The 57045-nt window shown below is 70.1% G+C and carries 53 protein-coding genes and 1 pseudogene (2 of these 54 only partly in view); 39 read left to right on the top strand and 15 right to left on the bottom strand.

The annotated features are described in order from the left end of the window. The 11 genes from carA to ACFOW8_RS18495 form a co-directional block, all read left to right on the top strand. A protein-coding gene (gene carA, locus ACFOW8_RS18445; RefSeq protein WP_378551901.1) for a glutamine-hydrolyzing carbamoyl-phosphate synthase small subunit crosses the window boundary here: on the top strand, positions 1 to 496 show its 3' portion. The gene continues 620 nt to the left of window position 1, outside the view; 496 of the gene's 1116 nt are visible here — the last part of the coding sequence; its start codon lies off the left edge, out of view; it ends in the stop codon at positions 494 to 496. Then, on the top strand, positions 496 to 3858 hold the full coding sequence (gene carB / locus ACFOW8_RS18450; RefSeq protein WP_378551902.1) for a carbamoyl-phosphate synthase large subunit: 3363 nt from the start codon (positions 496 to 498) through the stop codon (positions 3856 to 3858). The genes carA and carB overlap by 1 nt, the downstream gene beginning before the upstream one ends. A gap of 1 nt (position 3859) precedes the next feature. Further along, positions 3860 to 4684: an orotidine-5'-phosphate decarboxylase gene (pyrF, locus tag ACFOW8_RS18455; protein ID WP_378551903.1), complete on the top strand. Its 825-nt coding sequence runs from the start codon at positions 3860 to 3862 to the stop codon at positions 4682 to 4684. Between the two features lie 473 nt (positions 4685 to 5157). Next, complete coding sequence (gene mihF, locus ACFOW8_RS18460; RefSeq protein ID WP_043653536.1) at positions 5158 to 5478, top strand: integration host factor, actinobacterial type; 321 nt, start codon at positions 5158 to 5160, stop codon at positions 5476 to 5478. 5 nt (positions 5479 to 5483) lie between these two features. Then, complete coding sequence (gene gmk, locus ACFOW8_RS18465; RefSeq protein ID WP_378551905.1) at positions 5484 to 6068, top strand: guanylate kinase; 585 nt, start codon at positions 5484 to 5486, stop codon at positions 6066 to 6068. A 28-nt stretch (positions 6069 to 6096) separates the two neighbouring features. Next, positions 6097 to 6375: a DNA-directed RNA polymerase subunit omega gene (rpoZ, locus tag ACFOW8_RS18470; protein WP_378551906.1), complete on the top strand. Its 279-nt coding sequence runs from the start codon at positions 6097 to 6099 to the stop codon at positions 6373 to 6375. A 28-nt stretch (positions 6376 to 6403) separates the two neighbouring features. Further along, positions 6404 to 7621, top strand: coding sequence for a bifunctional phosphopantothenoylcysteine decarboxylase/phosphopantothenate--cysteine ligase CoaBC (gene coaBC, locus ACFOW8_RS18475; protein WP_378551908.1), 1218 nt, complete (start codon positions 6404 to 6406; stop codon positions 7619 to 7621). 247 nt (positions 7622 to 7868) lie between these two features. Continuing rightward, entirely contained in the window at positions 7869 to 9080 is a 1212-nt protein-coding gene (gene metK / locus ACFOW8_RS18480; protein WP_378551909.1) for a methionine adenosyltransferase, read from the top strand. A 14-nt stretch (positions 9081 to 9094) separates the two neighbouring features. Continuing rightward, positions 9095 to 11284, top strand: a complete 2190-nt coding sequence (locus tag ACFOW8_RS18485; protein ID WP_378551912.1) for a primosomal protein N' — start codon at positions 9095 to 9097, stop codon at positions 11282 to 11284. 54 nt (positions 11285 to 11338) lie between these two features. Further along, entirely contained in the window at positions 11339 to 12148 is an 810-nt protein-coding gene (locus ACFOW8_RS18490) for an acyl-CoA thioesterase domain-containing protein (RefSeq protein WP_378551913.1), read from the top strand. 122 nt (positions 12149 to 12270) lie between these two features. Next, positions 12271 to 12936 (top strand): maleylpyruvate isomerase family mycothiol-dependent enzyme, encoded by a 666-nt coding sequence (locus ACFOW8_RS18495; RefSeq protein WP_378551914.1) that lies wholly within the window; start codon positions 12271 to 12273, stop codon positions 12934 to 12936. A 159-nt stretch (positions 12937 to 13095) separates the two neighbouring features. On the opposite strand, the gene ACFOW8_RS18500 is transcribed toward ACFOW8_RS18495, so the two are convergent. Further along, positions 13096 to 13941, bottom strand: a complete 846-nt coding sequence (locus tag ACFOW8_RS18500) for an SDR family oxidoreductase (RefSeq protein WP_378551916.1) — start codon at positions 13939 to 13941, stop codon at positions 13096 to 13098. Positions 13942 to 14015: 74 nt separating this feature from the next. Here ACFOW8_RS18500 and ACFOW8_RS18505 point away from each other — a divergent pair, with 74 nt between their 5' ends. The 8 genes and pseudogenes from ACFOW8_RS18505 to ACFOW8_RS18540 all read left to right on the top strand — a co-directional run bounded on the left by ACFOW8_RS18505 (position 14016) and on the right by ACFOW8_RS18540 (position 20820). Beyond that, positions 14016 to 14603, top strand: a complete 588-nt coding sequence (locus tag ACFOW8_RS18505; protein WP_378551917.1) for a TetR/AcrR family transcriptional regulator — start codon at positions 14016 to 14018, stop codon at positions 14601 to 14603. A 95-nt stretch (positions 14604 to 14698) separates the two neighbouring features. Further along, the gene (locus tag ACFOW8_RS18510) at positions 14699 to 15376 is read left to right on the top strand and encodes a PadR family transcriptional regulator (RefSeq protein WP_378551919.1); all 678 of its coding nucleotides are present in this window, start codon (positions 14699 to 14701) and stop codon (positions 15374 to 15376) included. 178 nt (positions 15377 to 15554) lie between these two features. Next, complete coding sequence (locus ACFOW8_RS18515; RefSeq protein ID WP_378551920.1) at positions 15555 to 16571, top strand: esterase/lipase family protein; 1017 nt, start codon at positions 15555 to 15557, stop codon at positions 16569 to 16571. 2 nt (positions 16572 to 16573) lie between these two features. Beyond that, a pseudogene (locus ACFOW8_RS18520) lies at positions 16574 to 16787 on the top strand (hypothetical protein); the annotation flags it as partial. Continuing rightward, complete coding sequence (def, locus tag ACFOW8_RS18525) at positions 16784 to 17323, top strand: peptide deformylase (RefSeq protein WP_378551921.1); 540 nt, start codon at positions 16784 to 16786, stop codon at positions 17321 to 17323. The pseudogene ACFOW8_RS18520 and the gene def, both read left to right, overlap by 4 nt. Then, entirely contained in the window at positions 17323 to 18246 is a 924-nt protein-coding gene (fmt, locus tag ACFOW8_RS18530; RefSeq protein WP_378551922.1) for a methionyl-tRNA formyltransferase, read from the top strand. The genes def and fmt overlap by 1 nt, the downstream gene beginning before the upstream one ends. 800 nt (positions 18247 to 19046) lie before the next feature. After that, positions 19047 to 20378 (top strand): RsmB/NOP family class I SAM-dependent RNA methyltransferase, encoded by a 1332-nt coding sequence (locus ACFOW8_RS18535; protein WP_378551923.1) that lies wholly within the window; start codon positions 19047 to 19049, stop codon positions 20376 to 20378. 103 nt (positions 20379 to 20481) lie between these two features. Continuing rightward, positions 20482 to 20820 carry an MmcQ/YjbR family DNA-binding protein gene (locus ACFOW8_RS18540; protein ID WP_378551924.1) on the top strand — a complete coding sequence of 113 codons (339 nt, stop codon included), beginning with the start codon at positions 20482 to 20484 and terminating at the stop codon, positions 20818 to 20820. Positions 20821 to 20845: 25 nt separating this feature from the next. Here the strand turns inward: ACFOW8_RS18540 and ACFOW8_RS18545 are convergent, their stop codons facing one another. Beyond that, positions 20846 to 21709, bottom strand: a complete 864-nt coding sequence (locus tag ACFOW8_RS18545; RefSeq protein ID WP_378551925.1) for an RNA polymerase sigma factor SigF — start codon at positions 21707 to 21709, stop codon at positions 20846 to 20848. Beyond that, positions 21709 to 22131 (bottom strand): anti-sigma factor, encoded by a 423-nt coding sequence (locus ACFOW8_RS18550; protein WP_378551926.1) that lies wholly within the window; start codon positions 22129 to 22131, stop codon positions 21709 to 21711. The genes ACFOW8_RS18545 and ACFOW8_RS18550 overlap by 1 nt, the downstream gene beginning before the upstream one ends. A 98-nt stretch (positions 22132 to 22229) precedes the next feature. Here ACFOW8_RS18550 and rpe point away from each other — a divergent pair, with 98 nt between their 5' ends. Then, positions 22230 to 22886 carry a ribulose-phosphate 3-epimerase gene (gene rpe, locus ACFOW8_RS18555; RefSeq protein ID WP_378552103.1) on the top strand — a complete coding sequence of 219 codons (657 nt, stop codon included), beginning with the start codon at positions 22230 to 22232 and terminating at the stop codon, positions 22884 to 22886. 11 nt (positions 22887 to 22897) lie between these two features. Here the strand turns inward: rpe and ACFOW8_RS18560 are convergent, their stop codons facing one another. Beyond that, positions 22898 to 23362, bottom strand: a complete 465-nt coding sequence (locus tag ACFOW8_RS18560) for a hypothetical protein (RefSeq protein WP_378552106.1) — start codon at positions 23360 to 23362, stop codon at positions 22898 to 22900. Between the two features lie 547 nt (positions 23363 to 23909). Here ACFOW8_RS18560 and ACFOW8_RS18565 point away from each other — a divergent pair. From ACFOW8_RS18565 to ACFOW8_RS18580, 4 genes are all read left to right on the top strand, one after another. Next, positions 23910 to 24533: a riboflavin synthase gene (locus ACFOW8_RS18565; RefSeq protein WP_378551927.1), complete on the top strand. Its 624-nt coding sequence runs from the start codon at positions 23910 to 23912 to the stop codon at positions 24531 to 24533. 202 nt (positions 24534 to 24735) lie between these two features. Next, complete coding sequence (locus ACFOW8_RS18570) at positions 24736 to 25986, top strand: bifunctional 3,4-dihydroxy-2-butanone-4-phosphate synthase/GTP cyclohydrolase II (protein ID WP_378551928.1); 1251 nt, start codon at positions 24736 to 24738, stop codon at positions 25984 to 25986. Between the two features lie 25 nt (positions 25987 to 26011). Beyond that, positions 26012 to 26488, top strand: a complete 477-nt coding sequence (gene ribH, locus ACFOW8_RS18575; RefSeq protein ID WP_378551929.1) for a 6,7-dimethyl-8-ribityllumazine synthase — start codon at positions 26012 to 26014, stop codon at positions 26486 to 26488. A gap of 11 nt (positions 26489 to 26499) precedes the next feature. Next, on the top strand, positions 26500 to 26982 hold the full coding sequence (locus ACFOW8_RS18580; RefSeq protein WP_449289775.1) for a PH domain-containing protein: 483 nt from the start codon (positions 26500 to 26502) through the stop codon (positions 26980 to 26982). Positions 26983 to 27051: 69 nt separating this feature from the next. Here the strand turns inward: ACFOW8_RS18580 and ggt are convergent, their stop codons facing one another. Beyond that, the gene (gene ggt, locus ACFOW8_RS18585; RefSeq protein ID WP_378551930.1) at positions 27052 to 28998 is read right to left on the bottom strand and encodes a gamma-glutamyltransferase; all 1947 of its coding nucleotides are present in this window, start codon (positions 28996 to 28998) and stop codon (positions 27052 to 27054) included. Between the two features lie 102 nt (positions 28999 to 29100). Between ggt and ACFOW8_RS18590 the strand changes: the two genes are divergently transcribed. Next, a complete protein-coding gene (locus ACFOW8_RS18590; RefSeq protein ID WP_378551932.1) occupies positions 29101 to 29793 on the top strand; it encodes an HAD family hydrolase in 693 nt (230 codons plus the stop codon). Between the two features lie 101 nt (positions 29794 to 29894). On the opposite strand, the gene ACFOW8_RS18595 is transcribed toward ACFOW8_RS18590, so the two are convergent. Then, the gene (locus ACFOW8_RS18595; RefSeq protein ID WP_378551933.1) at positions 29895 to 30311 is read right to left on the bottom strand and encodes a hypothetical protein; all 417 of its coding nucleotides are present in this window, start codon (positions 30309 to 30311) and stop codon (positions 29895 to 29897) included. 104 nt (positions 30312 to 30415) lie between these two features. Between ACFOW8_RS18595 and uvrC the strand changes: the two genes are divergently transcribed. From uvrC to tpiA, 7 genes are all read left to right on the top strand, one after another. After that, complete coding sequence (uvrC, locus tag ACFOW8_RS18600; protein ID WP_378551935.1) at positions 30416 to 32404, top strand: excinuclease ABC subunit UvrC; 1989 nt, start codon at positions 30416 to 30418, stop codon at positions 32402 to 32404. A gap of 117 nt (positions 32405 to 32521) precedes the next feature. Beyond that, positions 32522 to 33478, top strand: a complete 957-nt coding sequence (rapZ, locus tag ACFOW8_RS18605) for an RNase adapter RapZ (protein ID WP_378551937.1) — start codon at positions 32522 to 32524, stop codon at positions 33476 to 33478. Beyond that, complete coding sequence (locus tag ACFOW8_RS18610; RefSeq protein ID WP_378551940.1) at positions 33475 to 34521, top strand: gluconeogenesis factor YvcK family protein; 1047 nt, start codon at positions 33475 to 33477, stop codon at positions 34519 to 34521. Before rapZ ends, ACFOW8_RS18610 begins: the two co-directional genes overlap by 4 nt. Then, positions 34512 to 35495, top strand: a complete 984-nt coding sequence (gene whiA / locus ACFOW8_RS18615; RefSeq protein ID WP_378551941.1) for a DNA-binding protein WhiA — start codon at positions 34512 to 34514, stop codon at positions 35493 to 35495. The genes ACFOW8_RS18610 and whiA overlap by 10 nt, the downstream gene beginning before the upstream one ends. Before the next feature lie 203 nt (positions 35496 to 35698). Next, positions 35699 to 36715 carry a type I glyceraldehyde-3-phosphate dehydrogenase gene (gene gap, locus ACFOW8_RS18620; protein ID WP_378551943.1) on the top strand — a complete coding sequence of 339 codons (1017 nt, stop codon included), beginning with the start codon at positions 35699 to 35701 and terminating at the stop codon, positions 36713 to 36715. Between the two features lie 5 nt (positions 36716 to 36720). Further along, a complete protein-coding gene (locus ACFOW8_RS18625) occupies positions 36721 to 37935 on the top strand; it encodes a phosphoglycerate kinase (protein WP_378551945.1) in 1215 nt (404 codons plus the stop codon). 3 nt (positions 37936 to 37938) lie between these two features. Continuing rightward, positions 37939 to 38724 (top strand): triose-phosphate isomerase, encoded by a 786-nt coding sequence (gene tpiA, locus ACFOW8_RS18630; protein WP_378551946.1) that lies wholly within the window; start codon positions 37939 to 37941, stop codon positions 38722 to 38724. Between the two features lie 63 nt (positions 38725 to 38787). Here the strand turns inward: tpiA and ACFOW8_RS18635 are convergent, their stop codons facing one another. Further along, a complete protein-coding gene (locus tag ACFOW8_RS18635; protein ID WP_378551948.1) occupies positions 38788 to 39579 on the bottom strand; it encodes an META domain-containing protein in 792 nt (263 codons plus the stop codon). A 475-nt stretch (positions 39580 to 40054) separates the two neighbouring features. Here ACFOW8_RS18635 and ACFOW8_RS18640 point away from each other — a divergent pair, with 475 nt between their 5' ends. Next, on the top strand, positions 40055 to 41665 hold the full coding sequence (locus tag ACFOW8_RS18640; protein WP_378552109.1) for an MFS transporter: 1611 nt from the start codon (positions 40055 to 40057) through the stop codon (positions 41663 to 41665). A 10-nt stretch (positions 41666 to 41675) separates the two neighbouring features. After that, entirely contained in the window at positions 41676 to 41909 is a 234-nt protein-coding gene (secG, locus tag ACFOW8_RS18645) for a preprotein translocase subunit SecG (protein ID WP_378551950.1), read from the top strand. An 87-nt stretch (positions 41910 to 41996) separates the two neighbouring features. Here the strand turns inward: secG and ACFOW8_RS18650 are convergent, their stop codons facing one another. Beyond that, positions 41997 to 44414: a thiamine pyrophosphate-dependent enzyme gene (locus ACFOW8_RS18650; RefSeq protein ID WP_378551953.1), complete on the bottom strand. Its 2418-nt coding sequence runs from the start codon at positions 44412 to 44414 to the stop codon at positions 41997 to 41999. Between the two features lie 125 nt (positions 44415 to 44539). Next, positions 44540 to 45145, bottom strand: coding sequence for a TetR/AcrR family transcriptional regulator (locus ACFOW8_RS18655; protein ID WP_378551955.1), 606 nt, complete (start codon positions 45143 to 45145; stop codon positions 44540 to 44542). A gap of 122 nt (positions 45146 to 45267) precedes the next feature. Here ACFOW8_RS18655 and ACFOW8_RS18660 point away from each other — a divergent pair, with 122 nt between their 5' ends. From ACFOW8_RS18660 to ACFOW8_RS18680, 5 genes are all read left to right on the top strand, one after another. Further along, a complete protein-coding gene (locus tag ACFOW8_RS18660) occupies positions 45268 to 47040 on the top strand; it encodes an ABC transporter ATP-binding protein (RefSeq protein WP_378551957.1) in 1773 nt (590 codons plus the stop codon). After that, positions 47037 to 48752: an ABC transporter ATP-binding protein gene (locus tag ACFOW8_RS18665; RefSeq protein ID WP_378551959.1), complete on the top strand. Its 1716-nt coding sequence runs from the start codon at positions 47037 to 47039 to the stop codon at positions 48750 to 48752. The genes ACFOW8_RS18660 and ACFOW8_RS18665 overlap by 4 nt, the downstream gene beginning before the upstream one ends. Positions 48753 to 48840: 88 nt before the next feature. Next, positions 48841 to 49935, top strand: a complete 1095-nt coding sequence (locus tag ACFOW8_RS18670; RefSeq protein WP_378551962.1) for an NAD(P)/FAD-dependent oxidoreductase — start codon at positions 48841 to 48843, stop codon at positions 49933 to 49935. Beyond that, positions 49932 to 50816, top strand: a complete 885-nt coding sequence (gene sigJ, locus ACFOW8_RS18675) for an RNA polymerase sigma factor SigJ (protein WP_378551964.1) — start codon at positions 49932 to 49934, stop codon at positions 50814 to 50816. Before ACFOW8_RS18670 ends, sigJ begins: the two co-directional genes overlap by 4 nt. 56 nt (positions 50817 to 50872) lie before the next feature. Then, positions 50873 to 51304, top strand: coding sequence for a hypothetical protein (locus ACFOW8_RS18680; RefSeq protein ID WP_378551966.1), 432 nt, complete (start codon positions 50873 to 50875; stop codon positions 51302 to 51304). Positions 51305 to 51322: 18 nt separating this feature from the next. Here the strand turns inward: ACFOW8_RS18680 and ACFOW8_RS18685 are convergent, their stop codons facing one another. From ACFOW8_RS18685 to tkt, 6 genes are all read right to left on the bottom strand, one after another. Next, positions 51323 to 52117, bottom strand: a complete 795-nt coding sequence (locus tag ACFOW8_RS18685; protein WP_378551967.1) for a PaaI family thioesterase — start codon at positions 52115 to 52117, stop codon at positions 51323 to 51325. 186 nt (positions 52118 to 52303) lie between these two features. Next, positions 52304 to 53089 (bottom strand): 6-phosphogluconolactonase, encoded by a 786-nt coding sequence (pgl, locus tag ACFOW8_RS18690; protein WP_378551968.1) that lies wholly within the window; start codon positions 53087 to 53089, stop codon positions 52304 to 52306. Further along, complete coding sequence (gene opcA / locus ACFOW8_RS18695; protein ID WP_378551970.1) at positions 53082 to 53990, bottom strand: glucose-6-phosphate dehydrogenase assembly protein OpcA; 909 nt, start codon at positions 53988 to 53990, stop codon at positions 53082 to 53084. Before opcA ends, pgl begins: the two co-directional genes overlap by 8 nt. Then, positions 53987 to 55561, bottom strand: a complete 1575-nt coding sequence (gene zwf / locus ACFOW8_RS18700; RefSeq protein ID WP_378551972.1) for a glucose-6-phosphate dehydrogenase — start codon at positions 55559 to 55561, stop codon at positions 53987 to 53989. Before zwf ends, opcA begins: the two co-directional genes overlap by 4 nt. Positions 55562 to 55565: 4 nt before the next feature. Next, positions 55566 to 56702 carry a transaldolase gene (gene tal / locus ACFOW8_RS18705; RefSeq protein WP_378551974.1) on the bottom strand — a complete coding sequence of 379 codons (1137 nt, stop codon included), beginning with the start codon at positions 56700 to 56702 and terminating at the stop codon, positions 55566 to 55568. Between the two features lie 5 nt (positions 56703 to 56707). Further along, positions 56708 to 57045 carry the 3' portion of a transketolase gene (tkt, locus tag ACFOW8_RS18710; RefSeq protein ID WP_378551976.1) on the bottom strand. 1804 nt of this gene lie beyond the right edge of the window, so 338 of the gene's 2142 nt are visible here — the last part of the coding sequence; its start codon lies beyond the right edge, outside the window — the gene reads right to left on this strand; its stop codon occupies positions 56708 to 56710.

Below are 57045 nucleotides of genomic sequence, written 5' to 3' on the forward strand. Positions count from 1 at the left end.
TCCGTCGAACACCTCGCTCGACGACATCCTCGCCCTGAACCCGAACGGGGTGTTCCTGTCCAACGGCCCCGGCGACCCGGCCACCCAGACCGGCGCGATCGCGCTCACCCAGGGCGTGCTCGAACGCGGGATCCCGCTGTTCGGCATCTGCTTCGGCAACCAGATCCTCGGCCGCGCGCTCGGCCGCAACACCTACAAGATGAAGTTCGGTCACCGTGGCATCAACATCCCGGTCGTCGAAGCAGGCACCGGGCGCATCTCCATCACCGCGCAGAACCACGGGTTCGCCCTCGAAGGCGAGAAGGGCGAGGTGTTCGACACCCCCTTCGGCAAAGCCGAGGTCTCCCACATCTGCGCCAACGACGGCACCGTCGAGGGCGTGCGACTGATCGACGGTCGCGCCTTCTCGGTGCAGTACCACCCCGAGGCCGCCGCAGGCCCGCACGACGCCGCATACCTGTTCGACCGTTTCGCCGGTCTCATGGAAGGAGCCTGATGCCTCGCCGCGAGGATCTGAAGCACATCCTGGTGATCGGTTCAGGACCGATCGTCATCGGCCAGGCGTGCGAATTCGACTACTCCGGCACCCAGGCGTGCCGGGTGCTGCGGTCCGAGGGACTGCGGGTGTCGCTGGTGAACTCCAACCCGGCGACCATCATGACCGACCCCGAGTTCGCCGACTCCACCTACGTGGAGCCGATCACCCCCGAATTCGTCGAGAAGGTCATCGAGAAGGAGCGTCCCGACGCCATCCTGGCCACCCTCGGCGGCCAGACCGCGCTCAACACCGCGGTCGCGCTGCACGAGCGCGGGGTGCTGGAGAAGTACAAGGTCGAGCTGATCGGCGCCGACTTCGACGCCATCCAGCGCGGTGAGGACCGGCAGAAGTTCAAGGACATCGTCGCCAAGGTCGGCGGCGAATCCGCCCGGTCCAAGGTCTGCTACACGATGGACGAGGTTCGCGAGACCGTCGCCGAACTCGGCTTCCCGGTCGTCGTGCGGCCGTCGTTCACCATGGGTGGGCTCGGTTCCGGCATGGCCTACGACGACGACGACCTCGACCGCATCGCCGGCGGCGGCCTGGCCGCCTCGCCCACCGCGAACGTCCTGATCGAGGAGTCCATCCTCGGCTGGAAGGAATACGAGCTCGAGCTCATGCGCGACGGCCGCGACAACGTGGTCATCGTCTGCTCCATCGAGAACGTCGATCCGATGGGCGTGCACACCGGCGACTCGATGACCGTGGCGCCGGCCATGACCCTCACCGACCGCGAATACCAGAAGATGCGCGACCTCGGTATCGCGATCCTGCGTGAGGTCGGCGTCGATACCGGTGGCTGCAACATCCAGTTCGCGGTCGATCCGCGCGACGGCCGCCTGATCGTCATCGAGATGAACCCGCGCGTCTCGCGCTCCTCGGCGCTGGCGTCCAAGGCCACCGGCTTCCCGATCGCCAAGATCGCGGCCAAGCTGGCCATCGGCTACACGCTCGACGAGATCGTCAACGACATCACCTCCGAGACCCCGGCCTGTTTCGAGCCGACGCTCGACTACGTCGTGGTCAAGGCGCCGCGGTTCGCCTTCGAGAAGTTCCCCGGTGCCGACGGCACGCTCACCACCACCATGAAGTCCGTCGGTGAGGCCATGTCGCTCGGCCGCAACTTCACCGAGGCCCTCGGCAAGGTGCTGCGCTCGCTCGAGACCAAGGCCGCCAGCTTCTGGACCGCCGAGGACGGGGCGTGGGCCCCGGCCGACGCGAACGACCCGGCGTCGGTGCGCGCGGCCGTCGAGGCCATCCTCGCCGACCTGCGTGTGCCCACCGAAGGCCGCATCTACCAGGTCGAGCGGGCGCTGCGCTACGGCGCGAGCATCGACGAGACCGCCGCCGCCTCCGGCGTCGACCCGTGGTTCGTCGCCGAGATCGCCGGGCTGGTCGCGCTGCGCCAGGAGATCCTGGACGCGCCGGTGCTCGACGAGGACCTGCTGCGCCACGCCAAGCACTACGGCCTGTCCGACCGCCAGCTCGCGGCCCTTCGCCCCGAACTCGCCGGCGAAGCGGGTGTCCGCTCGCTGCGGCATCGGCTCGGGGTGCGGCCGGTCTACAAGACCGTCGACACCTGCGCCGCCGAATTCGAGGCCAAGACCCCGTATCACTACAGCGCCTACGAGCTGGATCCCGGTGCGGAGTCCGAAGTCGCCCCGCAGCACGAGCGCGACAAGGTCATCATCCTCGGCTCCGGCCCGAACCGGATCGGCCAGGGTATCGAGTTCGACTACTCGTGTGTGCACGCGGCGCAGACGCTGTCGGCCGCGGGCTACGAGACCGTCATGGTCAACTGCAACCCCGAGACCGTGTCCACCGACTACGACACCGCCGACCGCCTCTACTTCGAGCCGCTGACCTTCGAGGACGTGCTCGAGGTGTACCACGCGGAATCGGAGTCGGGCACCGTCGCCGGTGTCATCGTGCAGCTCGGCGGCCAGACCCCGCTGAGCCTGGCCCAGCGGCTCACCGACGCGGGCGTGCCGGTGGTCGGTACCTCGGCGGCCGCCATCGACCTGGCCGAGGACCGCGGCGAATTCGGTGAGGTGCTCGTCGCCGCCGGCCTGCCCGCGCCCAAGTACGGCACCGCCACCACGGTGGAGCAGGCCAAGAAGATCGCCGCGAGCATCGGCTACCCGGTGCTGGTCCGCCCGTCCTACGTGCTCGGCGGGCGCGGCATGGAGATCGTCTACGACGAGCAGTCGCTGGAGGGCTACATCTCCCGCGCCACCGAACTCAACCCCGAGCACCCGGTGCTGGTGGACCGGTTCCTCGAAGACGCCATCGAGATCGACGTCGACGCCCTGTGTGACGGCGAGGAGGTCTTCCTCGGCGGCGTCATGGAACACATCGAGGAAGCCGGTATCCACTCTGGCGACTCCGCCTGCGCGCTGCCCCCGATCACCTTGGGCCGCAGCGATATCGAGGCGGTGCGCCGCTCCACCATCGCCCTCGCCAAGGGCATCGGGGTCAAGGGCCTGCTCAATGTGCAGTACGCCCTCAAGGACGACGTGCTCTACGTGCTGGAGGCCAACCCACGCGCCAGCCGGACGGTGCCGTTCGTTTCCAAGGCGACCGCGGTGCCGCTGGCCAAGGCGTGTGCGCGGGTGATGCTCGGCGCGACCATCGCCGACCTGCGCAAGGAAGGCATGCTGCCGCCCGAGGGCGACGGCGGCCACGTCCCGCTCGACGCGCCGGTCGCGGTGAAGGAAGCCGTGCTGCCCTTCCACCGGTTCCGCCGCGCCGACGGCTCCGGCATCGACTCGCTGCTCTCGCCGGAGATGAAGTCCACCGGTGAGGTCATGGGCATCGACGCCGACTTCGGCACCGCCTTCGCCAAGAGCCAGGCTGCCGCCTACGGCTCGCTGCCCACCGAGGGCACGGTGTTCGTCTCGGTCGCCAACCGTGACAAGCGCGCCATGGTGTTCCCGATCAAGCGCCTGCACGACCTGGGCTTCCGCATCCTCGCCACGGCGGGCACCGCGGAGACCTTGCGCCGCAACGGCATTCCGTGCGAACAGGTGCGCAAGCACTCCGACCCGGAGGCCACCGACCCGGCCACCGGCATGCCGGAGGCCTCGATCGTCGAGCAGATCCGCGACGGTGAGATCGACATCGTGTTCAACACCCCCTACGGCAACTCGGGCCCCCGCGTGGACGGCTACGAGATCCGCACCGCCGCGGTGGGCGCGAACATCCCGTGCATCACCACCGTGCAGGGCGCTGCCGCGGCGGTGCAGGGCATCGAGGCGAGCATCAACGGCGGCATCGGGGTACGTTCGTTGCAGGAACTGCACACGGTGCTGCGGGGCTGACATGCACAGCTTCGGTCACCGATTGCGGCACGCCATGCGGGAATTCGGCCCGCTCTGCGTCGGCATCGACCCCCACCCCGGCCTGCTCAGGGCGTGGGGGCTCACCGAGGACGTCGACGGGTTGGAGGCCTTCGCCGAGATCTGCGTAGAGGCCTTCGACGGCCGCGTCGCCCTGGTGAAGCCGCAGGTCGCGTTCTTCGAGACCTACGGCTCCGGTGGGATCGCGGTCCTCGAACGGACCATCGAGGTGCTGCGCGCCTCCGGCACCCTGGTGCTCGCCGACGCCAAACGCGGCGACATCGGCTCCACCATGGACGCCTACGCGCACGCCTGGCTCGGCGACGGGCCACTCGGTTCGGACGCGGTGACGGTCTCGCCGTATCTCGGCTTCGGCTCGCTCGAGCCGGCGCTGAGCCTCGCGCAGACCAACCATCGCGGCGTGTTCGTCCTCGCGGCGACCTCGAATCCCGAAGGGGCGCAACTACAACGAATCACCGCCGCCGACGGGCGCACCATCGCCCAGACCATGGTCGACGAGGCGGCGGCCCGCAATACGGGCCACGGCTTCGGCTCGGTCGGCGTGGTCGTCGGCGCCACCCTCACCGACGCGCCGGACCTGTCGGCCCTCAACGGGCCCATCCTGATGCCGGGTGTCGGCGCCCAGGGCGGGGGAGCGGAGTCCATCCGCGCGCTCGTCCCCGCGGCGAACCTGGCCGCCGTCGTCCCCAACGTCTCGCGCGAGGTGCTCGGCGCAGGCCCTTCGGTCACCGCACTGTGCGACAAGACGGCGCAGCTGCAGGAGGAGTTCGCCTTCCTGCAGGCCTGATCGCACACGATCGGATACGGGGCCCGGTACCGCCGGGCCCCGTAGTCGTGCTGGGTGGTGGTCATGCCGGGTTCGGCGCCGCGCGGTGGCGCCTGCGGAGGCCCGCGATTCCGTTCCCGATCTTGACGACACGCGGTACGAAATCGCGCGACACGCGGGTAATTTCGGGAAACCCCCTGGTCGCGCCGTAGCGGGTTTGCGGGGGTACCGCCGACCGGTCACGCAATCGAATGGCTAACATCGCCCAAAACGGTATAACCGCAGGTAGGGGTGCATTTCTCGAATTCGGCGGTAGGATCGTTGCGGAAGAATCGGCAGTCACCGCATCGTGCCCGCGCGGCCCATACGCCATTCGTATTCCTGCCCTGACCTGGGGGTCGAGTTCGCAATCGGCGGCCACCGTGGGTACGGTCGCACAGACCGTCCGGGTAACCGGCGGTAGATCTAGCAATGAACGATGAGACGGAGGAACCGTGGCCCTTCCCCAGCTGACTGACGAGCAGCGCGCCGCTGCTTTGGAGAAGGCGGCTGCCGCTCGCCGTGCTCGGGCGGAGCTCAAGGAGCGCCTGAAGCGTGGCGGTACCAACCTGAAGCAGGTCCTCACCGACGCCGAATCCGACGAGATTCTCGGCAAGATGAAGGTCTCTGCGCTGCTCGAGGCTCTGCCGAAGGTGGGCAAGGTCAAGGCTGCCGAGATCATGACCGAGCTGGAGATCGCCCCCACCCGGCGGCTCCGTGGCCTTGGCGACCGTCAGCGCAAGGCGCTGCTGGCTCGCTTCGACTTCGACGCCTGATTCAGGTGGTCGAACACACGCGGAAGGGTCGGCTGGTTGTACTGGTCGGCCCCTCGGCCGTCGGTAAATCCACGGTCGTGCGGTGCGTGCGGGAACGCCTGCCCGAACTGGTTTTCAGCGTGTCGGCGACGACCCGGGCCCCCCGGCCCGGGGAGGTCGACGGCCGCGACTACCGTTTCGTGTCCCGAGCCGAGTTCGACGCCATGATCGAGGCGGACGAACTGCTCGAATGGGCAGACATCCACGGGGGGTTGCAGCGATCGGGCACCCCCGCCGCCCCGGTGCGCGAAGCACTGGCGGCAGGATCTTCAGTACTGATCGAAGTCGACCTGGCCGGCGCCCGGTCGGTCCGCGCGGCGATGCCGGAGGCACTGCTGGTGTTTCTCGCCCCGCCGAGCTGGGAGGAACTGGTTTCCCGGCTCACCTCGCGTGGCACCGAATCGCCCGAGGTGATCGAGCGCAGACTCGAGACCGCCAGGGTGGAACTGGCCGCCTGTGACGAGTTCGACACGGTCATCGTGAACAGCGAAGTGACGACCGCCTGCGAGCAGTTGGTATCGTTATTCGTTAGCACAAATTCGAGTTCTTGACCCACCGAACCTCCAGGAGCCTCCCCTAGTGAGTACGGACATCGCCACCGCGCCCGCGTACGACACCCCGATCGGCCTGACCAACCCGCCGATCGATGAGCTGCTCGAGCGCACCTCGTCCAAGTACGCCCTGGTGATCTACGCGGCCAAGCGCGCGCGGCAGATCAACGACTACTACAACCAGCTCGGCGACGGCATCCTCGAGTACGTCGGCCCGCTGGTCGAGCCCGGCCTGCAGGAGAAGCCGCTGTCGGTCGCCATGCGTGAAATCCACTCCGACCTGCTCGAGCACACCGAGGGCGAGTGACAATCTCTTTTCCGGAGGCGTAGAGACCATGCGGATCGTCGTCGGGGTCGGCGGGGGCATCGCCGCCTACAAGGCGTGTGCCCTCGTTCGCCGGTTCACCGAGACCGGTCATCAGGTGCGGGTCATCCCCACCGAGTCGGCCCTGCAGTTCGTCGGGAAGGCGACCTTCGAGGCGCTGTCCGGCCAGCCGGTGCACACCGGCGTGTTCGCCGATGTGCCCGAGGTGCCGCATGTCCGGATCGGCCAGGAGGCCGATCTCGTCGTCATCGCCCCCGCCACCGCGGATCTGATGGCGCGTGCCGCGCAGGGGCGTGCCGATGATCTGCTCACCGCCACCCTGCTGACGGCCCGATGTCCGGTGCTGTTCGCGCCCGCGATGCACACCGAGATGTGGGAGCATCCGGCGACGGTGGCCAATGTCGCGACGCTGCGCGCGCACGGCGCCAATGTCATGGAGCCCGCGTCCGGCCGCCTCACCGGCACCGACACCGGTCCCGGCAGGCTGCCGGAACCGGAGGAGATCTTCGGCCTCGCCTCGCTGCTGCTCGAACGCGCCGACGCGCTGCCCCGCGACCTGACCGGTCGCCGCCTGGTGATCACCGCAGGCGGCACCCGCGAACCGCTCGATCCGGTCCGTTTCCTCGGCAACCGCAGCTCCGGCAAGCAGGGGTACGCCCTGGCCAGGGTGGCGGCCCAGCGTGGTGCCCAGGTGACGCTGATCGCGGGCAACACCATCGAGCTCGCGCCGCCCGCGGCGGTCGACCTGGTTCACATCACCACCGCCGAGCAGCTCAAGACCGCGGTCGACAAGCACGCGATCGGCGCGGACGCGGTGATCATGGCCGCCGCGGTGGCCGATTTCCGGCCGACCCACGTGGCCGCCGCCAAGATCAAGAAGGGTGTCGCCGAGCCCGACGTGATTCCGCTGACCAAGAACGCGGACATCCTCGCCGGCCTGGTCGATGCCCGCACCGACGGCAGGCTCACCGGCACCGCGATCGTCGGCTTCGCCGCCGAGACCGGTGACGAGAACGGCGACGTGCTCACCCACGCCAGGGCGAAACTGGCTCGCAAGGGCTGCGATCTGCTCGTGGTGAACGCCGTCGGCGAGGGCAAGGCGTTCGAGGTCGACACCAACGACGGATGGCTGCTCGGCGCCGACGGCGCCGAACAGGCCCTCGATCACGGATCGAAGGCGCTGCTGGCCAGCCGGGTGCTCGACGCGCTGGTCCCGTTGCTGCGCTGACCGGTCGTCATCTCCGAATTCCGCGCGAAATGCGTTGCGCGGCAATGGTCGCCGAAACACTGTAGGCAACAAGACGTGGTCGGTGGGTGGGTTCGCCGATTTCGGTGAACAGTCCGGGACAGTCTGTGTGCACTCCGCCACCGCGTCGGTGGTTTGGAATAGTCTGGATAGAAGGATCGTGCGGGGACATCGAGAAGTCACCGTCACGATCCGCTACGAACAACCCGTTGAGGGAGAGGGAATAACTGTGCGTACGACAGGTAGTCGGCTATTCACCAGTGAGTCCGTGACCGAAGGCCATCCGGACAAGATCTGTGACGCGATCAGCGATTCCATCCTCGACGCGTTGCTCACGGAGGATCCGGGCAGCCGGGTCGCGGTGGAGACCCTGGTGACCACCGGCCAGGTGCATGTGGCGGGCGAGGTCACCACCTCGGCCTACGCCGATATCCCGCGGATCGTCCGGGAGAAGGTCCTCGAGATCGGCTACGACTCCTCGGCCAAGGGCTTCGACGGCAACTCCTGCGGTGTCAACATCGCGATCGGCGCGCAGTCGCCCGATATCGCGCAGGGTGTCGACACCTCACACGAGGCGCGCGTGGGCGGATCCGACGACGAGATCGAACGCCAGGGCGCCGGTGACCAGGGCCTGATGTTCGGCTACGCCACCACCGACACCCCCGAACTGATGCCGCTGCCGATCGCGCTCGCGCATCGGCTCTCGCGCAAGCTCACCGAGGTCCGTAAGTCGGGTGTGCTGCCGTATCTGCGCCCGGACGGCAAGACCCAGGTCACCATCGAATACGACGGTGACCGTCCGGTCCGGCTGGACACGGTCGTCATCTCCACCCAGCACGCGGCCGATATCGACCTGGACAATCTGCTCGCGCCCGATATCCGCGCGAAGGTCGTCGACGCCGTCCTCGGTGACCTCGACCTGCCGAGCCTCGACACCTCCGACATCCGGCTGCTGGTGAACCCCACCGGCAAGTTCGTGCTCGGCGGCCCGATGGGCGATGCCGGTCTGACCGGCCGCAAGATCATCGTCGACACCTACGGCGGCATGGCGCGGCACGGCGGTGGCGCGTTCTCCGGCAAGGACCCGTCGAAGGTCGACCGCTCGGCCGCTTACGCCATGCGCTGGGTCGCCAAGAACGTCGTGGCCGCCGGGTTGGCGGACCGGGTCGAGGTCCAGGTCGCGTACGCGATCGGCAAGGCGGCCCCGGTCGGCCTGTTCGTCGAGACCTTCGGCACCGAGAAGGTTGACCCGACCCGGATCTCCACCGCCATCTCGGAGGTCTTCGACCTGCGTCCGGGCGCGATCATCCGCGATCTCGACCTGCTGCGCCCGATCTACGCGCCCACCGCGGCCTACGGTCACTTCGGCCGCACCGATGTCGATCTGCCCTGGGAGCACACGGATCGCGCCGACAAGCTGCGCGCGGCCGTCGGCCTGTAAGACCTGCCGCCCGCGTGGCAGCGGACGACACACAGACAGCAGCGGGACACCCGATCGCCAGGGTGCTCCCGCTGCTGTCGCCTGCGCACCTCGATCGTGATTTCGACTACCTGGTGCCACCGGAACTGGACGAGATCGCGCAGCCGGGGGTGCGTGTGCGAGTGCGTTTCGCGGGTCGGCTGGTGGATGGCTACCTGCTCGAACGGCTGCCACGCACCGAGCACACCGGCAAGATGGTGAAGCTCGAGCGCGTCGTCTCCGCCGAGCGTGTCCTGACCCCCGAGGTCCTGCGCCTGGCCACCGCCGTCGCCGCCCGCTATGCCGGCACCCGCGCCGACGTCCTGCGCCTCGCCATCCCACCCCGGCATGCCCGCACCGAAACCGGTGGTGCCAAGAAGGCTGCTGCGGCAGCATCATCCGAGGTTGATCCCGTGGAAGCTGGTGTGGCCGACATGGATTCAGCTGCCGACGCACCGGAGACCCCTTCCCGAACCGAGAGTGCCGCGTCGGGTGGAAACGTCGAACACCACTCAGCCGCAGGCGTTTCGGATGACCGAGGTGAGCGGGGCGGCCCGGTCGCCGATTCGCCCTCAGGGCGGGCGGCCGAGCCGGCGATATCGGCCTGGTCGCGGTATGTGCACGGTGCGGCGTTCGTCGCGGCCCTGCGGGACGGGCGTGGACCGCGGGCGGCGTGGCAGGCGCTGCCGGGGGAGGACTGGGCGGCACGGCTGGCCGAGCTCGCGGCGGCCGTGGTCGCCGGTGGGCGCAGTGCGATCCTGCTGGTACCCGATCAGCGCGACCTCGATCGGGTGCTCGCCGAATGCGTTCGGCTGGTAGGGGATTCGGCGGTGGGACTGTCGGCGGGTCTCGGGCCCGCTGCCAGGTACCGGCGCTGGCTGTCGGTGCTGCGTGGCCAGGCGCGGATCGTGGTCGGCACCAGAGCGGCGGTGTTCGCTCCCGCGCGTGACCTCGGGCTGATCGCGCTCTGGGACGACGGTGACGACACCTATGCCGAGCCGCGCGCACCGTATCCACACGCCCGCGAGGTCGCCATGCTGCGCGCCCACGAGACCGGCGCGGCCTTCGTCGCGGCCGGCTTCGCCAGGACCGCGGAGATCCAGGCCGTCGTCGAATCCGGGTGGGCACACGACCTGCTCGCCGAACGGCGGGTACTGCGCGAGGCGATGCCGCGGATCAGCGCGCCCGGCGACACCGATTTCGCGCTCGAACGCGACGCGCTCGCCCGCGCGGTCAGGATGCCCGGCGTCGCGTTCGCGGCGGCCCGCGCCGCGCTCAGGGAGAACGCGGCGGTGCTCGTGCAGGTGCCGCGCCGCGGTTATGTGCCGTCGCTGGCCTGTGCGAAATGCCGAACGCCTGCGCGCTGCAGGCACTGTCACGGGCCTCTGGCGCTACCACCGTCGAGCACGGGTGCGGCGGCGAGCCCGCAGTGCCGGTGGTGTGGCATCACCGAGGCGGCCTACCGCTGCCAGGCCTGCGGTTCCCGCGCGTTGCGGGCCATGGTGATCGGCGCCGCCCGTACCGCCGAGGAGCTGGGCCGGGCCTTCGCCGGCGTCCCGATCCGCGGCTCGGGCGGCGGCGAGGTGCTCGACACCGTGGAACCCGGCGCGCAGGTGGTGGTCGCCACCGTCGGTGCCGAACCGCTGGTGCGCGGCGGCTACGGGGTTGCGCTGCTGCTCGACGGCTGGGCCCTGCTCGGCCGCGCCGACCTGCGTGCCACCGAGGACACCCTGCGCCGCTGGATGGGCGCCGCCGCCCTGGTCCGGCCGCGCGGCCAGGTGATCGTGATGGCCGAGCCGTCCCTGCCCACCGTGCAGGCCCTGGTCCGCTGGGATCCGGTACACCACGCCGCCGCCGAGCTGGCCGCCAGAGCCGAGGTGGGGTTCCCGCCCGCCGTACGGCTGGCGGCGATCGACGGCACCACCGCTGCCATCAGCGAGCTGCTCGCGGCCGCGAGCCTCCCGGACCGGGTGGATGTCCTCGGCCCGGTGCCGCTGCCGCCGACCGCCCGTAAGCCGTTCTCCGGCTCCGACGAACCGGCCGAGGTCGAACGTATGCTGCTGCGGGTCGGCCGCACCGAAGGCGGCCCACTCGCGCGCGCTCTCACCGCGGCCCAGGCCGTGCGCAGCTCGCACCGGTCCGACGCACCACTGCGCGTCCAGATCGACCCGGTCGACATCGGCTGACGGCCCGTCGAGCGCCTGCCCTACGATCGGCTGCGGGCGGCAGAGAGGGTCGTGATGGAGTTCTTCACGGTGCGCGAGGAGGCGTACGTGGCGAGTGACCTGGCGGTGAGCCGCTGGTCACCGAACCAGCTGCACGGCGTGGCGGTGTGCGGGCTGCTCGCGGTGGAAGCCGAGAAGCACAGTCCGGGAACCGGGTTCGTGCCGGCTCGGTTCAACGTCGACCTGTTCCAGCAGGTCACCAGGGAGCCGATCACCCTGCACAGCGCCGTGGTCCGGGCGGGCAACCGCATCAAGGTCGCCGATTCCTGGCTCGTCCAGGACGGGCAGACCAGGGCCAGGGCCTCGGTGACCTTCCTGGCCGCCACCGACACCCCACCTGGGACGGTATGGCAGCCCTCGCACGCGCTGCCCGCGCCGCCGGTGACCGACGACAGCCCGATCGGCGCGCCACCGCAGTTCAAATCCGGGGCAGGCGACTGGGTCGGCGATTTCACGACCATCCGCGACGCCGAACGCAAGGTCGCCTGGCAGAACCTGCCGCCGCTGGTGGCCGGCGCCGAGTTCACCCCGTTCCAGCGCGCGGCCGCCACCGGTGATCTCGCCAATCTGGTGTGCCACTGGGGTTCGCACGGTGTCGGGTACATCAACGCCGACATGACGCTGACGCTGTCGCGGCTGCCGGTCGGCCGCGAGCTGGGCATGCAGGCCGTCGATCACGTCGCGCAGGCGGGCATCGCGGTCAGTACCGCCACCATGTTCGACCGCGCGGGCGCGCTCGGTACCTGTGTCATCACCGCCGTCGCCAACGACCGCCGCCGCTCCCTACCGGTCCACCGGCCTCAGCCCGTCGCCGCCGAACCCTGATCCGAGGGAGCGACGGCACCGTCGGTGCGCTGCGGGGCCGATGAGTTCTTCGTGCCCATACCGTCTGCACTACCGATGACCGGGCACGCTCCGCCCGGCGGATCGGACGACGGAGGTGGCCGGTGACGGTGGTGGGATCGCGGGACGAGATCTGGGCGATGACGCATGCCGAGCGGGCGGTGCTCGCGCGCGACCTGGCCGGTCTGGAGTCCCATCAGTGGGCAGTGCCTTCCCTGTGCGGTGACTGGGTGGTGGAGCAGGTCGTCGCCCACCTCACCGCGGTGGCGAGCATCGGCAGGCTGCGCTGGCTGGTCAGCGTGCTCGGCGCCCGCTTCGACTTCGACCTGCACAATGCCAGGCGGCTCGCCGAACACCGCGGCGCGACGCCCGCCGAGACGCTCGCCCGATTCGAGGCCGTCATCCCGGCCTCGACGGGACCTTCGGGCCACACCGCGGCGTGGCTCGGCGAGGTGGTCGTCCACGCCCAGGACATCCGCAGACCGCTCGGGATCACCAGCACCCCCTCGGTGCGGGCCGCCACGGTGGTCGCCGAGTTCTACGCGACCCGCGATTTCGCCGTGCCGAGCCACAGCACCATCGACGGCCTGCGGGTGGAAGCCACCGACGGCCCGTTCCGCACCGGTGCCGGACCCGTCGTCACCGGTCCGACCGTCGCCCTGGTCATGGCGATGGCCGGCCGCGCGGCCTACTGCGACGATCTGACCGGGCCTGGTCTCCCGTCCCTCCGCGACAACCTCCGGCGGGCGCACGGCACCCCGGCGGGCTGACCACGGGGGTAGCCACCCCCGGACGGCCTCGAACATCGTCGGCCGTCCGGAGCGCCCCGATCGGTGCGGCGAACCTGCGCGCAATGGGTACCGTCGCCCGACCGTGCGTCCTGAGTCGCCCCGTATGCCATTACCGACCCGGCGGGAACCGCGCGGGGATCAGGCGTAGATCGCGCGATTCCGCAGTGCCCACTGCGCGTACGGCGTGGCCGGACGGCCGAGCACCCGCTCGATATCGTCGCTGACCTGCTGTTCCTCGGCGGTCGGTGTGCCGAGGATGGTGAGCGTGTGCTCGGCGACGGCCTCCGGCATGAAATGCAGCATGTTCGCCTTGGCCTGCTCGCGGTCGAGTTCGACGAAGGCGATCGGCTCGTCGACGGCCGCCGCGATGGCCGCCGCCTGCTCGCGTGGGGTCACCAGTGCCGGTCCGGTGAGGATGTAGGCGCGACCGTCGTGGCCGTCCGCGCGCAGTGCCTCGGCCGCCACCGCCGCGATATCGCCCGGATCCACCGCGGGCAGGCCGACGTCGCCGAACGGCGCGGCGACCGTGCGCTGTGTCCGTACCGGCTCGATCCAGGCGAACGTGTTGGAGAAGAACGCGCCGGGCCGTAGCGAGGTCCACGCGAGACCGGACTCGCGTAGCGCCTGCTCGAAGGCGATGGTCCGCGCGTAGCCCGCCGAGTCCGGCCTGGTCACCGCACCCTGGGAGGACACGAATACGACCCGGCGCACCCCGGCGGCGGCGACGGTCTTCAGCAACTGCGCCGGCTCGGGCCCGGTCATCAGCTGCTCGCCGGTGATGAGCAGGAACAGCGCGTCCGCATCGCGCAGGGCGGGGGAGAGGCTGTCGAGATCGCCGAGGTCGGCGACGACGTGCTCCACGCCGGCCGGCAGCTCGACCGGGCTCGCCCCACGCGAGACCGCGCGCACCTGCTCGCCCGCCGCGGCGAGCAGACCGACGAGCTGGCGGCCGATGTTCCCGGTGGCTCCGGTGACGACGATCATGAGAACTCCTTGAGTTAGTTGGCTGACTAACACACCGTAGCAGGCGGTCGGCGCGGCTGTCTATAGTTAGTTGTATGACTGACTCAGAGCGGGCGGCACCGAAGGCAGGCAAGCGCGAACGGCTCGTCGAGGCGGCCGCGCGCGTCTTCTATCAGCAAGGTGTGGAGAAAACGACCATCGCCGATATCGCGCACGCGGCCGATGTCCCGGTGGGCAACGTCTACTACTACTTCAAGACCAAGGATCAGTTCGTGCACGCGGTGCTCGATACGCACGCCGGGGTGCTGGCCGGGATCATCGCGGCGATCGAGCCGCTGCCGGACCCGGCCGCGCGGCTCAAGGCCATGGTGCGCGGCTGGGTCGACGAGCGCGAGCAGGCGGCGCGCTTCGGCTGCCCGACCGGTTCGCTGGCCGCCGAACTCGACAAGCGCGCCGATGCGTTCGACGGTGCGCCCGCGCGGGTGATGGGTCTGCTCGTCGACTGGGCGCGCACTCAGTTCGCCGCGCTCGGCCGGTCCGACGCCGATGAGCTCGCGGTCGCCTTCGTTGCCGCCTATCAGGGAATTTCGCTGCTCACCAACACCTTTCGTGATCCCGAGCTGATGGTCGCGGAGGGGTCGCGACTGGAGCGCTGGATCGACGAGCTCGCCGCCGGCCGATAGGTGGTCGCAGCCTGTCGCCGTGGACGCCTTGCGTTAGATGCATTGCCGATATATCGTCGATAGCGTCAAGAACGTGAGAGCCTGAGGAGGCTGTTATGCACAACACAGAACATCGAGATTTCGGGAAGTTCGGCCGCGGGCGTGGACCCGGCCATGCGGAATTCGGTCCCGATCGGCGGCAGTTCCGCCGGGGTGGGCGACACGGACATGGGCCCGAGTTCGGTCCGGGGTTCGGCCCCGGCTTCGGACCGGGCTTCGGTCCGGGTTTCGGTCGCGGCCGTGGTCGCGGCGGCCGGGGCAGGCGCGGGGACGTGCGGGCCGCGGTGCTGCTGCTGCTCGCCGAGCGGCCGATGCACGGCTATGAGCTGATCCAGCAGATCCGCGAGCGCAGCGACGACCTCTGGCGTCCAAGCCCCGGCTCCATCTACCCGGCGCTCGCCCAGCTCGAGGACGAGGGTCTGGTGCTCATCGAGAAGGTCGCCGGTCGAAAGACCGCGCAGCTCACCGACGAGGGCAAGGCCTATGTCGAGGCCGAGCGCGAGGAACTCGGCGATCCGTGGGCCGAGGTCAGGCAGGACATCGGCGCGCAGGCGCTCGACCTGCGCGGACTGGTCGGTCAGGTGATGGGCGCGGTCGGGCAGGTCGCCCAGGTCGGCACCGCCGAGCAGGCGGCCAAGGCAGCTGAGGTGCTCACCGAGACCCGCCGCGCGCTGTACCGCATCCTCGCCGAGGACGATGTGGCGCCGGGGAGCGAGGCCACCGGCGCGAAGTGACCCGGAGTGTCCGGGCCTGCTGCGCCCGGCCGAGCGACGGCGTGGCGCGCGAGCCGGACGGCCGGGAAGCGGTGGGGCACACGGGACCGGCGCCGAGTGCGAGCCCATGGAACAGGGGGGTGTGATTCCCCCGTTCCGGGGATGCGAAACCCGGCGCGGTCCGGTAGTTGTTTGGGATATGGAACAGCTGAATCGGTTGTGGGGTTGGGGAATTTCACAGAAGCGCCGCGTCGCCGCGCTCGCCCTCGTGGTCGCGGCAGGGTGCGCCGCGCCGCTGGTGCCGCACGCAGTCGCGGAACCGGCGGGCTACCGGCCCGCGGTGGTGCCCACCGAGGCGGGTCCACGGCAGACCGACCACCTCGCGGCGGCTCGCTACATCAAAGATCATCCGTCGGCAGTTCCGCTGGGCGTCAACGACTTCGGCTGCAAGCCCGATGCGGCGCACCCGCGCCCGGTGGTCCTCGTACACGGTACCGACTCCAGCGCCTACTCCGATTGGGCGGGGATCGGGCCGCAACTCGTCGACGCCGGCATGTGTGTGTTCGCGCTGAACTATGGCGGCGCGCCGGGCGCCGACACCTACGGCACCGAGGATATGCGGATCAGCTTCGCCCAGCTCGCCGCCTTCGTCGACGACGTGCTGGCCGCCACCGGAGCGACCGAAGTCGACCTCGTCGGGTTCTCCCAGGGCGCCAATGTGAGCCGCTACTACGTCAACAAGCTCGGCGGTGCTCCCAAGGTCGGGACCTGGGTCGGGCTGGCCTCGCCCAGCTACGGCGGGGTCATGTACGGCCTGGTGCCGGTCGGGCAAGCGGTCCCCGGCATGATGGACGTGTACGCGAAGGTGACCTCGACCGCGGCGGTCCAGCAGGCGCAGGGCGAGCCGATCATGGTCGAACTCAACGCGGGCGGCGACACCGTGCCCGGCGTCCGGTACGTCACGGTGGGCAGCCGGGTCGACGAGATGATCCAGCCGTTCGACAACATCGCCCTGCATGGCGCGGGCGCGGAGAACCTCGTACTGCAGGATCTGTGCGCCGACGACATGACCGGCCACTTCCACCTGGTCTACGACCCCTTCGTACAGCAGTTGCTGATGCAGATCCTCGATCCCGAACACGCACCGGCCCCGGTGTGCAGGCCGGTGCCCCTCGGCACCGGGATCCCCCAGGTGATCATCGCGGGTAACTCCTGACCGCCGGGCTCGGCATCGAACACCCCGAACTGCGGACGCGCGCGATCGACATCAGCGAGCGGCTCGAGGTGCTGGGGGAATTATCCGACGCCATCGAACTGCACCTCGCCGTTCGAGCCCGTCCGGATCGCCGAGATGGTGCGCGGGCACCAGGGCGCAGAAGCGATCAATAGAATGGGACGACCGCACATCGTCCAGCCGGGAGCCGCCGCGTGACCATTCAGCCCGTTCGCCTGTTCGGCGATCCGATTCTGCGATCCCGTGCCGAGGTGGTCACCGAGTTCGGGGCCGAGCTGGCCCAGCTCGTCGCCGACCTCACCGAGACCATGCACGACGACGGTGGCGTCGGCATGGCGGCACCGCAGATCGGGGTCGGGCTGCGGGTGTTCGTCTACGACACCGGGGACGCCGCCGGGCATGTAGTGAATCCCGAGTGGACCGCGGTGGGTGCGGAGGAGCAGGTCGACCCGGAAGGGTGCCTGTCGATTCCCGGCGTGCGCTACGACGTGCGGCGCGCGCTGCGCGTGCACGTCACCGGCGTCGACCGGACCGGTGCGCCGATCGAGTTCGACGCCGAGGGGCTGCTCGCGCGCTGCGTCCAGCACGAGACCGATCACCTCGACGGCGTGCTGTTCGTCAACCGGCTCGAACCGGCCGACCGCAAGGACGCCATGCGCGCCATCCGCGAGTCCGACTGGTTCCGTGCGGGAATCACCGTCCGCGAGTCCAGCGGTGTCGGCGGTGGCCGCTGATGCGCGTCGTCTTCGCCGGAACCCCGGAACCCGCGGTGCCGTCGCTGCGCCGGCTCATCGACAGCGAGCGCCACGAGGTGATCGCAGTGGTCACCCGCCCCGACGCTATCGCCGGGCGCGGGCGCAAGATCATGCGCTCGCCGGTCGGGCAGCTCGCCGACTCCCACGGCATCCCGGTGCTCACCCCGGCCAAGCCGTCCGAGCCGGAGTTCGTCGCCGCGCTGACCGAGCTGAACCCGGACTGCTGCCCGGTGGTCGCCTACGGCGCGCTGCTGCCACAGCGGGTGCTCGACATCCCGAAGCACGGCTGGATCAATCTGCATTTCTCGGTGCTGCCCGCCTGGCGTGGGGCGGCGCCGGTACAGGCCGCCATCGACGCGGGTGACGAGATCACCGGCGCGTCGACATTTCTCATCGAAGCAGGCCTCGACACCGGTCCGGTGTACGGCGTGATGACCGAGCGGGTCGGCGTCGCCGACACCGCGGGCGAACTGCTCACCCGGCTCGCCGACGCGGGCGCCGTCCTGCTGGAGCGGACCCTCGACGGCGTGGAAGACGGGTCCCTGCAGGCGATTCCGCAGTCCGCCGACGGCGTCTCCTACGCGCCGAAGATCACCGTCGAGGCCAGCCGCATCCGGTTCGACGAGCCGGCGCTCGCCATCCACCGCCGCATCCGCGCGGTCACCCCGGCGCCGGGCGCGTGGACCGAGATGGACGGCCTGCGCCTCAAGCTCGGACCCGTGGAAATGGTGACGGAGACGCTGCCGGAAGGGGCGATCGAGGTGCGCAAGACCGGCGTCTTCGTCGGCACCGCCACCACCGCGCTGCGGCTGGGCCAGGTCCAGCCGCCCGGCAAGAAGATGATGAACGCCCTCGATTGGGCCCGTGGTGCCCGCCTGGCCCCCGGGGCGGTGCTGGGATGAGCGCGTCGGATCGCCGTCGTCGTCGCGAAGCCGACCAGCGCAGCGGCCGCGCGCCACGTGACGAACGAAAAGTGACGGGTAAGAACGTCGACGGCGGCTGGGCGGCCCGTGCGGCGAAGGGCGGCGGCACCGTCCCCGCCGGCGAGGACCGGCGGTCCACCGGCGGTGGCCGCGCAGCCGATTTCCGCCGGTCGGAGGAACGCTCGGCGCGTGCCGACCGCGGCGGTGCCGGTGGCCGGGGCGACGACCGAGGTGGGGCCGCGCGGTCGGCCTCCGATCGTGGTGCCGCGACGCGCGACCCCGGCGGGCGCGCTGACAGTGGCAGCGGCCGGTCCGGTCGTCCAGGTTCGGCATGGTCCGGTGCCGATCGCGGCGACCGGCAGCCTGGTGCGGACGGGCGTCCACGCGCGACGCGTTCCGGCGATGGGTGGGGGCGTGGCCCGCGGCCGGGCGGCGAAAGCACCGGACCCGAAGTGGATTCGCGCGGCAGTGCCGGTGGAACAGGTCGTTCCGGTGGCTCGGCGCGCGGGAGCGACCGGGCGCGCGGGAGCGACCGGGTCGGTGGGGCGCGCGGTAAGGGTTCCCCGCCACGGGCGGAAGGATATGCGCGCGAAGAGGATTCGCGTGGCGGTGGCGGGAATCGTGCGGCCGGGCGGGCGGATACCCGCGGGCGGTCCGGTGCGCAGGGCAGCGGCGCCGGGCGATCGGATGACCAGGGGCTCCGCGGCCGCGAGCAGGGGCGCCGGTCGGCGCGGCCCGATCCCAGCGCCCCGAGCCCGCGCAAACGCAGGGGTGAACCGGTGGATCCGGCGCGCGGGGTGGCACTCGACGTGCTGCGGGCGGTGCGCGAGCGCGACGCCTACGCCAATCTGGCGCTGCCGAAGCTGCTGCGGGAGCGCAGGATCAGCGGCCGCGATGCCGCGTTCGCGACCGAACTCACCTACGGGGCATGCCGTTCGCAGGGGCAGCTCGACGCGGTGATCGCGGCATGCGCCGGTCGCGCGGTCGCCGAGATCGACGGGCCGATCCTCGACATCCTGCGGCTCGGCGTGTACCAGCTGCTGCGCACCCGCACCGGCGCGCACGCCGCCGTCGACACCTCCGTCGACCTGGCTCGTGCCGAATTCGGCCAGGGCCGTGCCGGTTTCGTCAACGCCGTGCTGCGGCGGGCGGGGGAGAAGACCGGCGACGAGTGGGTGGCCGAGCTCGCGCCCGCCGACCCGGTCGGGCGGCTGGCCTTCGAGTACGCGCACCCGGCGTGGATCGCCCAGTCCTTCGCCGACGCGCTCGGCGCGGACGCCGGGGAACTGGCCGAGCTGCTCGCCGCCGACGACGAGCGACCGATCGTGCACCTGGTCGCGCGCCCCGGCGAGATCACCGCCGAGGAACTGGCGCTGATCACCGGCGGGGAGGAGGGCCGGTGGTCGCCGTACGCGGTCTACCTCGACGGCGGCGACCCCGGGCAGCTCGAGCCGGTGCGCGAGGGGATCGCCGCCGTGCAGGACGAGGGCAGCCAGCTGGTCGCGCTCGCCCTCACCAGGGCCCCGCTCACCGGCCCCGATCAGGGCCGCTGGCTCGATCTGTGCGCGGGCCCAGGCGGAAAGGCGGCCCTGCTCGGCGCGCTGGCCGCGATCGACCTGTTCACCGTCGACGCTGTCGAACCGGCCGAACATCGCGCCGAGCTGGTGCGCACCTCCACCCGCGACCTGCCGGTCACCGTGCACGTCGCCGACGGTCGCGACACCGGCCTCACTCCCGGCTACGACCGCATCCTGGTCGACGCGCCGTGCACCGGGCTCGGCGCACTGCGCCGCCGTCCCGAGGCGCGCTGGCGCCGGACTCCCGCCGACGTGCCGGAACTGGTCACGCTGCAACGGGAACTGCTCGGCGCCGCCTGGGATCTGCTGCGGCCCGGTGGCGTGGTGCTGTACTCGACCTGCTCACCGCATCTGTCCGAAACCGTCTCCGTGGTGGGCGATTTCGTGCGCCGCAGCGGTGCCGAGCAGCTCGACACGCGGGAGTTCCTGCCGGGTGTCACCGGGCTGGGCGACGGCCCGTCGGTCCAGCTGTGGCCGCACCGCCACGGTACCGACGCGATGTTCCTCGCCGCGCTGCGGAAACCGGCCGACTGAGGGCGGCGGACCGGGTTCGCGAAGCGTGCCAGGGCCGGGATGGTTCGGAAGCATGCGACATCCGTCCAAGCCCTCGGTCCGCGATCCGGCTCAGAATCGGACCATGGCGATTTCATGGGAACAGGTGGTGGCGCTCGGGACGGCACTGCCCGGCGTGGAGGAGAGCACCTGGTGGAACACTCCGGGCCTGAAGGTCGGTGGCAAGGGTTTCGCCCGGTTGCGGGTCGAAGCCGAGGGCGGCCTCGCGCTGCTGTGTGAGCTGCCGGAGAAGGAAGCGCTGCTCGCCTCCGGTGATCCGGCGTTTTACACCACCCCGCACTACGACGGGCATCCGTTCATCCTGGTGGACCTCGCGGTGGTCGACCCGGAGCAGCTCGCCGAACTCGTCGACGGCGCGTGGTGGCTGCGGGCACCGGCCCGGCTGCGGCGCGAACGCGAGTAGGGGGACGCCGTTGTCCCGGCGCGACTCACTCCCGCTCGGACAGTTCGCGCAGGCGGGCGAGGGTTTTCGCGAGGATCCGCGAGACGTGCATCTGGGAGATACCGAGCTGGTTGGCGATCTGGGTCTGGGTCATGGACTCGAAGAACCGCATCGTGAGAATGCGGCGCTCGCGTTCGGGCAGCCCGTCCAGCAGCGGGCGCACCGCGATGTACTCCTCGACCCGGTCGAACTGCGCCTCCTCCTCGCCGAGGGTGTCCAGCAGCGAGGCATCGCTGTCCCGTCCCACCGAGGCGGCGTCGATCGAGGTGGGCTGGTACGCGTTGCCCGCGATGACCGCCTGGGTCACCTCGTCGGGGTCGACGTCGAGTTCGGCGGCGATCTCCTTGGCGGTGGGGGACCGGCCGAGCCGTTGCGAGAGCTGATCGACCGCGGCACCGATGCGCAGATGGGTCTCCTTGACCCGCCGCGGTACCCGCATCGCCCAGGTGTTGTCGCGGAAATAGCGCCGCACCTCGCCCATGATCGTCGGCACCGCGAAGGACAGGAAGTTCGAGCCGCGGCTCAGATCGAACCGGTCCACCGCGTGTACCAGCCCCACCCTGGCGACCTGGGACAGATCGTCGAACGGTTCCCCGCGACCGCTGAACTTCCTGGCGATGTGATCGGCCAGTGGAATGCAGCGGTTGATCAGCGCGTCTCTGGCCGCCACCTGCTCGGCGGTGCCGGGCACGGTCGCGGCCAGCCGCTCGAACAGGGCGCTGACGTCGTCGTACCCGGAGACCGGAGCCTCGGTCTCGGTGGTTTCGCTGTTCTCGGCCGGATTCTCGGTTTTCTCGGCGCTGGTTTCCTGGTCGGGCCTGTGTTCTTCGGTGGTGTCCTCGCCGTGCACTACGCCTTCCCCCGGACCCGGCGGAAGCGGACCGTCGTGGGATATCCGGACACGGCCGCGTCGAATTCCCGCTGGTCGGCGCTCACCTCGTCGCTCAGGGTGCGCAGCACATGCCAGCCGAAGCTGCGCTGGTCCGGCATGCCCTCGGTGCCCGCGACTCCGTCCACGCGGACGAGTAGTTCGCTGTCCCCGACGAGGAATTCGCAGGTGAGCTGGGAATCCGGGGCCGCGATCGCGATCAGCGTCGAGCAGACCTCGTCCACGGCCAAGCGCACATCGGCGACCTCGTCGAGGGTGAAATCGCTGAGCAGGACCAGGGTTTCGGCCAGTCCGCGCAGGATGGGCAGCTGGGTGAGCGAGGCTGCAACGCGAATCTCCACCGGGGCACTGAACAGCCCTTGTTCCGCCGAAATATTGGTCACCCTATGAAGGCTACCCACAACCCCGCGGGGCAATCACCATTTGGTCGCTACACTTGCCCGCTGTGTCCACACCGACCTTCGCGCGCCCCGCGCAGCCCATGATCGCTCCCTCCATTCTGTCCGCGGACTTCGCCAACCTGGCCGCCGAGGCGGCCGCCGTCGAAGGCTGCGACTGGCTGCACGTCGACGTCATGGACGGCCATTTCGTGCCGAACCTCACACTCGGCCTGCCCGTGGTGCAGAGCCTGCTGAAGGCTACCGACATCCCGTTCGACTGCCACCTGATGATCGAGGATCCGGGCCGCTGGGCACCGGGGTACGCGGAGGCGGGCGCCTACAACGTCACCTTCCACGCGGAAGCGACCGACGATCCGATCGCGGTGGCCCGCGATATCCGTGCCGCGGGCGGCAAGGCCGGGCTCTCGGTGAAGCCGGGCACCCCGATCGAGCCGTATCTGGAGATCCTGCGCGAATTCGACACGCTGCTGGTGATGAGTGTCGAACCCGGATTCGGCGGGCAGTCGTTCATTCCGGGAGTGCTGGAGAAGGCGCGGATCGTGCGCAATCTGGTCGACGCGGGCGAGCTGCGGCTCATCGTCGAGATCGACGGTGGGATCAACACCGACACCATCGAGCAGGCCGCCGAGGCCGGTATCGACTGCTTCGTCGCGGGCTCGGCGGTCTACAACACCGCCGACCCCGGCGCGGCCGTGCAGCAGCTGCGCAGCATGGCGACTTCGGTCTGGCGGCCGTAGCGGGCGATCGGTTACAGCGAGCGGAGCTTGCGGGTGCCCAGCGCCCGCGCCGCCTCGATCACCGCGTGCACCGGCGGCCGGTGGTCGGCCGCCTCCGGCGCCTGCACCCAGGTGCGGTAGCCGGTGCGCTCGTCGTCGGGCGATGGCAGCACGACCTGGCTGCCGTTGCAGGCGACCGTCGCGTAGAGGCGGAACAGCTCGGCCGATGCGGTCGGGGTGAGCGTGTCGGGGCGACAGGGGCCGGTGAGGAAGGTCCAGCGCCTGGCCCGCGGATGCGCGACGACCGGCCCGGCGATGGCGGCCTCACGCAGGCGGGCTTGTACGCGCTCGCCGAGATCGCCCGGCATGGTGACCGCGCCGTAATGGGCGCCGATCTGCAGCAGGATGCGACGGGAATCCGGCTCGATCGTCGCGGGCAGATGCAGTTCCCGCCGATAACGGACGCAACGAGTTTCCAGCGCGGAATCCAATAACATGCTCACGAAGCACCCCCACATGTATCGAACCTGATGTGACCCACAGTGTTGTCTGACTTCCTGGAGTGGTGGACTAGCCCTGGGTCGAACTCCCCGCGGCGGCTGTGCCGCGGATCGGATGCGCCACCGATCATGCCGGGCGCAGCAGTTGAACGGCGGGAATCGGTGACATAACAATATTGCGTCAGTGGCGTGATCGGCGCAAGCATTCGCATCACCGTGTTTTCGAGTCCGGCATTCGTGGGTAAAGCCAGCGTAGAGCGGCCGGATGAATTTCCGAGACCTGATACCCGAAAATTCGATTGAACGATTACCGCCGTAGTGATTAACGGCGGTGTTCGGTCGTGCCGTTGTACATTCGCGCCCCGATTGATGCGTCGTCGCCGGTTTTCGGTGACCGGGCCGTGCCCGTAGTCGGATCCGACCCCGCGCCGACCGGCCGCCGGTGCTCGGCCATAGGCTGTGCGCGAGCGGGTACCGCCGGGAATAGCGGCCACGCACCCGCTGTTGGGCCGAACGGGTACACGACGCGACAAGGGAGTCAGGCATGTTCACAGGCATCGTCGAGGAGCTGGGCGAGATCGTCGCCACCGAACAGCTGGCCGACGCCGCCCGGTTGACGATCCGCGGCAAGCTGGTGACTTCCGATGCCGGGCACGGTGATTCGATCGCCGTCAACGGCGTCTGCCTGACCGTGGTGGACGTGGTCGACGGCGACAGCTTCACCGTCGACGTCATGGCCGAGACGCTGAACCGGTCGAGCATCGGCGCGCTCGGCGTCGGCTCCAGGGTCAATCTCGAGCGCGCCGCCGCGCTGAACAGCCGCCTCGGCGGACATCTCGTTCAGGGCCACGTCGACGGCACCGGCACCGTGCTGACCCGCACCCCGTCGGAGAACTGGGAGGTCGTGCGGATCTCGCTGCCCGATGCGATCGCGCGGTACGTGGTGGAAAAGGGCTCGATCACCGTCGACGGTGTCTCGCTCACCGTCTCGGGCCTCGGCATCGCCGACGAGCCCGCCGCCGACGGCAACCGCGATTGGTTCGAGGTCTCGCTCATCCCGACCACCCTCGCCCTGACCGTTCTCGGCACCGCGCCGGTCGGCACCACGGTGAATCTCGAGGTCGACGTGATCGCCAAGTACGTGGAGCGCCTCGCGCAGCGAGGATGACCCGGCAGACGGGATGCGGCCGCCGGAACCGGCGATCGCACGCCGTAATGTAGTAGCCAATGCCATCGCCGGTTTCTCGGCCGCCTCGATTCTGGACCGACCAGAGGGTGCGACGAAGGAGTACCCGGCGGGAGGGAAGAATCGAGGCCGCAAGGCCGAGAAACCCGCGGCGCCAGCCGCCAAGAATACGGAGCAAGCAGACGTGACCAGGTTGGACAGCATCGAGCGCGCGGTCGCCGATATCGCGGCCGGCAAGGCTGTCGTCGTCGTCGACGACGAGGACCGGGAGAACGAGGGCGATCTCATCTTCGCGGCCGAGAAGGCCACCCCGGAGCTGGTCGCGTTCATGATCCGCTACACCTCGGGCTACATCTGTGTCCCGCTCACCGGCGACGACTGCGACCGGCTCGGCCTGCCGCCCGCGTACGCGATGAACCAGGACAAGCACGGCACCGCCTACACCGTGTCGGTCGATGCCCGTGAGGGCGTCACCACCGGCATCTCGGGTGCGGACCGCGCGGTCACCATGCGGCTGCTCGCCAGCGCGCAGGCCAAGGCCGACGATTTCACCCGGCCGGGGCATGTGGTGCCGTTGCGCGCCAAGGACGGCGGCGTATTGCGGCGCCCCGGCCACACCGAGGCCGCGGTCGACCTGGCCAGGATGGCCGGGCTGCGGCCCGCCGGGGTGATCTGCGAGATCGTCAGCCAGAAGGACGACGGGCACATGGCCCGCACCGACGAGCTGCGTGTCTTCGCCGACGAGCACGACCTGGCGATGATCTCCATCGCCGACATGATCGCGTGGCGGCGCAAGCACGAGAAGCACGTGGTTCGGGTGGCCGAGGCGCGCATTCCGACCGCGCACGGCGACTTCAAGGCGGTCGGCTACCAGAGCATCTTCGACGAGGCCGAGCACGTGGCGCTGGTGCGGGGCGACATCGGTGACGGCGAGGACGTGCTGGTGCGCGTGCACTCGGAATGCCTGACCGGTGACGTCTTCGGTTCGCTGCGCTGCGACTGCGGCCCGCAGCTGGACGCTGCGCTGGAGATGGTCGACAAGGAAGGCCGCGGTGTGGTCCTGTACATGCGCGGGCACGAGGGCCGTGGCATCGGCCTGATGCACAAGCTGCAGGCCTACCAGTTGCAGGACACCGGTCGCGACACCGTCGACGCCAACCTCGATCTCGGTCTGCCCGCCGACGCCCGCGACTACGGCACCGGGGCGCAGATCCTGGTCGACCTGGGGATCCGCTCGATGCGGCTGCTCACCAACAATCCCGCCAAGCGCGTCGGCCTCGACGGCTACGGGTTGCGGATCACCGAGCGGGTGCCGATGCCGTTGCGCGCCAATGCGGAGAACCTGCACTACCTGCGCACCAAGCGGGATCGGATGGGGCACGACCTGATCGGCCTCGACGATCTCGATCTCGATCTCGGCGAGACCGCGCAGTGACCACGACTTCGGAAAGGGAGCAACGATGAGCGGCACGGGTGTCCCGTCCTTCGCGCTGGCCAAGGCCACAGACGTCAAGCTCGGGATCGTCGCCTCCCGCTGGCACACCGAGATCTGCGACACCCTCGTCGCCAACGCGCAGCGGGTGGCGAAGGAGGCAGGCGTCGAGCATGTCACCGTGGTGCGCTGTGCCGGGGCGATGGAGCTGCCGGTGGTGGCGCAGGAGCTGGCCCGCACACATGACGCGGTGGTCGCGCTCGGGGTCGTGATCCGCGGCGGCACACCGCACTTCGAGTATGTGTGTGACGCGGTGACGGCGGGGCTCACCCGGGTGTCGCTGGACGCGGCTACCCCCGTCACCAACGGGGTACTCACCACCAACGACGAGCAGCAGGCGCGCGATCGCGCCGGGTTGCCCGGTTCGGCCGAGGACAAGGGCGAGCAGGCCTGCGCCGCCGCCCTCGACGCCGCGCTCACCCTGCGCGCCCTGCGATCGGTGTGACCGTGCCGGTGGTGCGGACCTGGCGGCGTTCCGGCGGTGCTCCCGGAACCGGGGAGTGGGAACTGGAGGTGCGGCCGCGCCGGGCGATCCGTACCGCCGTGGTGGTGGCGATCGCCATCCTGGCCTTCTTCACCGTGGGCGGGGTGTTGCTGCGCACCGGCTCGACCGGCGTCAACTTCCGCGTCGTCGATCAGATCGCGATGATCCTGATCGGCGTCCTCGGTGCGGGGGCGGTGCTGCTGCTCACCCGCCCCCGCGTCCGCGCGGGCGCCGCGGGCGTGTCGGTCCGCAATATTCTCGGCGACCGCGATTACCCGTGGTCCTACATCCGCGGCGTCTCCTTCCCCGACCGCAAGTCCTGGGCACGCCTGGAACTGGTCGACGACGACTACGTCCCCATGCTCGCCATCCGCGCCAACGACAAGGCCCATGCCGCCGCCGCCATCGAACGCCTCCGCGAACTCGGCGCCCACTACACGGCCGCCGAGGACTGAGCGGCTCGGTACGCTCGCGGGCATGACGCCCGCGCAGGTGGTCGAGCTCTACCCGATGGCCATGACCCGCTAGCGGGAGTCGCCGAGGACGGCGCCTTCGCGGCGTGGATCGGCGCCGCCGGTCCAGCCGTCGGTGCCGTCGCGCTGCAGGGCGCTCAGGCCGCTGGTCTGGGGTGCCACCGAGACCTGGTGGCCCATGGCGCGCAGCCGCTGGACGAGGGGGTCGTCGTCGCCGTTGTCGGCGGCGTCGATGGCGGGATGTTCGCCGCCGACACCGGTGACAGGGGTGTTGCCCGCGCCGAAGGAGACGCCGGAGACCGCCTGTTGCGGGTCGAGGCCCCAATCGAGGATATTGACCAGCGTCTTCACCACGAACTGGATGATCACCGCGCCGCCGGGGGAGCCGGTGACGAGGGCGAGCTCGCCGCGATTGCCCGCGTCGTCGCGGTCGAAGACCAGGGTGGGGGCCATCGAGCTGCGCGGCCGTTTGCCCGGCTGCAGCCGGTTCGCGACGGGAATTCCGTCCGGGTCGAGCGGATCGGCGGCGAAATCGGTGAGCTCGTTGTTCAGCAGGAAACCGTCGACGAAGTGGAACGAGCCGAACGCGGACTCGATGGTGGTGGTCATCGCGGCGGCATTGCCGTACTCGTCGACCACGGAGATATGACTGGTGCCGTGCTCAGGCGGCTGCGGGCCGACGCCGAGCGGAACCGGACCGAGATCGCCAGGGGCGGCGGTACCCATGCTGCGGTCCGGGTCGATCAACGTCGACCGTTGCTTCAGATATTGCGGATGCACCAGCGACAGCGCGGAATTGCCGGGTAGCGGAACGAAATCCGGGTCGGCCACGTATTTGTTGCGGTCGGCGTAGGCCAGGCGCTCGGCCTCGGAGATCAGATGCACCGCCTGCGCGTCCGGGCGCCCGCCGTCGGCGTCGACGTCCTGTGGGCCCAGCGCGGAGAGGTCGAAATTGGCCAGGATGCCGAGCGTCGCGGCGACGGTGCTGCCACCGGAGGACGGGGCGGGCATGCCGCACAGCTCGAACTTGCGGTACCCGGTGCACAGCGCGGTCCGCTTCTCTGCCTCGTAGTTCGCCAGATCGCTGGTGGACAGCAGGCTCGGCGTGCGTCCTCCTGCCGTGCTGCCCGCGGCCTCGACGATGTCCTGGGCGATGGCGCCGGTGTAGAACGCCTCGGCCCCGTCGGTGGCGATCGCACCGAGCGTCTTGGCCAGTGCCGGGTTGGTGAGCAGGGTTCCCGCCTGCTTGGGCGAACCGTCGGCTTCCAGGAAGTAGCCGCGCGCGCCCGCGTCGGTGGCGAGGTCCGTCGTCGACTCGGCGATCTGCCCGGCCAGCCGCGGACTGATCTCGAACCCGCTGTCGGCCAGGCTGATCGCGGGATCGAACAGCTCGTTCCACGCGGTCTTCCCGTGCTCGCGGTGGGCGAGCTCGAGCATCCGCAGCACTCCTGGCACGCCGATGGAACGGCCACTGGCCCTCGTGTTCGGCGCCGGTTCGGTGCGATCGGTGTCGCTGACCCAGCGCAGATAGTTCTCGGTCGCGGTGGCAGGCGCGGTCTCGCGGCCGTCATAGGCCTCGACGGTGCGGGTATCGGCCCGGTAGTGCACGAGGAAGGCGCCGCCGCCGATACCGGAGGCCTGCGGCTCGACCAGCCCGAGCACCGCCTGCGCGGTGACCAGCGCGTCGGTCGCCGTTCCGCCCGCCCGCAGCACCCGGCAGGCGGCCTCGGTGGCCAGCGGATTGGCGGTGGAGACGGCGTAGGTCGCGGTGCGCACCGCGGTCATCCCCGTGCGGTAGCCGGACGCGATCTCAGGGTTGGTGCTGAGATTCGTTGTGGTCGTCGCGCCGGGTACGGGCGCGGCCGTGACGGGCGTCCCGTTCGGCGTGCCGGCGCAGTCCGCCGCCGCGGTCTCGTCGGCCGCGCAGCCGGTGAGCAGACCCACCGTGAGGATCGCGGCCGCCGCGGCCCCGATCCACGTCCGTCGCCTTGGCGTCATCAGGGCAGGATAACCCCGCGCGGTGGTGACGGTGGCGCGAATGTTCGGTTGCCGAAAGACTTTCCGCCCTGGCGCGGGCGCGGGGATCGTTACCCTGGCGACATGGATATCGATGCGGTGCTGTTCGACTTCTCCGGGACGGTCTTCCGGCTGGAGGAGGACCCGTCCTGGGCCGACGAGCTGGTCGACGACGACGGCACGCCGTTCGACGTCGCCGCCAAGGCCGAGGTGTTGCGGCGGATGACGGCGCCGGTCGCGCAGTTCATGACCTTCGACGCGGCCGGTCAGCACGCGTGGGATCACCGCGACCTCGACCCGGACCTGCACCGGCACGCCTATCTCGAGGTGTTGCGCGGCGCGGGCGTCCCCGAGCACAAGGCCGACGTCCTCTACCACCGGCTCATCGATCCGCTGGCGTGGACGCCGTATCCCGACACCGGAATCGTTCTGGAAGCACTGGCTGCCCAGGGGATTCCGATCGGCATCGTCAGCAATATCGCCTTCGACATCCGCCCCGCCTTCGACAAGCACGGCTGGACCGACCTGATCGGCGCGATGACGCTGTCCTACGAGGTCGGCGCCATCAAACCGAACGCGGAGATCTTCCGCGACGCCACCGACCGCCTCGGTGTCGATCCCGGCCGCGTCCTGATGATCGGCGACAGTGCCGAGGCCGACGGCGGCGCGACCGCGCTCGGGGCCCGGTTCGCCCTGGTCGACGCCGTCGCGACCGTCGACCGGCCACATGCTTTGATCGACGCGCTCGTCGGCCACGGGATCACCGTCGAGCACTGAGCCGGGCACCGCCGGGCAGCACGCTCACCCGGATCGGGCGCGGGCTGAGGACCGGAGGGCACGGCGCCCACGCGCACGGGACCGGAGCACGACCGACCGGCTCAACGCTCGCGCGTGAACCAGGCCTTGGCCGAGGGGCGTAGCAGGAGGGCGAGGATGGCGCCGTTGGCGACGATGCCGACGGCGCCGGGTGGGAGGCCGGTGAGGATGCCGGTGCTGGAGACCAGGGCGGCGATGGCGGCTACCGCGATCGTGACCTGGCGGACGCGGTCGCCGCCGCGGCCGAACAGCAGGACCAGCGGGGCGAGGGCGAAGGTGGGCAGGTAGCCGGCCAGCAGGGTGGTCAGCGAGCCCGGCATGTCGAGGGCGACGGTCACCACGATCAGCACCGCGCCGACCAGGGTCGCGACCAGCGCGATCAGCCGGGCGCCGCGCACCGGTCCCGGCATGGTGCCCGACGGTGGCGCCTCGTCGGCGTAGCGGTCGGCGAGGTCGGCGGGGGAGGTGGCGTCGGTCAACGGTGATCCTTTCCGGAACTAGTCCGGGCATTCACGGTACACGGGCAGACCAGGAGGTCCGCTCGGTCGGTGAGGGTGTCGGTCCGGGTCGATAGGCTGAACAGGTGGCAGATCCCGCGACGTACCGGCCGGCGCCGGGCACCATTCCCGTCGAACCCGGTGTGTACAAGTTCCGGGACGCACACGGGCGGGTGATCTATGTCGGCAAGGCCAAGAGCCTGCGCAGCCGGTTGAACTCCTACTTCGCCGACGTGTTCTCACTGCACCCGCGCACCAAGCAGATGGTCACCACCGCCGCGAGCGTGGAGTGGACGGTGGTCTCGACCGAGGTCGAGGCGCTGCAGCTCGAATACAACTGGATCAAGGAATTCGATCCGAGGTTCAACGTCCGCTATCGCGACGACAAGACCTACCCGGTGCTCGCGGTCACCTTGAACGAGGAGTACCCGCGCCTGTTCGTGTACCGCGGCGCCCGCAAGAAAGGTGTGCGGTACTTCGGCCCCTACGCCCACGCCTGGGCCATCCGCGAGACTCTCGACCTGCTGCTCCGGGTGTTCCCGGCCCGCACCTGTTCCAACGGAGTGTTCAAGCGGCACAGCCAGATCGGGCGCCCCTGTCTGCTCGGCTACATCGACAAGTGCTCGGCGCCGTGCGTCGGCAGGGTCACCGCGGGCGAACACCGCCGCATCGTCGACGACTTCTGCGACTTCCTGTCAGGCCGGACCGACCGGATGGTTCGCGCGCTGGAACGCCGCATGCACGACGCCGCCGACGACCTCGACTTCGAGACCGCGGCCCGCTTGCGCGACGACGTGCAAGCCCTGCGCCGGGCGCTGGAGAAGCAGGCCGTTGTGCTCGGCTCCGGCACCGACGCCGATGTGATCGCCTTCGCCACCGACGAACTGGAAGCCGCGGTGCAGATCTTCCACGTGCGCGACGGCCGGGTCCGCGGCCAGCGCGGCTGGGTGGTCGACAAATCCGGCGACGCGCTCGACATCGCCGAATCCGGCACCGAACTCGCCGCGCTCGTCGAACAGTTCCTCACCCAGTTCTACGGTGAACAGGCCGCCGTCGCCGACCAGAACGCCGACTCCGACGTGATCGTCGTCCCGCGCGAGGTACTCGTCCCCGAACTGCCCGCCGACGCCGTGCAGATCCAGCAGTGGCTCAGCGACCTGCGCGGGTCGGCGGTCTCGCTGCGGGTACCGCAGCGTGGCGACAAGAAGGCGCTGGCCGAGACCGTGCAGCGCAACGCGGGTGAGGCGCTGGCCCAGCACAAACTCAAGCGAGCCGGTGACCTGACCTCGAGATCGCAAGCGCTGCAGGACATCCAGGACTATCTCGACCTCGACAGCGCGCCGCTGCGGATCGAATGCGTCGACATCAGCCACGTGCAGGGCACCGACGTGGTCGCCTCGCTGGTGGTGTTCGAGGACGGCCTGGCCCGCAAGTCCGACTACCGCCACTACGCCATCAAGGAGGCGGCGGGGGAAGGCCGCTCCGACGACGTGGGCAGCATCGCGGAGGTGACGAGGCGCCGCTTCGCCCGCCTCGCCCGCGACCGGCAGCAGGTCGCCGATGTCGAACCCGACGAGACCGACGAGCCGACCGGGCGTCCCGGCGTCGATCCGGTCACCGGTAAGCCGCGGCGCTTCGCCTATCCGCCGAACCTGTACGTGGTCGACGGCGGCGCGCCGCAGGTCGCCGCGGCCGCGGAGGTGCTCGATGAGCTCGGCATCACCGATGTCGCGGTGATCGGCCTTGCCAAACGTCTCGAAGAGGTCTGGGTGCCCGGCGAATCCGATCCGGTGATCCTGCCGCGCCACAGCGAGGCGCTCTACCTACTGCAACGTGTGCGCGACGAGGCGCACCGGTTCGCCATCACCTTCCACCGCAGCAAGCGCTCGCGCCGGATGACAGCGTCGGCGCTGGACTCGGTGCGCGGGCTCGGCGAGGCCAGGCGCACCGCGCTGGTCACCCACTTCGGGTCAGTCGCCAGGATCAAGGACGCGACAGTCGAGGAGATCACCTCGGTGCCAGGAATAGGTGTCTCCACGGCCAAGGCGGTCCTCGCGGCGCTCAACAGCGCGTAGCGGGCGGGGTGGAGCGCAGGACGCAAGATTGCGAGTGCCGTACGTTGTGTGTCTGCGCCCGATACCCGAACCGGTGCGGGATGATCGAAAGGCACCCAGAAACGGATCCGGTAGGACATGACACGCGTCGAATCGAACAACAACAATGCGGGGGCGGTACCCGGAAAGGCCGGGTCGGTCCCCGAGACACAGCCAGTGGAAGTGGTCATCGTTACCGGCTTGTCCGGTGCGGGCCGCGGCACCGCCGCGCGCGTACTGGAGGATCTCGGCTGGTACGTCACCGACAACCTGCCGCCCGAACTGATCGGGCGGATGATCGAGCTCGGCGCGGCGGCACAACCGCCGATCCGGCGGCTCGCGCTGGTCATGGACGTGCGGAGCCGGTTCTTCACCGGTGATCTCTCCGGCGTCACCGAACAGCTGAGGGTCGCGGGCATCAGGACGAGGGTCCTGTATCTGGAAGCCTCCGACGATGTGCTCATCCGGCGCTTCGGTTTCGCACGGCGCAGGCACCCGCTGCAGAGCGACAGCCCCGAAGGGACGCTGTCGGCCGGGCTCGCCGCGGAGCGGGTCAGACTCGCCTCGGTGAAGGCCGCCGCCGATGTCGTCATCGATACCACCGAGCTGTCGATCCACCAGCTGCACCGCAAGCTGGAGGAGGTATACGGGGCTGGCGCGCCCGCCGCGCTGCAACTGACCGTGCAGTCGTTCGGTTTCAAGTACGGTGTTCCACTCGACGCCGACATGGTGTTGGACGTCCGATTCCTGCCCAACCCGCACTGGATTCCCGAACTGCGGGAACACACCGGGCAGGAGTCGGTGGTCAGCGACTACGTGTTGTCGAGGCCGGGCGCGCAGGACTACCTGTCGACCTGCCACCATCTCGTCGACCTGACCACGACCGGATACCGCCAAGAGGGGAAGCGATACATGACGGTGGCAGTGGGGTGCACCGGCGGCAAGCATCGCAGCGTCGCGATCGCCGAGGCGCTCGGGGAGCGCATCGGCGCCGATACCGGGGCCGTGGCGGTGGACGTTGTCCGCGTCGTGCACCGGGATCTGGGGCGCGAATGAGTGGCTGGGAAGCCGACCCCGCCGTCGTCGCGCTCGGCGGCGGACACGGGCTCTACGCGACCCTGACCGCGATACGCAGACTGACCAGGCGGATCACCGCGGTGGTCACCGTGGCCGACGACGGCGGCTCCTCCGGCAGGCTACGTGGTGAACTGGGCATGCTGCCGCCAGGTGATCTGCGGATGGCGCTGGCCGCGCTGGCCGAGGACGCCGACGGGGTGTGGACGACCACGGTGCAGCACCGCTTCGGTGGCACCGGCGCGCTGGCCGGGCACTCGGTCGGCAACCTGATCCTGGCCGGGCTCACCGATGTGCTCGGTGATCCGGTCGCCGCGCTCGACGAGGTGGGCAGGCTGCTGCGGATCACCGGCAGGGTGCTGCCGATGTCGCCGATTCCGCTCGATATCGAGGCCGAGGTATCGGGCCTCGAATCGGATCCGCGGATCGGCAGGTGCGTGCGCGGCCAGGTTGCGGTGGCCACCACGCCGGGTAAGGTCCGGCGGGTGCGGCTGATTCCGTCCGATCCGCCTGCAGGCCCGGAAGCCACCGCGGCCATCGCACACGCGGATGTCGTTGTGCTCGGCCCTGGTTCGTGGTTCACCAGTGTCATTCCACATGTGCTGGTGCCGGGGCTGCGTGAGTCGCTGGTGCATACCAGGGCGCGCAAGGTGCTCGTGCTGAACCTGGCGGCCGAGCCGGGGGAGACGGCCGGCTTTTCCGCGGAGCGTCATCTGCATGTATTGTCCCAGCACGCACCGGATTTCGCGGTCGACGACGTGCTCGTCGACTCGGCGTCGGTGCCCGAGGGGCGGCAGCGGGAACATGTGGCAAGAGCCGCCGAACAGTTGCGTGCACGGGTAACGTTCTGCGATGTCGCCGAGCCGGGAACGGATCGGCACCATCCCGGAAAACTGGCCGCCGCGCTGGATCAGCTGATCCGGCAGCCGCGGCCGCAACTGGCAGGGCTTCGAGTCGAGGGACAGCACACGGGATCGGCTGTGCGTTCCGGGTCGGTGGGAAAGGAGCGCGTCTCGTGGCGATGACAGCCGAGGTGAAGGACGAGCTGAGCAGGCTCGTGGTGTCGCAGGTCAGCGCGCGCAAGGCGGAATTGTCGGCCTTGCTGCGGTTCGCCGGTGGTCTGCACATCGTGGGGGGCCGGGTGATCGTCGAGGCCGAGGTGGACATGGGATCCATCGCGCGGCGGTTGCGCCGGGAGATCTTCGAGCTCTACGGGTACGGCTCGGATGTGCACGTACTCGGGGCGGGCGGCCTGCGCAAGACCTCCCGCTATGTGGTGCGGGTGTCCAAGGAGGGCGAGGCGCTGGCCCGCCAGACCGGCCTGCTCGACGTGCGTGGCCGCCCGGTGCGCGGGCTGCCGGCGCAGGTGGTCGGCGGCAGCATCGGCGATGCCGAAGCAGCCTGGCGCGGCGCGTTTCTCGCGCACGGCTCGCTCACCGAACCCGGCCGGTCCTCCGCGCTCGAGGTGAGCTGCCCCGGCCCGGAGGCGGCGCTGGCGCTGGTCGGCGCGGCGCGGCGGCTCGGCATCACCGCCAAGGCTCGCGAGGTCCGCGGCACGGACCGGGTCGTGGTCCGTGACGGCGAGGCCATCGGCGCGCTGCTCACCAGGATGGGCGCGCAGGACACCAGGCTCACCTGGGAGGAACGCCGGATGCGCCGCGAGGTGCGGGCCACCGCCAACCGGCTGGCCAATTTCGACGACGCCAACCTGCGGCGCTCGGCGCGCGCGGCCGTCGCCGCGGCGGCCAGGGTGGAACGGGCGCTGGAGATTCTCGCCGACGACGTGCCGGATCATCTCGCCGCGGCGGGCAAACTGCGCGTCCAGCACCGTCAGGCCTCGCTGGAGGAACTCGGCCAGCTGGCCGATCCGCCGATGACGAAAGACGCTGTGGCCGGCCGTATCCGGCGGCTGCTGTCGATGGCCGACCGGCGTGCCAAGGACCTCGGGATTCCCGACACCGAGTCGGCGGTCACCGCGGAACTCCTCGACGACGCGTAGCCGCGCCACACCGGTGGCGGTGTGGGGAATCCGACGTTTTGGGCAGAGCGGTCATGCATGACCGCTCTGCCCTTTATCGTGGGCGTTCCCGGCGGCGTTCGGCCGGGGACTCACAAACCGCAGGTGGCTGTCGGTGGGCTTCGGTCGGCTACTACTGTGGTGAGCGTCGGAATGAATCCGCTTGAATGCTGAGGAGCGATAACGTGACTGTCCGGGTAGGTATCAACGGCTTCGGTCGTATCGGACGTAACTTCTTCCGTGCGGTGGAGGCGCTGAAGGCTGTCGGCAAGACCGATATCGAGATCGTCGCGGTCAACGACCTCACCGACATCAACACCCTCGCCACCCTGCTGAAGTACGACTCCATCCTGGGTCGGCTGCCGCAGGACGTCTCGGTCGACGGTGACACCATCGTCGTCGGCGAGCAGCGCATCAAGGCGCTCGCCATCAAGGAGGGCCCCTCGGCCCTGCCGTGGGCCGACCTCGGCGTCGACGTCGTCGTGGAGTCCACCGGCATCTTCACCGCCGCGGAGAAGGCCAAGGGCCACCTGTCCGCCGGCGCCAAGAAGGTCATCATCTCCGCGCCCGCGACCGGCGACGACATCACCATCGTGATGGGCGTCAACGACGACAAGTACGACGGCTCGCAGAACATCATCTCCAACGCCTCGTGCACCACCAACTGCCTCGGCCCGATCGCCAAGGTGCTGCACGACAGCTTCGGCATCGAGCAGGGTCTGATGACCACGATCCACGCGTACACCCAGGACCAGAACCTGCAGGACGCGCCGCACAAGGATCTGCGTCGCGCCCGCGCCGCCGCGCTGAACATCGTGCCCACCGGCACCGGTGCCGCCAAGGCCATCGGCCTGGTGCTGCCCGAACTGCAGGGCAAGCTCGACGGCTACGCGCTGCGCGTCCCGGTCCCGACCGGCTCGGTCACCGACCTGACCGCGACTCTCACCAAGGCCGCCACCATCGAGGAGATCAACGCCGCGATGAAGGCCGCCGCCGAGGGCCCGATGAAGGGCATCCTCAAGTACAACGAGGACCCGATCGTCTCCAGCGACATCGTCACCGACCCGCACTCGTCGATCTACGACGCCCCGCTGACCAAGGTCATCGGCAACGAGGTCAAGGTCGTGTCGTGGTACGACAACGAGTGGGGCTACTCCAACCGCCTCGCGAACCTGGTCGATCTCGTCGGCAAGTCGCTGTAGCCACGATGACGGTCAAGACACTCCAGGATCTCCTGGCCGAGGGTGTCGAGGGTCGGGGCGTGCTCGTGCGCTCCGACCTGAACGTCCCCCTCGACGACAACGGCCAGATCACCGACCCGGGCCGCATCATCGCCTCGGTGCCGACGCTGTCGGCGCTGGTCGAAGCGGGCGCCAAGGTCGTCGTGATGGCCCACCTCGGCCGCCCCAAGGGCGAGCCCGACGCCAAGTTCTCGCTGGCCCCGGTGGCCGCGAAGCTGGCCGAACTGCTCGGCCGCAACGTCCAGCTGGCCGGTGACGTGGTCGGCTACGACGCGCTCTCGCGCTCGGAGGGACTCACCGACGGCGACGTGCTGCTGCTGGAGAACGTGCGTTTCGACGCGCGCGAGACCAGCAAGGACGATGCCGAGCGGGCGAAGCTGGCCGCGGCCTACGTGGAACTCGTCGGCGAGGACGGCGCGTTCGTCTCCGACGGTTTCGGCGTTGTGCACCGCAAGCAGGCCTCGGTCTACGATGTCGCCCAGCTGCTGCCGCACTACGCGGGCACCCTGGTCGCCGCCGAAGTCGACGTGCTGCAGAAGCTGACCACGGATCCGGCCCGCCCGTACGCGGTGGTGCTCGGCGGCTCCAAGGTCTCGGACAAGCTGGCCGTGATCGAGGCGCTGGCGCCCAAGGTCGACACCCTGGTGATCGGCGGCGGCATGTGCTTCACCTTCCTTGCCGCCCAGGGCGTTTCGGTGGGTACCTCGCTGCTGCAGGAAGAGATGATCGATACCTGCAAGGACCTGCTGGAGCGCTTCGGCGACGTGCTGCACCTGCCGGTCGACATCGTGGCTGCCGACACGTTCGCCGCCGACGCCGACGCGAAGACGGTCGCCTCGACCGAGATTCCCGACGGCTGGATGGGCCTGGACATCGGCCCCGAGTCGGTGGCCCGGTTCGCCGCGCTGCTGACCGAGGCGAAGACGGTGTTCTGGAACGGCCCGATGGGCGTGTTCGAGTTCGAGAAGTTCGCCGCCGGCACCCGCGGGGTGGCCGAGGCCATCGTGACCGCGACCGGCAAGGGCGCGTTCACCGTGGTCGGCGGTGGTGACTCGGCCGCTGCCGTACGCACCCTCGGCCTGCCGGACGACGGCTTCTCGCACATCTCCACCGGTGGTGGCGCGTCGCTGGAATACCTGGAAGGCAAAGAGCTGCCCGGTATTTCGGTACTGGAGGGCTGAGACATGGCACGCAAGCCGCTCATCGCGGGCAACTGGAAGATGAATCTCAACCACCTCGAGGCCATCGCGCTGGTGCAGAAGGTGGCGTTCGCGCTGCCGGAGAAGTACTTCGCCAAGGTCGACGTGGCGGTGATCCCGCCGTTCACCGATATGCGCAGCGTGCAGTCGGTGGTCGAGGGCGACAAGCTCCTGCTCACCTACGGTGCGCAGGACGTGTCGGTGCACGACTCCGGTGCTTTCACCGGCGAGGTCAGCGGGTCGATGCTGGCCAAGCTGGGCTGCACTTTCGCGGTGGTCGGGCACTCGGAGCGCCGCCAGTACCACAACGAGGACGACGCGATCGTGCTGGCCAAGGCCAAGCAGGCGCTGAAGAACGAGATCACGCCGATCGTCTGCATCGGTGAGGGACTCGGGGTCCGCGAGGCGGGCACGCACGTCGAGTACAACCTCGAGCAGCTGCGCGGTTCGCTCAAAGGCCTGTCGGCCGAGCAGATCTCGCAGGTCGTGATCGCCTACGAGCCGGTCTGGGCGATCGGCACCGGCAAAGTCGCCTCGGCGGCCGACGCGCAGGAAGTGTGCGGCGCGATCCGGGGTGAGCTGGCCGAGCTGGCCTCGCCCGAGGTGGCCGCGTCGGTACGGGTGCTCTACGGCGGGTCGGTCAACGCCAAGAATGTCGGCGAGCTGGTCGGTCAGCCCGATATCGACGGTGCCCTGGTCGGCGGTGCCTCGCTCAAGGCGGACGAGTTCGCCACCCTGTCGGCGATCGCCGCAGGCGGGCCGCTGCCCTGATCGGGTGACAACAACCGAAAGGCCGGAAACCGTTGTGGTTTCCGGCCTTTCGGTTGTTCCGGGCTACTGCCGTGCGTGCAGGATCAGGCCGTAGCCGTTCTCGTTGCGCAGCGTGAGCTGGTCGGCGTCGACGGTGGCGGTGGTGGTGCCGTCGAGGGCGCGCAGCACATCGTTCTCGACCTCCATAACCTCCGGTGCGCACATCATCTTGGTGGTGGCGACGGCGAAGTTCACCGCGTCGCCGGGGCCGATGCCCGCGGTGCCGGACAGCTGGTTGCAGCCGGCCATGCCGGTGACGGTGCCGCCCTCGCCGATCGTCAGGTGCGGGCCGACCTCGTCGAGGGTGGTGGAACGCACCTGTGCCTCCTGGCTGATCAGGGTGGTCACGACCCAGGTGGTGCCGAGCAGCGGCTTGTCCGGGGTGAGGACCTTCTTGTCGGTGAGGTGGACGGTGACGGTCTCGCCGGTGAGGATCAGCCGGTCGCCGTCGAGGCGCCAGCGCGGATCGGACTCGAGGAATCCGATCTGCCAGGCGTCGGCGTCCCCGCGCTCGCCGGGGCAGGCCATCATCGTCGCCGCCAGCGGTGCGGTGGGGTGTAGCACCTGCTCGCTCAGGTCGACCGCACCGCTGGCGGTATTGCAGCCGGAGTTCGCGCTGACGCGCCCCTCGGCGAAGGTGAGCGTCATCGGGCCGCCGCCAGGTATGGCGCCGCCGATCACCTCGGTGGAGATGTAGGTGTGACCCATGGGCGTCGCCGCCGGGCCGGACGGTTCCTCACCGCCCGACCCGCAGCCGGTCAGTGCCGCGGCGGTCACTGCGAGGACGAGGAGGCCGAGCACAGGGGTGATCCGCATGCCACCGATCGTACGGGCGGGCGTCGCTGACGCCGTTCGGCGCTGCGCTGGTGTGTCCGGCCGACGGCCATGATCCGCGAGCGGGACTGCGCGGTCGCGCCGGTCGCCGCAGGCATGCAGCGTCGACGTCGTCCATGGGTGTCCGGCGATCCGCAGTCGCAGGGGTTGGCGCCTGCTCCCGTGTGATCGGCGGGGTGGGTACCGGCCGGGGGTGACCCGAGTACGTCCGATCGATGGACGTGGCCGGTGGCGCGGCCGCCTACGACCCTGCGGCAGCACCCGGCTGGCCGCTCGGTCGCGCCCGGCTGTGCCGATGAGGTGAACTCTGGGGCAGCCTATGACGTTGTTGCGCAGGATATCCAGGTGTTCGCGGATGCTCGTCGGCACCGGCCGCCTCCGGTCGGTGCCGCGGTCTCAGCAGCGAGCGCGTCGCGGTTTCTGGAGTCGCCGAGGATATGCTCGTCGGGTGGACAGGGTGGCGGCGGAGCGGATTTCGACCTGGGCGCCGTTGCGATCGCCGGTGTTCCGGGCGCTGTGGATCGCGCAATTGGTGTCGAACCTGGGCACCTGGATGCAGACGGTCGGGGCCCAGTGGCTGGTCGTCGATCAGCCGAACGCGGCGGCGCTGGTGGCCTTCGTGCAGACCGCGCTCACCCTGCCGGTGATGTTGCTGTCGATCCCGTCCGGGGTACTCGCCGATCTGGTCGACCGCCGCAGGCTGCTGCTCGGCGCGCAGGCGGGCATGGCCGTCACCTCGCTCACCCTCACGGTGTTCACCGCCACCGGGCACACCACGCCCGCGGTGCTGCTCACCCTGCTGTTCCTGCTCGGGTGCGGGCAGGCGCTCACCGCGCCCGCGTGGCAGGCGATCCAACCGGACCTGGTCCCGCGCGAGCAGATCACCTCGGTGGCCGCGCTGGGCAGCATGAGCGTCAATATCGGCAGGGCCGTTGGCCCCGCGGTGGCCGGGGTGGTCATCTCGCTGACCGGGCCGACGGTCGTGTTCGGGTTCAACACGCTGTCCTTCGTCGGGATCGTGGCGGTGCTGCTGGTCTCGAAGTGGCCGACCAGGCCCGTGACCCTGCCCACCGAGCGCCCGCTCGCCGCGCTGCAAGCGGGCACCCGCTTCATCCGTGCCGCCCCCGCGATCCGCCGGGTGCTGTTCCGGGCGATTCTGTTCATCGCGCCCGCCAGCGCCGTGTGGTCGCTGCTGCCGGTGATCGCGCACGACCGGCTCGGGCTGGCCGCCGACGGGTACGGGCTGCTGCTCGGCGCGCTCGGCCTCGGCGCGGTGTGCGGCGCGCTGGGGCTGTCGCGGCTGCGGGTGCTGTTCACCCCCACCCAGCGGCTCGCGCTCGCCGCGGTGCTGTTCGGGTTCGGCGCGGTGGCCGCCGCCCTGGTGCCCAGTGTGCCGGTGGTGCTCGTGCTGCTGGTCGGTGCCGGGCTGGCCTGGTTGCTGGCGATGTCCACCCTGAACTCGACCATGCAGCTGCTGCTACCCGCGTGGGTGCGGGCCAGGGGTCTTTCGGTCTACATGCTGGTCTTCATGGGCGGGCAGGCGATCGGCTCGCTGCTGTGGGGTCTGGTCGCCGGCGCCTACGGGCCGGTCACCGCGTTGCTCATCGCGGCCGCGCTGCTCGCGGTGTGCGCGGTGAGTACCGCGTGGTGGCCGATCCGGCACAACGTGGAGGACATCGATCTGTCCCCGGCCGCGTTCTGGCCGGAACCGCAGCTCGTCGTCGAACCCGATCCGGCCGACGGCCCGGTGCTGGTGATGCGCGGCTACGATGTGCCGCCCGCCGATGTGGCGGTGTTCACCGAGTCCATGGCCCTGGTCGGGCGGTCGCGGCAGCGGACGGGTGCGATGGAATGGCGGCTCTACCGGGATGTCGGCGTCGTCGACCGGTTCGTCGAGGCCTTCGTTGTGCGCTCCTGGGCCGAGCACATGCATCAGCATCAGGTGCGGTTGACCGCCCGCGACCGGGAGATCGAGGAGACTGTCGCGCACTGGTCGGCCGGTGCCGAGACGGTCTCCCACCTGGTCGCCGTCGAGCCTGGTTCGACCGGCGGGGCGCGCACCCCATAGGATGGACGCCATGTCGCTGTTCCTCGATATCCTCCTTGTGATCACCAGCGTGCTGTTGGTGCTGCTGGTGCTGCTGCACCGCGCCAAGGGTGGCGGCCTTTCCAGCCTCTTCGGTGGCGGCGTCCAGTCCAGCCTGTCCGGCTCCACCGTCGTCGAGAAGAACCTCGACCGGGTCACCATCTTCGTCGGCATCGTCTGGCTCATCGCGATCCTCGGCATCGGCCTGGAGATCAAGTTCGCCTGACGGCGGCAATGACCCGGACCTTCCGTCGGCGGTTCGGCATCGTCACCGGCCGGGGGCAGTGCTCGACCATGGTCGGGATCGCCGTGGTCAGCGCATCGGTGACGTCACGCGCAGCGCCGCCGTCTCGATCGCGGTTTCGCTGAGCAGGACCGTCTCGGCGGCCGGGCCGAGCGGCACGAAACTGTCCGCGCTGGTGACCCGGGCGAGCGCACCGTCGAACCCCGCATCGATCAGTGCCGCGTACACCGACTCGGAGACCCCGCCGCTGCGGCGGGTCTCATCGGCGACGAGGACCCGGCCGGTCGCCTCGGCGTGCCGGAGCAGCTCGGCGGTCGGGAGCGGATCGAGCCAGCGCAGGTCGAGCACCCTGGCCCGGACACCCGCCGCGGCCAGCCGGTCCGCGGTGCGCAGACACATCGGCACACCGTTGCCGAAGGTGACCAGGGTGAGATCGGTGCCGTCGCCGTAGCAGCGGGCGCTGCCGATCGGCACGTGTGCGGATGTCGGTGCGGCAAGCCAGGATTCGTCGCCGGGATACAGATCCCTGGTGTGGTACAGCGCGATCGGTTCGACGAACAGGCAGACCCGCCCGTCCACCCTGGCCGCCGACACGCAGGTGCGCAGCATGGCCGCCGCGTCGTCGGCGCGGGCAGGCACCGCCACCACCACACCGGGGATGTCGCGCAGCGCCGCCAGCGAATCGTCGTTGTGGAAGTGCCCGCCGAATCCCTTCTGGTAAGCGAGTCCGGCGATCCGCACCACCATCGGATTGCGGAACTGCCCGTTGGCGAAGAACGACAGCGTCGCCGCCTCGCCGCGGATCTGATCGGCCGCATTGTGCACGTAGGCGAGGTACTGGATCTCCGGGATCGGGACGAAACCGGCCAGCCCGGAACCGAGTGCGGTGCCGAGAACAGCTTGTTCGTCGAGCAGTGTGTCGAAGACCCGGCGGGCGCCGAAACGCTTCCGCAAGCCCTTAGTCACGCCGTACACGCCGCCCTTGCGGCCGACATCCTCACCGAAGACCAGTACATCCCGGTCCCTGGCGAGCAGCTCGCCGAGGGTGTGGTTGATGGCCTGGGCCAGCGTCATCGCGGGTTCGTTTCCGGTCGGCGACGAGGTGCGCCGGTCAACGGCCTGCCCGCGACGGTCGTCCGGCCCGGGACGTCGGGGTAGCGGATCCACGTGCACCGCGGCCGGTTCCGGCGCCGCGCGCTCGGCTGCTGTCCTGGTCGGGTGCGGTCCGGCTGTCGGCAGGTGAGTGGTCGCGCCGGCCTCGTCGCCTGCCGGTCCTGTGGCAACCGACGCTCCGACGTGCTCGGCCTCGGCGTCGACCGCGGCCGGGCGAGTGGCGTCCGGCGCCGACTGCTCGCTGACAGTCCTGAGGACATCCGCCCTGACAGCGAGCGGATGGGCGGGTGCGAGCGGCGCGACGACCGCGGCGGCGGATTCCAGCCGGGGTTCACGCACCACCTCTTCCGCCGTCGCGCGCACCACGGCGCCGATGCGGTCGTAGCGCGCCAGCAGCTCGGGTGCCTCGGCCAGGCCGGTGGTGTGCAGGTAGCGGGCGGTACCGAGCAGGGGGTCGCGGGCCAGGTCGGCGGCGAGTTCGGCCGGGCCACGGTAACCGGCCTCGACATCGGAGCCCGCGTGCCCGCCGAGGCGCACGGTCCGCAGATGCAGGAATACCGGCACTCGCCAGGTGCGGGCCAGCTGGACCGCGTCCTCGGCGGCACCGAGCACGTCGGGCAGATCACAGCCGTCGGCGGCCAGGTAGGTGAGGCCGGGCCGCGGTCCGTAGGCACGCTCGATCCAGTCCGGTGGGGTCGGCACGCTGATGCCGAGTCCGTTGTCCTCGCAGACGAATACGATCGGCATCGGCACCTCCTGGTGCGAGGCGTGCACCGCGGCGTTGATGGCGCCCGCGGCGGTGGAGTGGTTGGCCGAGGCGTCCCCGAAACTGCACACCACCACCGCGTCGGCGGGCCAAGGACACCGGACACCGAGGCGCGCCGCCCGCTCGAGCGCGAAGGCGAGCCCGACCGCGCGCGGTAGCTGGGAGGCGATCGTCGAGGTCTGCGGAATGATCGAGGCGGCCTTGCTGCCGAACACCTTGTGCCTGCCGCCGGAGATCGGATCGGCCGCCGCGGCGACCACGCCGAGGAGCATGTCGCGGATCGGATTCGCGCCAGGTATCCGCGAGCACCGCTGCACGAAGAACGCCCCGGATCGGTAGTGCAGCAACGCCGGATCGTCGACCCGCAGCGCGGCGGCGACCGCAGCGTTGCCCTCGTGCCCGGACGAGCCGATGCTGTAGAATCCCTGGCCCGCCGCACCGAGCCGCCGCGCGGCCAGATCGAGATGTCTGCTGGTGGCCTGGGCTTCGAACAGCTCGAGCGCGTCGGCGGCGGTGAGGGTGGGGACGGCTTCGGATCGGGCGTACACCGCCAGACCGGTCATCGCGGTCCGGAACGCCGTGTCCAGGTCGAGCGAACTCCGCGTCATCGCACCCACTCCTCGCCCGCCGTCGATTCGTTCAGCACTCCGATGCTAGGCGCTCGGCGGGCGTCGGCCGAGGTAGTCGGCGCTCAGACGGTCCGGGCGAGATCGAAACGTACCGCGGTGAGCGGTCAATTCGCGGGTTCACCGGTCGGCCAGAGGGGCCGGAGCGGGCGCAGGCTGTCCTCGACGTACTCGGCGACGGAGCGATCGTCGCTGTCGAGGAACCACTGCTCCAGGGCGGCCAGATAGCCGAAGATCAGCGCGTTGGTGGCCACCCTGGCCTGCGCCTCGGTGAATCGGCCGGTCGCGGCGAGCACCGGAGTGAGCCGCTGGCTCGTCCGGTCCGCCGAGGCGTACGCGGCACGGCGCACCGAGGGCTCGGTGAAGTGATAGCGCAGGCTGCGGCGCCACGGGCTCGGATCGGTGGCGCCGGATGTCGCGGCGGCAGGCGCGGATTCGTACGCGCGGACCGAGGCGAGCAGGCTGCCGATGGGGTCGCGGGCGTCGACGACGCGGTGGAGGTCGGCGTCACTCAGATTGTCGAATTCGTCGGCGACGATGATGCCCTCCTTGGTGCCGAAGAGCCGGTAGACCGTCGATGGCGAGACCTCGGCGGCGGCCGCGATCTCGTCGATGGTTACCGCGGCGAAGCCCTTCTCGTCGAACAGGTCGAGGGCACGTTCCTGGACGGTGTGCATGGCCTTGAGCCGCCAGCGTTCGCGAAGTCCGGTCATGTCCGCAGAGTAGCAGCAATCGACTCTCTACAGATTGGCGCTCGCTTCAGACATTGACTGTCTGACAAGCGGGTCGTACAGTCACTCGCTATAGACAGTGACTTTCTGAACTGGGGTGTGCAATGACGACCATCGACCGTGCCGAGCGGGCCGCGCCGCCCGACCTCGGGCAACCGGGACTCGCGGCGCTGCTCCGCCCACACGCACCCGGCTTCGCCGCCGTGGTGGTCCTGCAGGTCATCGGCGCGGTGGCCGGGTTGGCGCCGCTGCTGGCCGTGGTGGAGGTGGGCCGGTTGCTGCTCTCGCCCGGGCCGGTCGACAGCGACCGGGTGTGGGCGGCCGTGCTCGTCGGCGCGGCCGGGTTGCTGGTTCGGCTGGTGTTCACCGCCGCCTCGTCCGGGCTCGGCCACCTCATCGACAGCCGCGTCCAGCTGTCGTTCCGGCGGCTGCTCGCCGCGCAGCTCGGCCGCGTGCCGATCGGCTGGTTCGCCCGGCGCCGGACCGGGGAGCTGGCCAAGGTGGTGGGGGAGGACGTGAGCGCGGTGCATCCGTTCCTCGCGCACGCCCCCGGCGAACTCGTGTCGGCCTTCGTCGTGCCACTGGTCTCGCTGGTCTACCTGCTCACCGTCGACTGGCGGCTCACCCTGATCACGCTGATCCCGGTGCTGCTGGCGATCCTGCTCGTCCCGCTGTTGATGCTCCCGTCCCGCGAGCGCGAGCAACGCGCGTTCGATGCCGCGATGGGCCGGATCGCCGATGCCGTCGTGGAATTCGTGCAGGGCATCGCGGTGGTCAAGGCGTTCGGCGGCGGCGACCGGGCGCACCGCCGATTCCGCACGGCCGCCGACGAATTCGCCGACACCTTCCTGCGCTGGGTGCGCGGGCTCGCGCCGATCGCCGCCGGCATGCAGCTGGTCCTCGCGCCACCGTTCGTGCTGCTGATCGTGCTGATCGGCGGCACCGCGCTGATCACTCGCGGCGGACTCGCGCCCGCCGATCTACTGCCCTTCCTGCTGCTCGGGCTCGGCTTGACCGCGCCGGTCGCGGCGCTCGGGCACGGCTTCGACGATCTGCAGGCCGCGGGCCGCGCCGTCGGGCGGATCCGGGACGTGCTCGCCGTGGCACCGCTGCCCGAACCCGCCCGCCCGGTGACACCGCGTGGACACCGGGTGGTCCTGCGGGACGTGCGATTCGGCTACGACAGCGACCACGAGGTGCTGCGCGGCGTCGATCTGGTGCTCGAGCCGGGCACCGTGACGGCGCTGGCCGGACCGTCCGGTGGCGGCAAATCCACCCTCGCCCAGCTCCTGCTGCGATTCTTCGACCCGGCGCACGGCAGCATCACCCTCGGCGGCGCCGAGCTGCGTGCGATCGGCAGCGACCAGCTCTACCGGACGGTCTCGTGCGTCTTCCAGGACGTACGGCTGCTGCGGGCCACCGTCGCCGACAACATCGCGCTCGCGGTGCCGCACGCCGAGCGCGCGCAGGTGGTCCAGGCGGCTCGGCTGGCCGGGATCCACGAGCGGATCACGGCCATGCCGCACGGCTACGACACGGTGCTCGGCGACCAGGCCGGACTGTCCGGCGGGGAGGCGCAGCGGCTCGCGCTGGCTCGCGCGCTGCTCGCCGATACCCAGGTCCTCGTCCTCGACGAGGCCACCGCCTTCGCCGACCCACGGACCGAACAGGCCATGCGGCAGACCTTGGCCCGGATGCGCGGCGAGCGCACCATTCTGGTGATCGCCCACCGCCCCGAGACCATCGCTGATGCCGACACCGTCGTCCTGCTCGACGACGGCGTGATCGTCGAGCGCGGGAAACCCGCGCGACTACTGGCCGCCGACGGCGCCTTCGCGGCGTTCTGGCGTACCCATCGAGGAAGTGAGCTGTCATGATCCGCCTGTTGCTGCGCGTGCTCGGCCACGAATACGCGGGCCCGGTCCGGCGCGCCGTCGCGCTGATGAGTGTCGCCGCGGTCCTGGAAGGGCTGTCGTACCTGCTGCTGGTCCCGGTGTTGCGGGAATTGCTCGGCGCCGACCCCACTCGCGCCTGGCCGTGGCTGATCGCGTTTGCCTGCGCCGTCGCGGGCTACGCGGTGCTGCGCTATCTCGGCGACCTCGCCGGTTTCCGCGCGGGCACCACCCTGCTGCGCGGCACCTACCACCGGCTCGGCGACCATTTGGCCCGGCTGCCGATCGGCTGGTTCGGGCCGCAGCGGATCGGTGAGGTGTCCGCGCTGGCCAGCCGGGGCGTGCTCGAGGCGATGGGGGTGATCGCGCACCTGCTGGCGCCGTTCGTCACCGCCACCCTCACCCCGGTCACGATCGTGGTCGTCATCGGGGTGTTCGACTGGCGGCTCGGACTGGCCGCGCTGCTGGCCGTGCCGCTGGTGGCCGCGATCCAGGCGGGCGCGGGGCGGGCGATGGCGGCCGCCGACACCGAACGTCACCACCGCGACCAGCAGGCCACCGGGCGGGTGATCGAGTATCTGCAGGCCCAGCCCGTGCTGCGGGCCGGCGGCCGCACCGCCGAACGGTACGGCCTGCTCGACGACGCACTGCGCGACATCCACCGGGCGGGCCGCCGCGCCGTCCTGGCAGCACTGCCCGGCATGGTCGGCCTCACCCTGGTCGTCCAGGCGGCGTTCACCGCCGTGCTCGCGTTCGGCGTGTACTTCGCACTCGGCGGCAGCCTCGGGGCACCCGAGTTGCTGGCGATCCTCGTACTGGCGGCCCGTTGCGCCGAACCGCTGCTGTCGCTGGCCGACCTCGGCGGGCAGCTGCGCAGTGCCAGATCCCAGCTCGTCCGGCTGGACGCGCTGCTGCGCACCGAACCACTGCCGGAACCGGCCGACCCGCTCCTGCCGCAGGGCTCCGAGGTGGCCTTCGACGCCGTCACCTTCCGGCCCGACGCGCACACCGTGCTCGACGACGTGACACTCACCGTGCCCCAGGGCGCCAGGTACGCGATCGTCGGACCGTCCGGTGCGGGCAAGAGCACCTTGCTGCACCTGCTCGCCCGCTTCCACGACGTGGCCGCTGGTGCGGTGCGGATCGGCGGTGTCGACGTGCGTCAGCTCGGCACCGCCACGTTGATGGCGCAGGTCGCGATCGTCTTCCAGGACGTCTACCTCTTCGACGGCACCATCGAGGACAACATCCGCCTGGGTAGGCCGGATGCCACCGATCCCGAAATTCGCGCCGCCGCCACCGCGGCCCGCCTGGACGAGGTGATCGACCGGCTCCCCGGCGGCTGGTCGACCGCCGTGGGCGAGGGCGGTGCCCTGCTCTCGGGCGGTGAGCGGCAACGGGTTTCGATCGCGCGCGCCCTGCTCAAAGACGCGCCGATCGTGCTGCTCGACGAGGTCACCTCCGCGCTCGACCCGGCCAACGAAGCGGCCGTACACGAGGGCATCGAGCGGCTGATGCGCGGCCGCACCGTGATCATGGTCGCGCATCGGCTGCGCACCGTCCTGACCGCGGATCGGGTCGTCTTCCTCGACGAGGGCCGCGTCGCCGAATCGGGCACACACGAGGAACTGCTCGCGCGCGGCGGGCGCTACGCCGAATTCTGCGACATCATGGCCTGCGCTCTGACTTCCGGCTGACCGTGACGCATGTCACCGCGTCCGCGCGACACAGACCGTCGGCGGCCGGCATCCCATAGTCGATTCGATGACACCGTGGGAGGCAGACATGAAGGTTGTAGTGGTAGGCGCGGGCTACGCCGGGACCATCGCGGCGAACCGGCTCGCGCGGAAGACCGGCGACGCGCGGATCACCGTGCTCAACCCGCGGACGGACTTCGTCGAACGAGTGCGATTGCATGAGCAGGTCGCCGCGACGGGTACGGCCGCGACGCCGCTCGGTGCGATGCTGGCCCGGGGAATCACGACGCGGCTGGGGACCGTCGACAAGGTCGGCGACGGCAGTGTCGCACTCGGTGACGGCGGCAGTGAGACCTTCGACTACCTGTTCCTCGCGGTCGGCAGCACGGTCGAGGCACTGCCGGGCACCGTCGCGGTGGGGACGTGGGAGGGAGCGGACCTGGCGCGGTCCGCGCTGGCCGCACTCCCGGCCGGGAGCACCGTGACGGTCGTCGGGGGCGGGTTGACCGGCATCGAAACGGCTGCCGAGATCGCCGAGGCGCGGCCCGATCTGTGTGTGCGGTTGGTGGGTGAAGTGATCGGAGCGACCCTGTCGGAGGGCGGGCGGCGGCGAGTGCACGCCGGTCTGCGGCGGTTGCGGGTCGAGGTCGTCGAGGACACGGTCGCGCAGGTACGCCCCGGTCCGGGTCGGCTCGGGGGTGTCGTGTGCCTGCGGACGGGTGCCGAGCTCGCGTCCGACCTCACCCTGTGGGCGATCGTGGCCCACGTTCCCGACCTGGCGGCGTGCAGCGGGCTCGCGGTGAACGCCGAGGGCCGCGCGGTGGTGGACGAGTACCTTCGAAGCGTGAGCGACCCGCGCGTGTTCGTCATCGGTGACTGTGCGGCGGTCCCTGGTGCGCGGATGAGCTGTGAGACCGCCGTCGCGCAAGGCGCGCATGCCGCCGACACCTTGGCACGGATCCTCGCCGGCGAAGACCCCGAGCCGTACTCCATGGGGTACACCGCCCAATTCCTGAGCTTGGGGCGGCGCGACGGGCTGGTGCAACTCAGCCGCAGGGACGACACGACACGGCGGCTCTACGTTGCCGGGCGGCCCGCGGCCGTGCTCAAGGAGCGCGTGTCGCGCTACGCGAAACACAGCACCCGTACCGCCGACTACTCCTGGCTATCCGGGCCGAAGTGACCGGGACATCGGACACCGGCGACGAGTTCACCCGGCATCGCCCGTTGCTGTTCTCGATCGCCTACGAGATCCTCGGTACGGTCTCCGACGCCGAGGATGTGCTCCAGGACAGTTACCTTCGCTGGCGTGCGGTCGACATCGCTACGGTAGCCAACCCGCGGGCGTATCTCGCGCAGATCGTCACTCGCCAGGCGCTCGGGGCATTGCGCGCCGCCGCTCGGCGGCGGGAGGAGTACCTGGGGCCCTGGCTACCCGAACCGCTGGCGACCGGCGCGGAGGGCGGTGCGCACGTACTCACCGGCGAGGCAGTGACCACGGCGATGCTGCTGATCCTGGAGACACTGACACCGGCGCAGCGCGCGGTGTTCGTGCTGCGTGAGGTTTTCGGTTTCGGTTACCCGGAGATCGCCGTCGCGGTCGGCCGGTCCGAGCAAGCCGTGCGCAAGCTCAACCAGCGCGCACGGCACCTCGTGCGTACGCGTCGCGACCTCACGCATACCGGGATCGCGACCCCGGTCGAAGCCGAATCGGTCGCGCGGCGGTTCTCGATCGCGGCGGCGACCGGCGATGTTCAAGCACTGATGGACGTGCTGGCACCCGAGGTGGTGTTCCTCGCCGACGGCGGCGGCGTGGTGAACGCGGGCCGACGACCTGTGGTCGGCGCGAGCAAGGTGGCCCGCCTGCTGGTCGGCTGGCTGATCAAGGGCGCCCGAATGGGTGAGGTCGGTCTGCGCGCGTGCACCTACAACGAGATGCCGGCCGTGGCGGTGTCGATCGACGGGGTGCTCGACCAGCTGATCTCCGTCGAGGTCCGCGGTGATCGGGTGACAGCGGTCTATTGCGTGCGCAATCCCGGGAAATTGACGGCCGTCGAGAAGTAGTCGGCCGCCGTGCTCGAACGGCGGGCCGACCGGACGAACGAGAGGGAGCGGCCACCATGGCCTACTTCGATGAGATGTCACGGTCCCGCCAGGGGTGGGAATCGGTGGGTGGAGCGGTCGTCGCCGGCATGCTGACCGGGCTGCTGCTCGGGGTGAACGTGTGGGCCTATACCGCCGCGACCGTCGTGTCGGTGGCCGGCGGGATCCCCGCGGGTAGCCAGCACCGCACCCTCGGTGGTGCGGTGCTGCGGGGCTGCACCGGCGGGCTGACGTGGAGCGCGGCCCTGCTGTTCGCGCACGAGCTCGCCGGTCGGCCTGCGACCGCCGCGCTGCCGGAGCCGCAGGTGGCATTCCTGCCGTACTGCTTCCTGCCGACCGCGCTGGCGGCGGCCATCGTCTGGCTTGTCGCGAACAGGCGTCGCGCGTCGACCGAAACCGGCGGGGTCGTCGAACGACCCGTACCGGCTGATCGGCCGGTGTCTCCCTGAGCACTCGGACCGCGGGAGTCAGCCGGCGTGGACCTGCGGCCCGGACACCTCGGCCACGGGGTGCCGCCGCGCGGGGCGCGGTTGCGCTGCCGCGTCCCGGGGCGCGACCCACAGTGCTTCGGCGAGGGCACACAGCTCCCCGCCCGGAGTGGACACGGCGACCCCGACCGTGTGCTTGCGGCCCGCGCTGCGAATCGCCCAGCCGTGCACCAGATACCGTTCGCCCGCGAAAACCGGCCTGCGAACGCGCGCCGTGAGGGCTGCGGTGACCGCGCCGAGTGCCATGTCCTGGAACACCCAGGCGGCGAATCCGCCGGGACAGTCGAGCGCCGACCAGATGATCTCCGGTGGCAGTTCCCCCTGGGCATCGGCCAGACCGGAATCGGGGATCCAGGCGCCCGCGACGATCGGACGATCCGGGACCGGCCAGGTGAACAGCCGCAGACCGTGACCGTCCGCGCACTCCACACCACAACCGAAGCAGTCGGTGACCTGGCGTTTCGGGCTCGCGATGGCAGCGGCGGTGGCACGCTGAGCCGCTGACCACGACGGCGCGGGCGGTGCGCTCAGGTCGAGGACACCGGGCCCCGCCTGCACCAGGAGCGTGCCGTCCCGGTCGGTGAGGACGGCATGCCCCGGCTCGGCGGCGGGCAGCAGCAACGTGGTGCCTACCGGGACGGCGCGCCGGAAGTCGACGCGTGTGGTGCCGGTTCCGACCCGGCGGGCCAGCAAGCCGGCCACGTAGCCACCGAAGGCCACCTGCGGATAGCCGTGCACCTGGCCCGGAATCGTCACGGTCTCGGTCTGGATCATGCTGGGCTCACCCTTCACCCGGTCGAACGTCGTCGACAATAGTGCCGGTCACCACCGCGCCGCAGCTGGCCACCGCATCGCCGACACCAGACACCGTGCGCGGTCGGCGGTCACCCTGGCGTGCGCGCGAGGCACTGCTGCCGGGCAAAACGGCCGACGCGAGGTGCCGTGCCCAAAGACCCGCGACTACTCGTCGTCCGGGAGTAGATCGGCAGCCGCGGCCTCGTCGATGACCCAGGTGGTGGATTCGATGCCCACCGCGCCCGCCGCGGGGACGTCGTCGGGGGACGCGCCGTTGACGGCGGCGGCGACAGCGGCCGCCTTGCCCTCGCCGCTGACCACCAGCATGACGTGGCGGGAGCGGTGCACCGCGGGCAGCGTCATGCTCACCCGAGTGGGTGGTGGCTTCGGGCAATCATGGACCGCGACAACGTAATCCGTCTGCTCCCTGACCGCGGGGGAGTGCGGGAACAGTGAATTCATGTGGCCTTCGGGGCCCATGCCGAGCACGGTCAGGTCGAATTCGCCGCGTTCGTCGAGCTCGGCGTGCACGAGCTGGGCGTACGCCGCTGCCGCCGCTTCCGGTGAACCGTAGGTGCCGTCGGAGGCGGCGATCGGGAACACGTGCGCCGGGTTCAGCGGCACGTGGTCCAGCAGAGCCTGCCTGGCCTGCAGCTCGTTGCGGTCGGCGTCGCCGTCGGGGACGAACCGCTCGTCGCCCCAGTACACGTACAACCGCGACCAGTCCAGATCGCCCGGATTCGCGCGCACCCGTTCCAGCAGCCGGATGCCGTCGCTGCCGCCGGTCAGCGACACCGAGGCGGTGCCGCGCTCGGCCTGCGCCGCCACCAGGACCTCGACGAACCGTTCGGCGGCCGCGTCGGCGAGCAGGTCGGCGTCGTCGTGGACCTCGATGGTGGTGGCGGGGAATTCCGCGCCGAGCTCGTCGTGCACGTCGATATGGTCACTCATAGGTCACCTTCTCGATTCCGGCGAGCGCCTCGGCGTAGATCTCGTCGGCGTCGAGCCGGCGCAGTTCCTCCGCGAGACAGTCGCGAGTTTCCCGGCGTGCCAGCGCGATTCGCTGGTCGGGTTCACCGGTGCGGGTCAACGTTGCGGTCCTGCCCAGTTGTGGGCGGCTGATCGCGATCGAATCCGTGCCGCGGCGCACCTCCACCCGCAGCTCACCCGTCTTCCGGACAACGGGACAGTCGAGGCGGGCGGCCAGCCAGCCGGCCAGCGTGTCCAGCGCGGGCTCACCGGCCAGCCCGGACACCGTCACCGAGGTGACCGATTCGAACGGCGGTTCGTCCAGCGCCGCCGCAAGCAGCGCCCGCCAGTAGGTGATCCGGCTCCACGCCAGATCGGTGTCACCGGGGGCGTAGGAGTGGCGGCGCTTCTTGATCGCCGCCTGCGGATCGGGCGCGAAGGTGGCGTCGGTGATCCGGCGTTTGGCCAGCTTGCCCACCGAATCCAGCGACGGGAACTCCGGCGCGCCCCGCGGCCACCATGCCACCACCGGGGTATCGGGCAACAGGAAGGGCGTGACGATGCTGCTCTCGTGATTCACCAGCGGGCCCTGCAACCGCAGCACGATCACCTCGGCCGCGCCCGCGTCGCCACCGACTCTTATCTGGGCGTCGAGCCTGGTCTCGGCGTCGCGATCACCGCGGGCCAGCACGATCACCCGGCACGGGTGTTCGCGGCTGGCATCGTTGGCGGCGTCGATCGCGTCCTCGGCCTCGGACGAATCCAGCGTGCACACCACCAGCGTGAGCACCCGGCCCTGGGTGATGACGCCGTTGGTCTCGCGCAGCTGCACCATGCGCTTGCCGACCTCGACAGTGTCGGTATCCGGCATGTCGACGATCACGGGCGCCGCCATTCCCGCCCGCTGCGCGCGAGCATCTCATCGGCCGAACTCGGTCCCCATGTGCCGGCCTCGTACGGTTCGGGTTTGCCCTCCGCTGCCCAGCGCTCGAGCACGGGATCGAGGATCTGCCAGGACAATTCGACCTCCGCGTTCACCGGGAACAGCGACGGCACCCCGAGCAGCACGTCCAGGATCAGCCGCTCGTAGGCCTCCGGGGACGACTCGGTGAACGCCTCGCCGTAGCTGAAGTCCATGTTCACGTCGCGCACCTCCATCCCGGAACCCGGCACCTTGGAGCCGAACCGCAACGTGATGCCCTCGTCCGGCTGCACCCGGACGACCAGGGCGTTCTGCCCGAGCTCCTCGGTCATCGTCTGGTCGAACGGCAGGTGCGGCGCGCGTTTGAAGACCACCGCGATCTCGGTCACCCTGCGGCCGAGGCGTTTTCCGGTTCGGAGATAGAACGGGACACCGGCCCAGCGGCGGTTCTCCACGTGCACGGTGATCGCGGCGAAGGTCTCGGTCCGCGACTGCGGATCGAACCCCTCCTCCTCGTGCAAGCCGACGACGTGCTCGCTGCCCTGCCAACCCTCGGTGTACTGGCCGCGCGCGGTCGTCTCGTCCAGCGGTTCGACGAGTTTGGTGGCCGAGAGCGCCTTGATCTTCTCGGTGGTGAGCTGGCGCGGCTCGAAGGAAGTGGGTTCCTCCATCACCGTCAGCGCGAGCAGCTGCAGCAGATGGTTCTGGATGACATCGCGCGCGGCACCGATCCCGTCGTAGTAGCCCGCGCGCCCGCCGAGACCGATGTCCTCGGCCATGGTGATCTGCACGCTGTCGACGTAGTTGGCGTTCCAGATCGGCTCGAACAACTCGTTGGCGAAGCGCAGCGCCAGGATGTTCTGCACCGTCTCCTTGCCGAGGTAGTGGTCGATGCGGAAGACCTGTTCCTCCGGGAACACCCGGTTGACCAGCGCGTTGAGTTCCTTCGCGCTCTGCAGGTCGTGACCGAACGGCTTCTCGATCACCACCCGCCGCCACGGCAGGTGACCGTCGGTGGCGGCGCCGGTGGGCTGGGCGAGGTGATGTTCGGAGAGCTGATCGAGCACCACCGGGAACATGTTCGGCGGAATCGACAGGTAGAAAGCGTAATTGCCGTTCGTGCCGCGGGTGGCGTCGAGGGTGCTCAGGGTCTGCGCCAGCTTCGCGAACGCGGTGTCGTCGTCGAAGCTGCCCTGCACGAACCGCACGCCCTCGGCCAGATTGTCCCAGACCTCCTGGCGGAAGGGTGTGCGGGCGTGGTTTTTCACCGCGTCGAGGACGACCTCGGCGAAATCCTCGTCGGCGTAATCACGCCGGGCGAACCCGACCAGGGAGAAACCAGGGGGCAGTAACCCCTGGTTCGCCAGGTCGTAGATGGCCGGCATCAGCTTCTTGCGGGACAGATCTCCGGTGACGCCGAAGATCACCAGGCAGCACGGGCCCGCGATGAAGGGCACCCGCTTGTCTCGTTCGTCGCGCAGCGGGTTGCGCCACAGCCCCGCCGCCTGATCCGTCGATGCTGTGCCGGCCATCGGGTCAGTTGCCCCCTGCCGCCGCGGTGCGCAGTTCGGCGGTGGTCGCCTCGAGCAGTTCGTTCCACGCGGACTCGAACTTGTCGACGCCTTCGCGCTCGAGCAGGTCGAACACGTCGGTCAGGTCGATGCCGACCGCTGCCAGCTCGGCGAAGACCTGTGCCGCCTCGACGGCATGGCCGCTCAGGGTGTCGCCGCGGACCTCGCCGTGATCGGCGAAGGCCTGCAGGGTCTTCTCCGGCAGCGTGTTCACGGTGTTCGGGCCGACCAGCTCGGTGACGTACAGCGTGTCCGGGTAGTCCGGGTTCTTCACGCCGGTGGACGCCCACAGCGGTCGCTGCCGGTTGCCGCCCTGGGCGGCCAGGTGGTTGTAGGTGGAGGTGTGCGCCCCACCGTCGAACACGTCCTGGTACTCGGCGTAGGCGAGCCGGGCGTTGGCCACGCCCGCCTTACCGCGCAGCGCGAGCGCCTCCGGGGTGCCGATCGCCTCCAGCCGCTTGTCGATCTCGGTGTCGACGCGGGAGACGAAGAACGAGGCGACGGAATGGATCTTGGCCAGGTCGTGGCCGCCGATCTTGGCGTTGCGCAGCCCGTCGAGGTAGGCGCCCATCACCGCGCGGTAGCGGGGCACCGAGAAGATCAGCGTGACATTCACACTGATGCCCTCGGCGATCACCGCGGTGATGGCGGGCAGGCCCGCCTCGGTGGCGGGGATCTTGATGAACAGGTTCGGGCGGTCGACGATCTTCCACAGCTCGATCGCCTGGGCCACGGTCTTGTCGGCGTCGAAGGCGAAGCGCGGGTCGACCTCGATCGAGACCCGGCCGTCGACGCCACCGGTGGCATCGAACACCGGGGCGAGCACATCGCAGGCGGCGCGCACGTCGTCGGTGGTCATGGTGCGGATCGCGGCGTCGGCGTCGGCGCCCTGGCCCGCCAGTTCCTTCAGCTGACCGTCGTAGTCGTGGCCCTTGCTCAGCGCGGCCTGGAAGATGCTCGGGTTCGTGGTGACCCCGACGACGCTCCTGGTCGCGATCAGGTCGGCGAGGTTGCCGGACGCGATCCGCTCACGGGACAGGTCGTCGAGCCATACCGAGACCCCAGCGGCCGAGAGTGCGGCGAGCTTCTCGTTCTGTGCCATTGGATTTACCCCTTCACCTTGTCGGTCGACCGCAGCGCGGCGGCGACGACGGCATCGGCGGTGATACCGAACTCCTGGTAGAGCTTCTTGAAGTTGGCCGAAGCGCCGAAGTGCTCGATCCCGACGACCTCACCGGCGTCACCGACGAATCGGTACCACGGCATCGCGATACCCGCTTCCACGACGACCCGCGCGCGCACCGACGGCGGCAGCACCTCGTCGCGGTAGCCCTGCTCCTGCGCGTCGAACCACTCCACACACGGCATCGAGACCACCCGGGTCGGGATGCCCTGCTCCTCCAGGGTAGTGCGCGCGGCCACGGCGAGCTGGAGCTCGGAACCGG

Source organism: Nocardia rhizosphaerae, from assembly GCF_042650365.1.
GTDB lineage: Bacteria > Actinomycetota > Actinomycetes > Mycobacteriales > Mycobacteriaceae > Nocardia > Nocardia rhizosphaerae.

Excerpts from the sequence above, each read along its gene's own strand:
- carB (WP_378551902.1), top strand. The coding sequence starts at position 496 with ATGCCTCGCCGCGAGGATCTGAAGCACATCCTGGTGATCGGTTCAGGA.
- pyrF (WP_378551903.1), top strand. The coding sequence starts at position 3,860 with ATGCACAGCTTCGGTCACCGATTGCGGCACGCCATGCGGGAATTCGGC.
- coaBC (WP_378551908.1), top strand. The coding sequence starts at position 6,404 with ATGCGGATCGTCGTCGGGGTCGGCGGGGGCATCGCCGCCTACAAGGCG.
- ACFOW8_RS18490 (WP_378551913.1), top strand. The coding sequence starts at position 11,339 with ATGGAGTTCTTCACGGTGCGCGAGGAGGCGTACGTGGCGAGTGACCTG.
- ACFOW8_RS18500 (WP_378551916.1), bottom strand. The coding sequence starts at position 13,941 with ATGATCGTCGTCACCGGAGCCACCGGGAACATCGGCCGCCAGCTCGTC.
- ACFOW8_RS18505 (WP_378551917.1), top strand. The coding sequence starts at position 14,016 with ATGACTGACTCAGAGCGGGCGGCACCGAAGGCAGGCAAGCGCGAACGG.
- ACFOW8_RS18510 (WP_378551919.1), top strand. The coding sequence starts at position 14,699 with ATGCACAACACAGAACATCGAGATTTCGGGAAGTTCGGCCGCGGGCGT.
- ACFOW8_RS18515 (WP_378551920.1), top strand. The coding sequence starts at position 15,555 with ATGGAACAGCTGAATCGGTTGTGGGGTTGGGGAATTTCACAGAAGCGC.
- fmt (WP_378551922.1), top strand. The coding sequence starts at position 17,323 with ATGCGCGTCGTCTTCGCCGGAACCCCGGAACCCGCGGTGCCGTCGCTG.
- ACFOW8_RS18540 (WP_378551924.1), top strand. The coding sequence starts at position 20,482 with ATGGCGATTTCATGGGAACAGGTGGTGGCGCTCGGGACGGCACTGCCC.
- rpe (WP_378552103.1), top strand. The coding sequence starts at position 22,230 with ATGATCGCTCCCTCCATTCTGTCCGCGGACTTCGCCAACCTGGCCGCC.
- ACFOW8_RS18560 (WP_378552106.1), bottom strand. The coding sequence starts at position 23,362 with ATGTTATTGGATTCCGCGCTGGAAACTCGTTGCGTCCGTTATCGGCGG.
- ACFOW8_RS18565 (WP_378551927.1), top strand. The coding sequence starts at position 23,910 with ATGTTCACAGGCATCGTCGAGGAGCTGGGCGAGATCGTCGCCACCGAA.
- ribH (WP_378551929.1), top strand. The coding sequence starts at position 26,012 with ATGAGCGGCACGGGTGTCCCGTCCTTCGCGCTGGCCAAGGCCACAGAC.
- ggt (WP_378551930.1), bottom strand. The coding sequence starts at position 28,998 with ATGACGCCAAGGCGACGGACGTGGATCGGGGCCGCGGCGGCCGCGATC.
- ACFOW8_RS18590 (WP_378551932.1), top strand. The coding sequence starts at position 29,101 with ATGGATATCGATGCGGTGCTGTTCGACTTCTCCGGGACGGTCTTCCGG.
- rapZ (WP_378551937.1), top strand. The coding sequence starts at position 32,522 with ATGACACGCGTCGAATCGAACAACAACAATGCGGGGGCGGTACCCGGA.
- ACFOW8_RS18610 (WP_378551940.1), top strand. The coding sequence starts at position 33,475 with ATGAGTGGCTGGGAAGCCGACCCCGCCGTCGTCGCGCTCGGCGGCGGA.
- ACFOW8_RS18625 (WP_378551945.1), top strand. The coding sequence starts at position 36,721 with ATGACGGTCAAGACACTCCAGGATCTCCTGGCCGAGGGTGTCGAGGGT.
- tpiA (WP_378551946.1), top strand. The coding sequence starts at position 37,939 with ATGGCACGCAAGCCGCTCATCGCGGGCAACTGGAAGATGAATCTCAAC.
- ACFOW8_RS18635 (WP_378551948.1), bottom strand. The coding sequence starts at position 39,579 with ATGCGGATCACCCCTGTGCTCGGCCTCCTCGTCCTCGCAGTGACCGCC.
- secG (WP_378551950.1), top strand. The coding sequence starts at position 41,676 with ATGTCGCTGTTCCTCGATATCCTCCTTGTGATCACCAGCGTGCTGTTG.
- ACFOW8_RS18650 (WP_378551953.1), bottom strand. The coding sequence starts at position 44,414 with ATGACGCGGAGTTCGCTCGACCTGGACACGGCGTTCCGGACCGCGATG.
- ACFOW8_RS18655 (WP_378551955.1), bottom strand. The coding sequence starts at position 45,145 with ATGACCGGACTTCGCGAACGCTGGCGGCTCAAGGCCATGCACACCGTC.
- ACFOW8_RS18660 (WP_378551957.1), top strand. The coding sequence starts at position 45,268 with ATGACGACCATCGACCGTGCCGAGCGGGCCGCGCCGCCCGACCTCGGG.
- ACFOW8_RS18665 (WP_378551959.1), top strand. The coding sequence starts at position 47,037 with ATGATCCGCCTGTTGCTGCGCGTGCTCGGCCACGAATACGCGGGCCCG.
- ACFOW8_RS18670 (WP_378551962.1), top strand. The coding sequence starts at position 48,841 with ATGAAGGTTGTAGTGGTAGGCGCGGGCTACGCCGGGACCATCGCGGCG.
- ACFOW8_RS18680 (WP_378551966.1), top strand. The coding sequence starts at position 50,873 with ATGGCCTACTTCGATGAGATGTCACGGTCCCGCCAGGGGTGGGAATCG.
- ACFOW8_RS18685 (WP_378551967.1), bottom strand. The coding sequence starts at position 52,117 with ATGATCCAGACCGAGACCGTGACGATTCCGGGCCAGGTGCACGGCTAT.
- pgl (WP_378551968.1), bottom strand. The coding sequence starts at position 53,089 with ATGAGTGACCATATCGACGTGCACGACGAGCTCGGCGCGGAATTCCCC.
- zwf (WP_378551972.1), bottom strand. The coding sequence starts at position 55,561 with ATGGCCGGCACAGCATCGACGGATCAGGCGGCGGGGCTGTGGCGCAAC.
- tal (WP_378551974.1), bottom strand. The coding sequence starts at position 56,702 with ATGGCACAGAACGAGAAGCTCGCCGCACTCTCGGCCGCTGGGGTCTCG.